This window comes from uncultured Thiothrix sp. (assembly GCF_937873765.1).
Classification (GTDB): Bacteria; Pseudomonadota; Gammaproteobacteria; order Thiotrichales; family Thiotrichaceae; genus Thiolinea.
Map to the genome: position 1 here is coordinate 173015 of NZ_CALMZC010000015.1, position 57306 is coordinate 230320.

Sequence of the window (57306 nt, forward strand, 5' to 3'; positions counted from 1 at the left end):
AATTTGTAAATTCAGTTTTTGGTGAATATAGCGTATTGCGCGGTTTCAGGAGGGGTTTGCCGTCGAAATTAAGAACCCAGTTCTGAAAACCACCATGCCCGTTTACTTTTTCTGATATGACAATTTTCTGTTCATTGGAAATGGCCAAAGCACCACGATCGAGTAGTTTATGGTGTAAAGAGCAAAGCGCTAAGCCATTGCTTTCAATATCGGGGCTACCTGCTTGAAACCATTTGATGTGCGCCGCTTCCAGTGCGATTGGCGTGTTTTCCATGCGCACACTGAAATTGCAAATAGCACAACGATAATCGTAAGCCTCTAGTATGAGGCGACGAAAGCTTGGATCACGCTTAGTACGTTTTTGTGGGCTGAGTTGTGGGATTGCTTCAAAATCTAAGCCGACTTCATCCAAAATATCTTGATGGACAGAGAGTGGGAAATTGTCCTCCAACAATTGCATCGCTACTTCTTGTAGAAGGACTGGATTAGTTTTTAACAGATCATAGACCTCTTGGGTGAAGCCTACTTCAATGTGCTTATCGCGCAAATACTTTCTACTGACACTGCTGGATGTGGTCAAAACACCACTACAGTGTGGCATTTCCCAAATCAAATCAGATTGCAAATGTCAGAATGGTAGTTCGGGGTAATAATTGGCTCTACTGGGGCCAAAGTCTTGCAGCAACTGGGTAAGCTTGGTATCAATCTGATCAAATGGAATTAAACGTGGTGAGTCTGTATGGATACGCCCTAAGGCTAGTAGCAATAGTAAAGGCTCATGTGGGGCGCGTTGGTCACCTTTCTTCCAAACGTTTAACGTGGTAATGCGGGTGATGAGTTCTTGTTCGTTTATTAACATAACTCATTATCATTTAGTTGTGCAGATTATACGCCATCTTGCGATTTATTTTGCAGCGCAAAGGTGATGAAAGCAGAACAATTGGGCATCAACGTAAGAACGTGTAAAGTTCATCCACCACCATTTCCAACCCAACAGAAACGAGTGTAAAAGTTTTGCCCTCGGTGTAACTTTCCTTGAGCCACGCGTTGCTGCGACGGTAAATTTCCACGTAAGGCGTGTCCTGCGAACACAGCACGTATTCCTGTAAGGTCGGAATCATCCGATAACCTGCCAGTTTTTCCGTGCGGTCTTTACGTGCTGTGCTGCCGGATAATACTTCAATCACCAGACATGGCGATTGATTAAAATGCGATGCGGTTTCATCTTCACACGTCACCTGCACATCAGGGTAGTAATAACGGGTATCGTTGAATGCTTGAATTTCAACCTTCATATCCGACTGGAATACTTGGCAACGACTGCCGCGCAGGTGCAGAAATAACAAACCAGCAAAAGCCATCGACAATTGATTATGCCCGCGACTCGCCCCCGCCATCGCGTAAATCTGCCCATTCACATACTCGTATTTCTGCCCATCCGGACGGTCGTTTTCCCCTAATAAATATTCTTCCGGGGACACATAAGATGACTTCGGTAAGACACTCATCGCACTGACTCCTACATAAAGGACTTAAAGCTCACCACACAGTTTCATCTTCACGGTTTTTGGCAAGCAATTCAAATGATCTGAGGAAAACCCACAATGCACGTTGATTACTGGCACAAGAAGCCGCTCAATCTGCTTGTGCAGGCTTTCTCAAAGCCCGCTTCTTACCCTGTTCATCAATCGCCACATAGACAAAATCAGCCTCTGTCACTTGAAATAAATCTGACTCTGGATCACGCCAAGCAGGTTTGACCCAAGTTTGTAGATGAATCGTGAGGGAGGTAGTACCGGTGTGGACAAGGGAACCATAACAAGCGACTACATCGCCGACTTTGACGGGGCGGATAAATTTCATCGCATTCACCGCAATAGTAGCAACGCGGCCTTGAGCTAGCTCTTTGGCCATAATGCCACCCGAAATATCCATTTGTGCCATAATCCAGCCGCCAAAAATATCGCCATTGGGATTAGTGTCTGCAGGCATGGCGACGGTACGCAATAATAAATGCCCTTTGGGTTGTAGGTCTTGAGTCTCGTCCATTCTAAAAATCCTAGTCAGGGTAGTTTAAGGCTGCTATCTAAACACAGCTATTCACTGCTCGCTAGGCTTCAGACGCTATTCCTTGTAAAGTACGCGCCTGATTAAAGGGCTAAGTGCTGAGGCTGTAATGCTATTTGGAATTGATCGTTTTCTCACAGAACCGAAGTTAAGAGCCGCTTTACAGGGCAAACGTGTAGCTTTGCTTGCGCATCCTGCTTCGGTCACTGCTGATTTAACGCACTCTTTGGATGCTTTGGCAGCGCTCGATGATATTTGCTTAAGCGCTGCTTTTGGCCCACAGCATGGCATTAAAGGCGATAAGCAAGACAATATGATGGAGTCGCCGGATTTCCTTGATCCGCAGTATCAGATTCCGGTGTTTAGCTTATATGGTGAAGTACGCCGCCCGACCGCAGCGATGCTGGATACGTTTGATGTTTTGCTGGTGGATTTACAGGATTTAGGTTGTCGAATTTATACCTTTATCACGACTTTAGCTTATGTGTTAGAAGCGGCTGCACAAACTGGAAAAGCCGTTTGGGTCTTAGATCGTCCCAATCCAGCAGGACGACCTGTAGAAGGCTTAAGTTTGCGCAGAGGTTGGGAAAGTTTTGTCGGTGTAGCACCCATGCCGATGCGGCATGGTATGACGATGGGCGAACTGGGGTTGTGGTTTATTAATGAATTAAAGCTCGATGTCGATTATCAAGTGATCACTATGCACGGCTGGCAACCGGGCTTAGGTGCGGGTTTTGGCTGGCCTTTAGGTGAGCGCACTTGGATTAATCCAAGTCCCAATGCACCGAATCTATGGATGGCACGTTGCTATGCAGGTACGGTGATGTTGGAGGGAACAACGTTATCTGAGGGGCGCGGTACGACGCGGCCTTTAGAGCTGTTTGGTGCACCCGATATCAATCCCAAAGCCCTTTTGAAGCTGATGCATGAGCTAGCACCTGAATGGTTAGCTGGTTGCCGGTTACGTGAGTGTTGGTTTGAACCGACTTTCCATAAGCATGTGGGCAAACTCTGTGCAGGTGTGCAGATTCATGTGGAAGATTCAAGCTATCAGCATCAACGCTTTAAACCTTGGCGTCTGCAGGCTTTAGCCTTCAAAGCCTTACGTTTATTACAAGCCGATTACCCCTTATGGCGTGATTTTCCTTATGAATATGAGCTGGATAAGCTGGCTATCGATGTGATCAATGGTTCGCCCTTATTGCGAGAGTGGGTGGATGATCCAGTAGCGGCGATAGCTGATTTAGAAGGTTTAGCAGAAGTCGATGAGCGCGCATGGCTAGAGCAGCGTCAGCCTTATCTATTGTATTAATTGAGGTTTTATGTCGTATTTTTATTTGGCGATTGCCATTATCTCTGAAGTCATCGCCACGAGTGCTTTAAGAAACTCAGCGGAGTTCACGAAACTCTGGCCAACTTTAATCATGATTGCCGCTTATGGCAGTGCGTTTTATTTCATGACTTTGGCGTTGCGTACTATTCCTTTGGGGATTACTTATGCAATTTGGTCAGGGCTTGGAATTGTGTTGATTAGTTTAGTGGGTGTGGTGTTTTATCACGAGCGCTTGGATTGGCCTGCTGCGTTGGGTATGGGCTTGATTATTGCTGGCGTGTTGGTGATTAATTTATTTTCGAAGATGGTGGTGCATTAGCGCTTGCTATTAAATATTTTTTAGATAATCGGTTTTTTATAAAGTTAATACCTTAAATACAGGTATTAACTTGCAGGTATAAAAGGCTGTATGGCTCATTTAAGTGCTATGCAATTAATAAAAATCCATATCGACACTAATTCAAGGCTGCTGATAAGCACTTATAGCAGTTTAAGTTTTCCTAATAATTAGATCCAAGCTAGATTGATAGAAGCCCTTATGGATTTTTGGGCCTAATTTGATGAGGAGTGACTCAAAAGGGTTTCTATTTTTTAAGCTCCATACTGTTTTTGTTAAAAAATTCCGACTTTTTAAGAAATCTGTGAGACTACTGACCACTTCAAGTTGTCCTGTAGGTTTCATTGTCAGTTCAAACTCATGATAACTTACTCCGCGACCACGCCTTAGAAAATCGAGCATCGAATCATCAGTGATTTTCTGATATAAATCAGCAAAAGGTTTTCGGGGGCTAAAACGCGAATACGCAAAAGCCAAATCATCCGGCAGCCATGAGTAGAACGGTAGGTGAGCAGTATGTTGATCGTAATGCCAGAGGCGATTAGGCGTATCTACTAAGCACCACAAGCTGTCATTAGAGAGCATCTCCCAAGTGTTTTTCATGGCAAGCATGCGCTCATTATGTGTCATATGTTCAAGACAGGCGAAAAAGATAATAAAGTCAAAATCTTGGCCTGCTAATAAATTATGCACTTCTGTAGAGTTGGCAAGCATCAATTCTACATTTAGGCCATAAACTTCACAGCGCTTTTTAGCGACGATTAAGCTATCTTCCACTACATCAATCGCAGTCACTTTCGCACCTTGTTCGGCTAAGGCGACTGTTGAAACACCAGTACCACAACCTATTTCAAGAATCTTTGAGTTTTCCAATGGGCGCATACTATTCAGCCAAGGAATCACACTAAGACGAAAACTATCAAGCCTTCCTGTCAGATGATCTTTTAAGTCTTCTTGGCCTGCAACAGAGGTTAGGTAGTTAATATCACTATACCAAGCATCTTGCTGCGTAAAAAAATGTGTTTTTAACGCTGTTTCGATAGTCTCCAAGCTTTTTTCATCTAAGTATTTGAAGCGAGAGACTACATTCTCGGGGATTTTCGGTGTCAATAAGGATTTTAAAAAATATTTGGTAGAAGATATAGTTGTTATAGGTTTATTCACATTTAATTCTCAGTAATTAAGAGATATGTTAAAAATAAATTTCGTGTTGATTCATCATTGCTAATGTAAAAAATATAATTGTTAGTGGCTAAGAGAAAATATTTCATGTGCATATTTTTAATATCTACTCTAGATATGTGTAAATTATGAGTATACCTGAAAGTGCTTTATATTTATATTTTCTGTGAGAAGTGTTAGATTCTTTTTAAGAAAAGAATAATTAACTAGCTAATTGATGCCTAATTAAAAAGGATAAGCAGTTTAATTTTTTGTATGAACGGGTAAATGACTGGACTGCCAGATAATAATAATCGGACACCTTGTAGTTCAAACAACTAGCTAATCACTATTGGCCAAGATTTCAAAGAGGACGTGTACAACAGTGTGATCAAGGGTTAAGTCATAGGTAGGGTGACGACGATTTTACCTTTGGCTCTTCCTTGCTCTACATACGCCATCGCTGCTAATGTTTCGTCAAAGGAAAAAGTACGATCCAATACAGGCTGCAGTAGATCGGCATCATAGAGAGCCGCCAAGGTTTTCAGTTGAGCTCCATTTGCACGCATAAAGAAAAATGAGTAGCGCACCCCTAGTTTTTTGGCTTGTGATCGGATCTTGAAGCTTAGTAATGACATCACGGGCTTCAGTAACGGTTTGCCGATTTGCAGCGCGAACCCAGCATCAGGTGGACCGACAACACTGATTGCGAGCCCGTTAGGTTTAAGCACGGTCAACGACTTGATGAGGTTGTCACCCCCTAGTGAATCAAGCACCACATCATAACCAGAGAGTAGTTGGGAGAAGTCTAGCTTCGTGTAATCAATCACTTCATCTGCGCCTAGCCTGCGCAATTTCTCCGTATCCTTACCGTTTGCAGTGGTCGCGACGAACGCACCGAGATACTTGGCGACTTGTATGGCAGTAGAACCCAAGCCGCCAGCGCCAGCATGAATAAGAATTTTCTGCCCGGGTTTGAGCTGTGCGACCTCAACCAGTGCTTGCCATGAGGTCAGTGCCACAAGAGGAACTGCTGCTGATTCTTCCATTGTCAGCGATTTTGGCTTGAGGGCGATATCATCTTGCTCAATCGCGATGTACTCTGCGAAACTACCGATACGGAGGTCTCGAGGACGGGCGTAAATCTCATCACCAACTTTGTAGCCCTGTACCTCAGCTCCAATCCTTGTGATAACGCCTGCAACATCATGTCCGAGTACAAAAGGTGTTTTATACTTTAAAAGTAACTTAAACTCGCCGTTGCGAACCATTTTGTCTAGCGGGTTGATACTAGCAGCACTCACTCGAACCAAAACATCACGCCGCCCAACACTGGGTTTTGGTATTTCGGCAGCACGGAGGCCATTTTTGCCATATTTATCAACAATGAATGCTTTCATATATATTCTGATGGTATTTACTATCTAAAGTTTTCTCTATAAGTATAACAGACTACCTAAACTGAGTCTCAATCAGCACCGACTGAGTATTGAGGCAATTTTTCTAAGTTTACTGCTGACTCAGGGTTAGCCCAGTTTACACTCTAAGTTTAGCGAGGCCGTCAAACTAGATAGCTTTCCCATTCCTAGTTTACTTGTGGCAAAATAGCCACATGCAAACCCCAAGCACTTTTGATCCCCAAGACTTCCTCAAGACCGTGCCGCATAAACCCGGTGTCTATCGTATGCTGGGCAAAAATGAGGAAATTCTATATGTGGGTAAGGCGAAAGACCTAAAAAATCGAGTATCGAGTTATTTCCGCTCGAAAGTAGCAAATTCGCGCATTTATGCGCTGGTGCAGCAGATTCAGCGGGTGGAGGTAACGATTACTAGCACTGAAGCGGAAGCTTTGCTGCTGGAAAGTAATCTGATCAAGCAACACGCACCGCATTACAATATTCGCCTTAAGGATGGGAAAGGCTACCCGTATATCTATATCTCTAAGCACGAGTATCCCCGTATTCAATTTTATCGTGGTTCACGTAAAGAGCTGGGGCAATATTTTGGCCCTTATCCTAGTGCGGGTGCGGTTAGTCAGACTTTACATCTCATGAAGCGCTTATTCAAAGCACGCCAATGTGAGGATAGTTATTTCGCGAATCGGTCAAGGCCTTGTTTGGAGTATCAGATTAAGCGCTGTAGTGGGCCTTGTGTAGGCCTAATTGAAAAAGATGAATATGCCGATAATATTCGTCACGCCGTGCAGTTCCTGCAAGGACACACACAAGATGCGATTGATGAATTGGTTGTCAAGATGGAGAAATCAGCAGCGCAGTTAAATTTTGAAAAAGCTGCCGAGCAGCGTGATTTGATTGAGAGTTTACGGCATATTTCTCAGCAACAATATGTCACTGGCACCAGTGGGAATGTGGATGTAGTCGCCATTGCGACTGAAGCCGGTTTAGCCAGCGTGCAAGTTTTCACGATTCGTAATGGGCATAATTTAGGGAATCGCAACTTCTTTCCCGAGTTACCCGATGATGAAATCAAAATAGATGAAATCTTAGAGAGCTTCTTATCGCAGTATTATTTGAATCATGATGTGCCGGGGGAGATTTTAGTCTCAGAGCTGCCTGCAGAGCATGCAGTATTAGAGGATATGCTGACACTCAAGCAAGAGCGTAAAGTACTGATTCGCCAGCCACAACGCGGTGAACGTACCAAGTGGGTAGAAATGGCGATCCGTAATGCTGAGCAAGCTTTGCAAATGCAGATTGCTTCTAAGGCAGGGATGCGCCAGCGTTTATTTGCATTGCAAGTGGCTTTGGGTTTAGATTCACCGCCAGCACGGATGGAGTGTTTTGACATAAGCCATACAATGGGGGAGGCGACAGTGGCCTCCTGTGTAGTGTTTGGCATGGAAGGCCCGCTCAAATCGGAATATCGGCGTTATAATATTAATGGAATTCAAGCGGGTGATGATTATGCGGCGATGCATCAGGCTTTGACGCGACGGTTTCGTCGGGGGACTGAGCAAGATGGTAAACTGCCTGATATTCTGTTGATTGATGGCGGTAGTGGGCAAGTGACTCAAGCCTTAGATGTTTTGCAGACTTTAGCCATCACGCATGTAAATGTGGTGGGAGTGGCGAAAGGGGAAGGGCGTAAACCCGGTCTAGAAACCTTGATTATTGAGAATAATACTGAACGCCTCACTTTACCCGAACATTCACCGGCCTTGCATTTAGTACAGCAAATTCGGGATGAGGCGCATCGTTTTGCAATCACGGGCCATCGCGCGAAGCGACAAAAAGCGCGTACTCAATCTGCTTTGGAAGCCATTAATGGTTTAGGTAGTAAACGCCGCCAAGTTTTGTTAAAGCAATTTGGTGGTTTGCGTGCGATTGAGCGTGCGAGTGTTGAAGAATTAGCGAAAGTGCCGGGAATCAGCTTGGCCTTAGCGCAAAAAATTTACGATCAATTTAATGGAGATCGGTAGTTGAAAAACATGAACCTACCCATCCTGCTGACTTGGGTGCGGATTGCTTTTATTCCTTTACTGATCCTGTTTTTTTATCTTGATCGACCTTGGGCACCATTTGCTGCAGCATTAGTCTTTGGGCTTGCAGGTTTAACCGACTGGGCGGATGGCTATTTAGCGCGTAAATGGCAACAAGAGTCTCGCTTTGGTGCTTTCCTTGATCCAGTTGCGGATAAGCTAATTGTTGCGGTCGCTATGCTCCTCATTGTCGAACGTGAAGCTAATCTTTGGTTTACTTTAGCGGGGATGATCATTATTGGGCGTGAGATTGTGATCTCTGCCTTACGTGAGTGGATGGCGCAAGTAGGTTTACGTGGAAAAGTAGCCGTCGCTTTTATGGGCAAACTCAAAACAACTTTCCAAATTATTGCTTTAATCTTCTTATTATATAATCAAGCCTTGTTTGGCTTTTTGCCAATGCGAGAGCTAGGAATTATCGCCTTGGTACTGGCGACGATTCTAACTTTAGTGTCGATGCTGCAATACTTGCAAAGTGCTTTTGTAGCGACTAAGGAAACCTAATGGATACTGCTAGCTCCAGCTCTGCAAGCTAAGTTTGAAGAGCTGGGTAAACTAAGTTTAAGCGCTCCGCCCAGCAATTAAGAAGTCTTGATATTCCTTCAAACGTTGCCAATTTTGTTTAGCAGCTAATTCAGCTTGATAAGGCCAAGATTTGGGTTCATGTAGCTTAAATTGATTGCCACCGGCTTCTAGAATGGCTTTTAAAGTGTCCCGATCCATCGTAGCGAGCTTGGCATAGCTTTTAATACCAGCTTCATTCAAAAGTTTTTCAATCTTTGGACCAATACCTTCTAGCTTTTTCAGATCATCGACATGATCCGCATTTGGAATAACGATAGGCGCTATAGTCGGCTCAACCGCTTGAGTGGCTTTAGGTGGAGCAGAGGGTGTCACCCGACTTGGAAAGACTGTACTGGGATTAGGGTTAGCTGCGTGATTTGTGCCAACAGTGTCGTGATCACTGCTGCGGCCTTTTAAGAGACTACGCAAGTCAGCTTCATAAGTAGTTTCCTGTTCCACTTTAGACAGGTTGACGCTAACAGAGGGCGGATAGCTTGAGGTCACTGGGTTGCTAGCCCCAATCCGTGCACGCATTTGTGCGACGGGGTCTAACAGTTCTGTTTGCTCTTCAAGCACTATAGGCTTAGTGGGCTTTTTGCAGCACAAACCTATTTTTTTCAGCACATAACAGAGCAAAGCGCCTAGCAAAAAACAGCCAATGAGCAATAAAGCAATCTCAAAGCTGGCTGTGCCGAAGGTATAAGCGGAGTTAGTCGTTTCGTTCACAGTCCAGATCCCTTAGTCATTGGATTTACTTTGTAGATAACAGAATAAGAAGCCCAAGATAAAGGCAACACCTAGCATAATAGCTAGTTCTAAACTAGCATCGCTCATGTCAACACGGCTAGTAACGTTTTCGAACATTAATCGGTACTCCCATAGCCAAATTATCTGATCGGCTTTACTTCAACGCGGCGGTTTTTGTTACGACCTTCCTCGGTTTTATTAGTCACCCAAGGCGCTGTTTCACCTTTGGAGCTAGCTTCAACCCGATCCGCTGGTGCACCGCGCTTCACTAACAAGCTGCGAATGCGCTCAGCTCGTTGGAGGCCTAGTTTTTCATTGATGTCAGCATCACCCACATTGTCGGTATGCCCGATGATTTTCACTTTAGCGGTTGGATTGGCGGCTAAGAAGCCTATTAAATCATCAAAGTACTCTTTTGTGCTATCCGCAAGCTCTGGTTTACTGGAGCGGAAAGGAAAATATAAACGGGCAGAGCTAACATTTTTCTTATCAGTTGACTTTTCCAAATCGACAGTAATTTTATCCTTTTCATCAGCCTTAGCTGCGGCGTTCTCTTCTTTAGGCGCAGTTTTTTCAGTTGCTGCTGTAGGTTTCTCTTTGGTAACTTCTTCAGTCGCTGTCTCTGGTTTTGCCTCAGCTTCAGTAGTGGCAGTGCTGTGTTCTGTAGATACTACATCGGTTGCCATGTCTGGATCTTTAGGGCTAGGTTCGGCGGTACTAGTAGTTTGTAACACCGTTTCGCCAGAAGATTTAGCATCTAAATAATCGGGCAAGCTATTTTTATTATGATCCAACGCATCATTAAACTTGCCATCATTATTAGGGTCAGGGTTTTCCATCGCCGTCATCACACCATCATTATCGTCATCAGTGTCAAGTGCGTCTAAAATCCCATCGCCATCGCTATCTTTTTTATCGGCTAATTCAATACTATCCGGAACGCCATCCCCATCTGAATCGGTCAGGCTAGGATTAGTACCCGCTTCTTTTTCCTCACCATTGCTGATGCCATCATGGTCATCATCTAAGGTCGCCCAGCCGCTATCTTTATCTAAGTAATCGGGAATGCCATCTTGATCACTATCTCGTGCATCAGCGACTGAGCCATCTTTATTCGGATCGACTGCTTCGTTAGAGGTTAAATCACCATCATCATCATCATCGGTATCTAAAGCATTAATAGTGCCATCATCATCGGTATCTAAGGGAGCGTCTGTAGGTTTGTCACCTAGTTCATCTTTATCACTGACCCCATCTTTATCCGAGTCTGCCATATAAGGGTCAAGACCGAACTTTTTCTCTAGCTCATTGGAGACACCATCTTTATCGCTATCATCGACATTGGTCGTAACAGGTTCAGGGTTTGGTACTGGTTCAACCGTAGGGGTTGCTACTTTGTTCACGTCTTCGGCTTTAGCTGTCTCAGTCGTTTCAGCAGGTTTGGCTTCAATCAGCTCCGCCTTATTTTCTGTAGCTAGTTCAGCAGGCTTTTCTTCAGTTTGTGTAGAGGTGCTTGCTGTTGAGGGAGGTGTGCTAGTCTCAGTAGTTGCTTCAGGTTTAGGTTCAGGGCTTGTACTATTGACGGCTAATTGAGTCGTGGCCGCTACAGGGGTATCAGCCGCTTTATGTGTATCAGCATTAGCATCTGGTTCTGCATCATGAGATTCGGTAACGTTTTCAGCATGTGCTACGGGTGTACCACAGAAGCCTTTGATATTACAAGCGTACCACCACCAACTGGCTAGACCCCATACACCAGCAAGAACTAGTACCACTAGCGCTTTTGCTTTCATTATCCTGATAACTCCTTTATGTTTGAGTGGAATCCCAGCGCGAGGAAGCATTATTTTAGTTAGCCATTGTCACAACTAGTTGCCCGCTGCCCGCTTCCTTGGATTCGTGTAGCATTGTAGCACTGTAATTTTCGATAATTTTGATTTAGTCACCTAAAACCTAGCATTGTTCCCAAGGCAAGCCATGAAAACGCCAACCACCAAGGGTGCTACGATGCTGGTGTTCATCGCGTTCACCTTCAAAGCCTTCATTCACATGTAAAACTTGCTGAAAGCCCGCAGCAAGCAGAGCCGCTGCCGCATCTTGCGTGCGTTTGCCACTACGACAACATAAGACAATGGCAGTTTCGGTTTTAGGATCTAAACCTTTAAAGCGCACTGTTAGTAAACGTTCGATATCCCTCACGAAGTTTGGATTTACATCCCAATCAGGCTCATCAATCCAGGCAATGTGAATAGATCCTACAGGGTGACCTACGAATAAATACTCCATAGATGAGCGTATATCGACTAGAACGCTGTTCGCAGGATTTTCCTGTAAATATTGATAAGCAGCAATAGGCGTTAAGTCGATCAGCTCAGCCATGAGTCTTCCTCTAACATAATAATGAGTTCTTGGGATAATTAGTTAGGCGAGCGCATCAGTGTAAGAATAGCCACAATACCCGAATCATTGGGGAGCTGTTTGCCCGCTAACCACTGCAAAATATCCTTATCAGCCGCACTTAGCAAGCGTTCAAATGCAAACTGGTCACCCATTGCTAAAGAGGGATAAACATTCTCAAGAAAGCTGAGTAAAGGTCTATTGAGTTCCGATTGGGTGCGATGGCAAGCCCAGCGTAAGCGCACTAAACGTTCTTGCCATTGTTCTTCGCTTTGATGAAAAATACCCATTAAGAAAGGGCGCGAATTTTAGCAGCTAAGGCCTGAAAGGGTTCAGGGGTAGGTTCTGTCTGGAAAATAATCCCAAACAGGCTAGGATCTTGAAGTTCGAGTAATTCATCAAAGCGCTTAATTTCTTCAACATCAGCCTGCGGGAAATGATTGACTAAGTAACGCTCGAGTACAAAATCGAGTTCTTTCATACCGCGCCGACACCGCAATTTGTAGCGAGAGAGTTCGTTCATGCAGTCCACCTTTATTCTCTGCAAAACCCTTCCCCCACACGATGAGAAGGGTGCTAGAACGAGCCTAATTAAGCGAGCTTAATAGAGGCGCTCCACCATCATTTTTTTCAGCTCGCCAATCGCTTTCGCTGGATTTAAGCCTTTAGGGCAAGTATTAGTGCAGTTCATGATGGTATGGCAGCGATAGAGCTTGAAGGGGTCTTCAAGATTATCTAAGCGCTCACCGGTGGCCTCATCACGACTATCAATAACCCAGCGATAAGCCTGCAGTAGAACGGATGGACCTAAATAACGATCACCATTCCACCAATAGCTTGGGCACGAGGTTGAACAGCTTGCACACAGAATACATTCATATAAGCCGTCGAGCTTTTTACGATCTTCTGGCGATTGTAAGCGCTCGCGATCTTGTGGTGCTGGCGTTGAAGTCTGCATCCACGGCTTAATCGAGGCATATTGTGCATAGAAGTGTGTTAAATCTGGAACCAGATCTTTCACAACTTCCATATGCGGCAATGGGCTAATCGTAATGTCACCCGGAATATCCTCAATCGCTTTAATGCAAGCTAAGGTATTCGTACCGCCGATATTCATTGCGCAAGAGCCACAGATACCTTCACGGCAAGAGCGCCGGAAAGTCAGCGTAGGGTCAATCTCGTTTTTAATCTTGAGAAGCGCATCCAATACCATCGGTGCGCAATCATCTAGATCAATCGGGAAAGTATCCCACCGTGGGTTTTGCCCACTATCAGGATCATAACGATAGATCTTGAAGTTTTTTACACGGCTAGCACCGGTGGGTGTCGGCCAAGTTTTGCCTTCTTTAATGATCGAATTCGCAGGAAGTTTAAATTCAGCCATCTTCGTTATACTCCCTTCTTAATAGGTACGCTTCTTCGGTGCAATATACTCAACCTCATCAGTGAGGGTATAAGTATGCACCGGACGATAGTCAATATTGACCTGACCTTGCTCATTCACCCATGCTAATGAGTGTTTCATCCAATTCGCATCATCGCGCTCTGGGAAATCTTCACGAGCGTGAGCACCACGACTTTCTTGACGATTTAGTGCGCATTGGACGGAAACCTGTGCACAATCCAAAAGATTAGCTAATTCAAAGGTTTCCATTAAATCAGAGTTCCAGATCAAGCCACGGTCGCTCACTTTGACATCATTGTAGCTAGCATAAATCGCGTTCATTTTATCCACGCCTTCTTGCAGTGAGTCACCGGTACGGAAGACAGCCGCATGTTTTTGCATCGCGTGTTGCATGTTGTCACGGATTTCTGCTGTAGTGGTTTTGCCGTTGGCATTATGAATACGTTTGAAGCGATTCAATGCTTTCTCTAAACCTGCTTTTGGCAGATCCGGTTGGTTAGCACCCGCTTTTAAGGTTTCCGCACAACGATTGGCTGCTGCACGACCGAAAACCACAATATCTAGCAGCGAGTTAGAACCTAAACGGTTCGCACCATGCACAGATACGCAAGCACATTCACCAATCGCCATTAAACCGGGTACTACACTATCAGGGTTGCCGTCTTTCAGCGTGACGACTTCACCATGATAATTAGTTGGAATCCCCCCCATGTTGTAGTGAACGGTTGGTAGCACAGGAATCGGTTCTTTGGTAACGTCTACACCCGCGAAAATCTTCGCACTCTCAGCGATACCCGGTAAGCGTTCATGAATCACTTCCGCACCCAAATGCTCCAAGTGGATATGGATGTGGTCTTTATTCGGACCAACGCCACGACCTTCATTAATCTCGATGGTCATTGAGCGGCTAACGACATCGCGTGAAGCCAAATCTTTCGCATTCGGCGCATAACGTTCCATAAAGCGCTCGCCGAGGGAATTGGTCAGATAACCACCTTCACCCCTTACACCTTCAGTAATCAAGCAGCCTGAACCATAAATGCCAGTAGGGTGGAATTGAGTAAATTCCATATCTTGCAGCGGTAAACCAGCACGAGTCACCATGCCATTACCATCCCCTGTACAAGTATGCGCAGAAGTTGCAGAGAAATAAGCACGGCCATAACCGCCAGTAGCTAGTACCACGGTTTGGGCGCGGAACACACGTAAAGTGCCAGTCGCTAAATCCCAAGCTAACACACCACGGCAAACACCTTGGTCATCCATAATTAGGTCAGTGGCAAAGTGTTCGATATAGAACTCTGCATCATGACGCAAAGATTGTTGGTACAGGGTATGCAGAATCGCATGACCGGTGCGGTCAGCCGCTGCGCAAGTACGTTGGGCAATGCCTTCGCCGTAGTTCGTGGTCATTCCACCGAAAGGACGCTGATAGATACGGCCTTCTTCAGTACGAGAGAAGGGTACACCTTGATGTTCTAATTCAATCACCGCTGGAATCGCTTCACGACACATATATTCAATGGCGTCTTGATCGCCCAGCCAGTCAGAACCTTTTACAGTGTCATACATATGCCACTGCCATTTATCGGGACCCATATTCCCTAAAGCGGCGGACATCCCACCTTGTGCTGCCACCGTATGGCTACGGGTAGGGAACACTTTGGTAATACATGCGGTCGATAAACCTTTTACTGCCATACCAAAAGTAGCACGCAAACCAGCACCACCAGCCCCAACTACAACGACGTCATAGGTATGGTTTTCAATTTTATACTCAGACATGCAAGGCTCCTCAGTTGCCGAACGCCGCAAGCAGCACGGCGATAATACTGGTGGCCCCTGTTAAGGCCAAAAATAGTTTTATGCCAATTAAAGCGCCAATTTTTACACCTTCATTGTGCACGTAGTCTTCAATCACGACTTGTAAGCCTAAGGCTGCATGATAAAAAGCGGCGAAAATGAATAGGCTGAACATCGCAGCACTAAAAGGTGATGAAAAATAAGTTAAAACCGTGGCATAGTCTTGGTCGCTCAAGGCTGCAACTGTAAAAGCAACCCATAAGGTCAAGGGGACTAAGGCCACTGCAGTGACCCGCTGTACCCAGAAATGGTGAGTACCCGCTTTAGCTGAGCCTAAGCCACGTGCTTTCTTTAAAGGTGTTACCAAACTCATGACAATCTCCTGAAAACTTTAGGCAACTAGCCATACTAGAATGGTTAAAACGACTGAGGCGCCTAATGCAACTTTTCCACTTAAGAAAGTAGTAGGAATATCAAAGCCATAGCCTGTATCCCAAAGTAAGTGCCGGATGCCATTGCACATGTGATAAAACAGTGCCCAAGTCCAACCAAATAAGACTAATTTACCGAGGAATGAGCCTAAAATACTACTAGCAGTAGCATAAGCCTCTGGACCCGCTGCTAAAGCAGTCAACCAATAGACTACAAGTAAGCTGCCGATAGAAAGCACGATGCCAGTGCCACGATGCAGAACGGATAAAACAGCTGGAAGCGGCATCTTATAAACTTGCAGATGTGGAGAAAGCGGTCTATTACTGGTGGTTTTCATTTGCTCGGAACCTATGTTGGGACATGTTTTCTTAAGCCTTCGGATTGTCGACATGTGTGCTGACAGAGGGTGAATAATAGCTGGAAACTTAAGGCTTTCCAAGTGTGCGTCTGCAACATTGTTGACATAGTTACTAGCTGCTCCAGTTTTATAGACGCCTACTCTGGCAGACGAAAAGTCTATCACGATGACCGAACTGAGAGCATATAACACCTGAAATGATGTTAAAATCATAAGCCGTCGATTTCTTGGTCATCCCCATGCAATTTGAGAGTTCTAGTAAGCAATACGAATGGTTTTTTGCCTGTCCTCAGTTTATTGAGCCTTTACTCGCTGAGGAGTTACTGAGCTTAGGTGCAGCCCAAATTAAAATTGGACATTCGGGTGTGCAAGCTTGGGGTGATTTGGCTTTTGCTTATCGTGCCTTAATTTGGAGTCGTTTAGCCTCCCGCGCTACTTTGCAGTTGGCTCAGGGCTTCGGTAAAAACCAAGCAGAACTGGTTCAGTTAATTAAAACGATTCCTTGGGAGGAGCATTTGCGCCTTGATGGCAGTTTTAAAGTGCGCTTTTCCGGTTTAAATGAAGACATCCGCAATACCCAATTTGGGGCACAATGGGTTAAAGATCAGATCGTTGACTTAATGCGTACTGACGAAGGGCAGCGTCCTAGTATTAGTGCTAATCCGGATTTAGTGGTCTCGGTCAACCTACATAAAGGCAAGGCCAGTATTGGGATTGATCTTAACCAAAAGGGCTTACATCAACGTGGTTATCGCGATCCTGAGGCTTACTATGCCTTGCATGAAAATTTAGCGGCTGCGGTGTTAATTCGTTCAGGTTGGCACAATTTGCTGCAATCTAACGCTAAAAGTATTTGTTTCCTTGATCCCATTTGTGGCTCAGGCGAGTTTATTACAGAGGCCGCTTTAATGGCTTTGGATATTGCGCCTGCTTTATTAAGAGGGGCTACCGTTGCGCAGCGTTGGCTCAAACATGATGCGGATTTATATAGCCAATTGCTGCTGGAAGCACGTGAACGCCAACAATCCGGTTTAGCCCAAGCGGAGCGTTTCCGTTTTATCGGTGCAGATGCAGATCGAGAAAAACTCACCACTGCCCAATCTGATTGGGCGGCTGTAAAGCTTCCAGCGGCTCAGTGGTTTCAACAGGAACCTAAGCAGCTTAAGTTTGTGGAGTTTCGAGCGGAAGCAGGTCTTATGCTCACGCAGTTGCCTTATGATGCCGAGCAAAACTCCATTCATTGGCGCACGCAATATGCTGCGTTTGGACAAGCCTGTGCGCAGTTGCCGGAGGCTTTCCAAGGGGCTTTATTTGCTCCTGCGGAAGCACCCTTGGCTTATACTGATCTGTTCTATAGCAAGACTTATCGTTTCCTCAATGGACGTGATGAGTATCAGCTATGGACTTTAGAGAAAGTGCTTCAAAAAGCCAAGCCAAGTAATTGGATTTCTGAAGATTTTGCCAATCGCATTGAGAAGAATTTACGCAAACTTAAAGGCTTTATTCAGCGGGGTCATACCAATGCTTACCGGATTTATGATGCGGATATTCCAGAATATGCAGTCGCCGTTGATCGCTATGCGGATTGGTTACAGGTGCAAGAATATGCGCCACCGGCGACGATTGATGAAAAAACAGCACAACAGCGTTTAGACCAAGTACTGATTACTTTATCCGAAGTGTTAAAAATTCCAGCCGAGAAAATTATCCTCAAGCAGCGGAAGCGCCAAAAAGGTTTAGAACAATATGAGCGCCAAGCTCAAGGGGGTCAGAGCTTAATTGTCTATGAACATGGCGTACACTTTAAGGTGAATTTGATCGATTATCTCGATACGGGACTATTTTTAGATCATCGCCCAATGCGTTGGTGGATGCAGCAACAAGCCCAAGGCAAATCGGTGTTAAATTTATTCTGTTACACTGGGGCAGTGAGTGTGCATGCGGCAATAGGGGGGGCGAGTCGAGTGGATAGTGTGGATTTGTCCGCCACCTATTTGGCTTGGGCAGAGGAAAACTTGCAACTCAATCAGCTTAAACTCAACCCTTATAAATATCGGATGATCCGCGCTAATGTAGTAGAGTGGTTAGCCAATTGTCAGCAAACCTATGATTTAATTTTTTTAGATCCACCCACGTTTAGTAATTCAAAACGAATGCAGGATGTTTTTGATGTGCAACGTGATCATGTTGAGTTACTGCATCATGCTATGCGTGTACTCAATAAAAACGGTACGCTGGTGTTTTCTAACAATTTTCGTAAGTTCAAACTAGATCCAGTGATTACTGAACGCTATAGGGTAGAGGACTATCGTATCCCTTCAATACCTGAGGATTTTCAAAGAGATCCGAAAATCCACTCCTGTTGGCTATTACGAGCGAGATAGTAATCAAGCACCAGCTAGTTGATATAAGCGTTGTGCCTCAGTCGGATCTTGAGTGACCCCGTTTCCAGTTTCATACAAACCGGCCAAGGCTAACATCGAGCCAGCTAGCCCTTGTTCAGCGGCCTGCTTAAACCAAATGGCAGCTTTGGTGCTATCTTGATCAATACATTCGCCCTCTAGGTACATAAAGCCTAAGCCGTGTTGAGCGAGTGCAAACCCTTGTTGGGCAGCATCATGCATCCACTTCCAAGCCGCTACATCACTTTGGGTAATGCCTAAACCATTTTGATACATAATGGCCACATGATATTGGGCGGGTGCATAACCTTGCTCAGCATAGGGGTACAGCAATTGCATAGCGCGTGCGAAATGTTTGGCCTCAAAAGCCGCCATGCCACTGGCTAGGCCAGCATCAGCGTCAGTGTATTCCAGTTTAGACATGGAAAATTCCTATCGGTAGTTAGCTAGCTACAAAGCGTCTAGCCTAAGTTAGAATAAGCGCCGTTGCAAAGCTTTACCCCGATAGGGGTATTTCTAAGACTTGCAGCACTTTCTACACTGCTTTGCTATGGAAACTCGTACTATGTCTGAAGCTAATTTAGTGCTACACCTCAAGCAATGTATTCAAAAAGTCGCTACTGGACCTGAATACAGTAAGGATTTGTCTTATACCGAAGCCTATCAGGCAATGCAGCATATTTTAAGGGGTGACGCTGATCCGGTGCAGACCGCTATTTACCTGATTGCCTTGCGAATGAAGCGCGAGACCGATGAAGAGAATCGAGGCACTCTGCAAGCTTTAATCGATCATTCCACGATTAGTCAAGCAGCCGTTGAAGCGTTGGTGGATATTTCCGACCCTTATGATGGCTTTGCGCGGTGTGTTCCGGCTTCAAGCTTCGTACCTGCTGTGTTAGCCAGCTTAGGTCTACCAGCGGTATTACATGGTTTGGATAGTGTAGGGCCGAAATACGGTGCTACCCATCATAAAATTTTAAAAGCAGCCGGTCTTAAGGTTGATTTAAACCCGCAACAAGCGACTCAGCAATTAGAACATATCGGCTGGACTTATATCGATCAAGCTAGTTTTGCCCCAGCCCTGCATGCCCTCGTACCCTTACGCCAACGGATGGTTAAGCGCCAAGTCTTGACCACAGTTGAAACCATGTTAGGGCCAATTCGTGCACGTGGGAAAACATACTGTATGGGGGGCTATGTGCATAAAGCTTATCCACCCATTTATGCCTCTTTAGCGCGTCAAGCGGGTTTTGCGAGTGCTCTGTTTGTGCGCGGGGTCGAGGGTGGTGTGATTCCATCCTTGCAACAGGCGGGGCGTCTGTTCGCTTATCAAGATCAAGCTCAGGAATACCAAGTTGATTTAGCGCCTCAGAATTTAGGAATAGTTGCGGAAACACGGGCTGTACCCTTACCAGCTCCATTAGTGCCTGCAGAGGATACCTTAATTGATAGTGAAGCCTTAGCGGCTGAAGCAGCCCGCTTAGGTTTAGCAGCTCTAGCTGGTGAGCATGGTTTGACCTATGAAAGTTTGGTGTATGCTTGCGCGATTTGTTTAAGCCAGTTACAGCGTTATCCCGATTTACCAACGGCTGCACAAGCGGTACGTGCCGTATTAGATAGTGGACAAGCTTTAAAGGTTTTTGAGGCTGCACGACGAACTTGAAGTTGTTAGCAGCATTTAGTCATGACTTAGTTTTGAGAGGCGTTTTGAATGAATCAACAATATTATGAAGCAGTCGTTGCGATGGAACAAGCCGGTACAGATAGCGAATTTGTGCAAGGCTGGCAAAATGGCTATTTGCATAATCCGCTGCGTGAAGAGCAACGTTTAAACGAAGCCTATGAGGCTGGTTATGCAGCAGGTAAAAGTCATGATTTAGAAGCCTATAGAGAGTGGGCTAATTAGTACAGGCAAACCAAGCAAATCTGCATAGTATTTATTGCAGATTTGCTAATAGCCTTTGTTTTTCACGCTCCTGACGACGTGGGTCAGTTAAATCAATACCAGATAACATTTTTAGTCGTGCAGGGATTTGGTTTTTATCTAAATTTTCCCAATAGACTGGAATGACTCGCCATGAGCCTTCATGTATACCCATATCCTGAAACAGCACATTTTCAAACATCGCTGAATTGTCTTGTAGATAATTATCTGACATGACTAGCAAAATACGGCGGGAGATACGAAAACCCGCTTCCATATTACTGATACGGGTTGCTCCAGCGATAGGCATAGCGTGGGAGTCAGTAAGTTTTAATCCTGAGCTTTCCAAAAGTGGAACTAGCTCATCTAGAACCCAGTCATAATCGCGACCTTGATTAAGATAACTGATAAATGCATCGAAGGGGTATTGGGGAGTCTGTGCTTTTTCAGTTTTACTATCACTAGTTTGGTTGGCATGAAAGGCAAGCGCAAAGTTTTCCTCTACATAAGCTCTGAATAGTGGATTTTGTGTTCCATTTGAATCCGCTTTTACTTTAGGCTGAATATAATGGAATAGATCCATAATACGCACATAACCATCTGAAGCTGCGGCTGCACCTTGCAGTCCTTGTAAAAGATATTTTGTGAACAGGCTATTGGCATCCGTTGGTATGACCAAAGAGTATTCAGTATCTAAAGAAGAGGCTATGATTAAGCGTCCATAGCCCGCCGCTAAAGTTTGTAGGTCCCGTGCAGGTAAACCTGTTTTAAAACTACGGGTGGGTAAATATTTAAGCTGACCAATACTGCCAGCATGGCAGCAATCTAAAATGGTCACTACCCGCCGTGCTGGAAGAGTCTGTAGAAATTGCGAGAACTCATGACTCGATAGAGCAGTGCTCTCTAGATTTTCTGTTACATCGGCGGGAATAAGATAGCCTTCATCCTCTGCTTGCAAACGCCCACCATGTCCACTGTAGTAAATAACTACGGTCGTATTTTGGTTACAAGCTTGCACAAGCTGTTTAAAAGCTTGGCGCAAATTGGCTAAACTAGCTTGTTGATCAATTAATAATTGAGTATTTTCTGCTTTAAAAGCACAGTACTTGGGGTCTATCAGGAGTTTATAAAAGTCTCGAGCATCATTGGCTACATTCGCAGGTAAATTCCATTTGGTGTTGCTATGCTGGGAAATACCAATAACTAAAGCTGCGCTATTGATGATAGTGGTTGGGGTTTCTATTGTCATGAGTTTAGCATCCCAACCATATACGTTGGAGTCGTGCCCATAACGAATTGTCATTTTTCAGATTTTGACACATAGCAGCTAAATCTCCATTTGGCGGTCCAAAGCCACTCGGTGGGTTAAGTCGATAAACATGATAGCCAATTATACTATCTCCAGTAATTGCTAAGGATGGATTTAAAATATTAGGCATTAATTCGTCAACACTCTTAATTGCAAAGAAGCTATTGATTTTAAGTATTTCTCGATAGCCTGTTAAAGCTTCTTGTAAAATAACTCGACATCCATTTGGAGTTACAGTTAAAGAGTAAGCATCATTTTTTTCAGTAAAGGTAATAAGGTTATCTTGAATTTCTAGTTCTGGATCTTCAAATAAAGCACATTTTTTAATAATTCTATTTTCTCCGTCAGTTAAAATAACTAATTGGTAAGAGTTGTTATTTCCTTGAATAAGACAAAATTGTAGATTGTTAGTCTTTTCTACTTGTTCTCGCAGCTTACCACTATTTTCAATAGTATCTAGAAAATTAGTGGGTAATTCTAAGATAGTAACTTTACCTAAAATTCTAGTATCTATAGATTCAAATTCAAACTCTAAAATAACTTGAGGTCTATGTGTTTTCATAGAAATTGAAGTTTGATGCTCACCTAAGTTCATTTTCTTGCTTCCATTAGTTAAGAATAGTTAAATGAATTTCACCTTGTATATTTTTTAAATCAAGCACGAAACAATATAATCCTGTATTAAGCTGAATGACTTCATTAACTGGCAACTTTTGGCAAAAAATTCCTGTATCTTTTTCTGTGGAAAGCTGCCATATATTGAGGTTGTCAAGTGATAGGATAGTCCCTTGATTTTCTAAGTGAAGTGTATATTGACCTTCTGGTAAGGTTAATATTTTTAGATTAACTTTTCCTGCATGTAAATCTTCTATTATTGGTGTTTGCTCTAAATAAGTATTTCGATTAACAGCTAGATTATTAAATTCAGAAATAGGTTTTACATCATTGCTTGCTATTTCGTATTCCCATACACCTTGAAAAGGTGTTCCTAAAATAACTTTTGTTGAGTCTACATCTAAAGCATTAATATGCAACTTAGATAATAAAGCATTTGCATCAGATACTTGAGTAGCGCTCCAAATAGTTTGGTTATTTTCTAGACTGAGTTTAATTAGACCATGTGCTGTTCCAGCCCAAACAGTAAGCTGGTGCATTTCTTTTGAAGCAGCCAGTGCTAAAATAGCATATTTTTGTAAGTTGATAGAGTTTGAGGTTAAGACTAATGGGTTTAGGTTATTAGAATGTAAATCAACGATTTGTACCCCTTGATCAGTACCCACTAGAATATATTGATCAATAGTACATAAGCACAAACCGGTTCTAAGCTCAGGAATTACCCATTGTCTCCAGCGAGCATTTAAATCTGATATAGGTAGATAGCGAAGATATTGATCAATTAGTGCTAATAAGTATTGGTTAGAAATACCTACAGCGACAGGTTGCCATACATCACTCATATTTACTGCGCTGTAATTCTGTGGAATTTGTGGCCAATGCGAAGGCTGTAGGTTTAGATCGAATTGCCAATAATAGACTCCGACTTGTTTAGTACAAATTATGTATAGAAAATTATTAGTTTTATATGCTTGTAGTTTTTGTGATGTTGAGTCTACTGTAGTTATGAATACTGCTAACTGAGGATCAGAGAAAAATGTATCTAAGCGCTTAATGCTAAGCTGAGCGGTAAAGTCATCTTGACTTTCTTTAAGTATGATAATCCATTGATCAATAATGCAAATATCAAGTATTGCATGATCTATTAAAGTACCAAAACTACCATCAGTATTTAAGTAGTGTAAACCTAAGGGAGTGCCTAATATAATATTGCTATTAATTAATTTTAAAGTAGTAATACCTTGATTTGCAAAAATACCTCGATAAGCAAACAAGGTTTCAAAAATACCAGGATCAGCATAAATTTCATGATTCTTTGCTAGGTTATCTAATAAGGCCTCTTCAATGAGTTCAAAGCTTATTATCCAACCCGTTGCGTAAGCAGAAATATCTAAGATAATCGCATCTGCAAGAGTAGAGCCTAAGATCTGGCGTAGATTCCAAAAGCTACGTGCTAGAATCATTCCGATTTCGTATTCATCTAAAGTTCTTGCTTCTATTGAGTTAGGATAGGTATTAGGAATGGGAAAGTAATCTTGATTTGGTATATATTCTATGCGTTGCATACACCAGCTTTTTGCCCATGAGTCAAACCTATATGAGCCATGCGCCCAAATTAAATTTTCCTCGGGGAATTCGTTGGTGTATTTTTCTGGAGTCATGTCAAAGCCCCATGATCGAGATAAATAATTAGCATAACCCTCAACCCAAGCCCTAGCAAAAGGTAATGAGCTAACTCCATTAAGGAATGGATCTGGATTTTTGCTATACATCCAAGCATGGATAAATTCATGATTAATCACATCAGGATCAAGGCTTAAGTTGGTAATAGTTTTATTTTCACTATCAATGAGTGTTTCATACTCTCTACTTGTAGAAAGGTTAATTCTCGATCGTCCTTGATATTTTGGAGTGAAATTAGTAGATATATTAAATTTATCGGTAGAGTCCTGTGGTAAGAAATTAACAATTAATTCTGTATGACTATTATTGGTAAAACCAATGTTATTAATATAACTATCTAAATAATCATAGATAGATTTTGCATGAATTAGGCTGTTTTTTATATCTAAATGATAATTTATACTATCGGTTAATGGCCAATTAATTTCTTCATTGTTAAGAGTTAAAATGGTAAAATCATGACAAGGATTCTGAGTCAGTGTTATTTCTTCATCAGGGTCAGTTGACTTTAAAAGACTAGATGAGCACCTATAATAAAAAGAAGGTTCTGCGAAAAAAGTTAGTAAACAAGGTTTGCCTAAAGCGACTCCGGTAATCGCATCAATAAAAAAGCTCCAAGTTTCGCCATTATCAATATGGCTTGCAAAAACTTCGTAAGCTAGTCTATATTTGCCAGCAAAAGGAAGAATAATTAAAGAATTAGCTAGAGCAGTTTTTTCAAACCAAATTTCATAATAGTCTCTATTTTCTGTTAAAATAGAGCTTATCCCTACCGATGTTTCAGCTAAGGAGCTACTCAAATAATGATTAATTAATTTTTTTACAATAATGATAGCTTCTTCTTTTTTTAATTTAGGTACTGTCGGAATATTATTTAAGTGATCAGTAGATAAATGTGAATTAACAATAGAGATTTTTCTGCCGTTTTCTTGTAGATGGGCGCTAACCCCTCCTTTATAAATAGGAATTTCTTTGTAGTATTGTTGTAGGTTGATATGTATATTTTTACTACTGTTAATTTTTGTTAGAAATGACACTCTATTTTTAGTAGAGTAGTTGTTTTTGATGAAATCTTGCTCAGTTGTGCCAAATAAAATAGCTAGATTTTTGCTAAGAAATAAGAAGGTAAGATCGTAGGCATTATTCTTTGTAATGACTTCATCGACTAAGCCACGATAAAACCATGGTAAGCCGGTAATTTCTGATCTCTTTAATCGCCAAGAATAAGTGCTATCTAGCTTCTGATCTAAGTAAAATAAAAGATCATAAGGAGTAGTCCATAGAGCTTGCTCGATATTTAGATTTGAAAAAAAATTTTTAATATTTCTAAATAATAGCCTTTTTCTAGTGACTATTGATGCAGTGAGGGAGTTTTGTATAGCCGTTTCATTTTTTTGAAATTGCTGTGCATACCACCAAGATTTATCAGAGGTTGGTAGTAAAATAATAACTCTATCATCACCCTCTTTTAAGTGGAACTCAGGATCATTCTCTTTATAGTAATAAGAAAATTTGCTTTCAAGATTTTGATTACTTATTTTTAAAAAAGATTGATACATAGTTAATTTACCTTAGTATACCAGGAGCATGTGCTGTTAACCAATCGACTGTAGCTTGTTTGTAAAGGAAGCTTTCTTCATTAAAATAGCTTGCTTGTAGTAATATAGGTTCATGTAGTGAGTTTTTGATAAAGGTAAATGTATTACATGTTAAATAACAACGAATGAAAAAATTATTGCCTATAGAATTCTCTTCTGGATATAAACTATTTTGTAATTTACCAGAGTGAACTTGTCCTATAGCATCTGTTAATAACCATCTTTTATTGTCAGTCCAAACACTTAGTATTCTTCTTTTGCTTCGATAGAGAGTTTTGATCTTTTTGTCTTTTTCATTAAATAGTATAAGCTCGTGGTTATAGCCATCTAGCACATCTAAGTTGTTTGCTGCTAAAAGTAGCTTTTGATTGATTTGTGGGTAAATTCCATAAAAATAAAATCTATCATTAGAATTAATAATTTTATTCCAGTTTAATCCTCCATCTTGACTTATATAGATTCCGTCATTAGAAGAGGGTCTTTCAGAGGTCCTTTCAAGGGTGGATGCAAATAGAATTGATTTACTAGCAACTATTTTTTCAAAATATATTTTTTGAGATTGTTTATTATCCTCTTTTATCACTTGTACAGGTTGCCAATTATCACCTTGGTTAATGGATAGAAAAAGTCCACTCCCCTTCGAATTAACAAGAATATGCTGCGGATAATCTTGAACAAGACTAATTTCATCTAAGTGTTCCGGTAGATTATTTTTGCCTAATTGCCTCCACGAATCTAAACTAGTTATATTGCTGATTAATAGACCATTTCCTCCCGTTGCTGCATAAATTTGTTGAGAGTCAGGTTGAATAGCAAAATCGAAAATTTCAACTAGATAACATTCCTTATTAGGAAAGTATTTTTTTAATTCTGGTATTTCGATTGAAGTTGCAATTTTTAATTCTAGAGAATAATTTATAACACCATAATCATGGTGATCACATCCTCCTCTATCATTACGATTTGCAATTAACAAGTTTTCGTTAAATCTAACTCCAATACTTGCTGATTTAATAGGAAGATCCATAGACTGCCAACCTATCCTAGCGTGAAAAGGTTTAATATTGAGCCAAGATCCTAATAAAACTAATAGAAAAGAAAAAAGAATCAGATTGATAGTTATTTTTCGCCGATAGCGATATAACCAACGAAACCAAGCGGTTAAGCTAAAAAAACTATCTTGATTAAGTGGTGTAGGAATGTATAAGTTATCTTGAATGCTATGTATTAAATGATTGAGTCCTTTATTATTATCTTTAGAGTCTATAAAGCTAATTGTATTTAAAATATTTAAATAGTTTGGTAGTTCCGTTTCTCTAAGTAATATAGGTAAAACGATACGTTTGTATGCACGAGGATCTAAAGAGCAGCTAGCTAAACCTTGATAGTTATTGAGGCTATCTTTTATCCAATCAGGGCTTAGAATGAGTATAATTCTGAAGCATTCTTTTAAGGCTAACTCAAATATATCTAGTTTTGACATGCCTGCTTGATACGTTTCTTGGGTCGCAACACGGCAACTAAAATCTTCTAACGCTGGGAGTAAAATTGAATCGACCCATTTACTATCAGCTTGATGGTAGCTAATGAATACATCGAACTTAAATTGTCTAGAGTCATTAGGGCGCATACTTAGTCCCTTATTAACTAACAATACTATTCTTAAAAATTACTTAGCACCATACCTTAAGTTTTTAAGAGTTTAAATAGCAAGGTAAGCTCATAAAAAATATTTAGTTTTCTCGAATGTAAGAGTTCAAGATAGTTCTAAACGATGCTAGTACTTTGATTTTATCAAAAAGATATAAAATTTGATAAAATCATTATTGACTTAAGTTCTATGTTTTTCCAATAAATAATTAGAAAGTTTGTTATTAATTTTTTTTATTAGTAATCGTTTTTTAGTTGTATGCAAGTTTACTTAAAATTCATTATATTGTTAATTAGCTTTGTTCTAATCAATCTTAAGAGATATCTAATGTGTTTTGCCTTACTTGCTCTGCAACAACATCCCCACTATCCCTTTATTCTTGCAGCTAATCGCGATGAATTTTTTAACCGCACCGCCACCGCTTTAGGTGTTTGGCCAAATCACCCTGAGATTGTGGGTGGAATTGATCAAAGTTCTCAAGGTTCGTGGTTGGCACTCAACCAAGCGAGTCTGAAATTTGCACTAGTGACGAATGTACGCCAAGGTATTCCGCAGGCGGGTGAACGTTCGCGAGGCTTGTTAGTCAGTGAGTTTGTAACAAGCCCTGAATCAGTCTTAAGTGATTTAAAGCAACTAGAAAAAACTAAAAATCAATATGCAGGCTTCAACTTACTGGCTGGTTATTTGCCGAATGAGATTTATTATCTGAGTAATCGTTATTCAAATGATTGGCGGGTTTTAAAAAAAGGTTTATATGGTTTAAGTAATGCAAGTTTAAATGCCCCTTGGCCGAAAGTTCAACGTGGTTTATTTGGATTTGAGCAATTAGTTATGAACTCACGAGAAGTTGATCAAAGCTTGCTAGTGAATAAATTATTTGAATTGCTGGCCGATCAAACTAAGGCTAAGCTTGAGCAGCTTCCTAACACGGGTATTGGTACAGAAAAAGAGCTATGGCTTTCACCCATTTTTATTGCTCCGGGTTTTATGAACTATGGAACACGCTGCTCGACAGTTATTTTAATGGATAAGAGTAAACAAGTATTTTGTTATGAGCGGACTTATTATTCTGATAATCGGTCATCTGATGCTATATACTTTTTTCATTCAGTTTAAGGTAAGTTAATTCTATTTGGCATATGAAATAACGATATTAAAAATATTAAAAAACACACTTTTTTAATTAAACTACTTCTAAACTACTAAGTGCTGGTATTTGAAACCAGCCTTAAAACCAGCAAATAAACTTGGAGTGTTAGTGATGAAAAAAATAATCCATGGCGCTCTGTTGGCTGGCGCAATTCCTTTGGTGAGTGGTCAAGCTGAAGCGGGCCCTCTTGCGCCAATTGTCAATGAAGCCAATCAATTACGTTCGACGGCATGGGCCTTGAATGACCAAGCGACCACGCTAGAGCAGACGATGCAGAGTTTAAAACGTCAGGGTATTGATGTGATGGAATTGCGCTATAAAGCTAAAATGATGCGTAGTTGTGCAACCAAATATGCGGTGGAATCCAATAAGCTTGCAAAAAAAGCGTTTAGATTGGGTTATCACCGTTCGAACCATTCGCACCCTCACTACAACTCATAGAATGAGTGTCAATCAGGAGAACTATCGTGAAAAAGAAATTATTATTATTGTTAGGTTTAACAGTCATTGGTACGACAACCATGTTAGTTACCACTACTGCCCATGCGCATTATGTTCCACCCAAGCCCAATGCTTGTGGATGCATGATTATGACTTATTCTGAGCCAGCGTTTATCTGGTGAGGATATAAGCTAAGCAGCCGAGTCTCTCAGTCTCTACTCGGCTGTTTAGTTAGCTTAATCATAGCGTTTGCCCTTTAGTTCAATCCAACCACCTGCTTTGCGCCCCTTTGGATCATGATGTGTCCAGTGAATCACCCCACCGCGATTATTCCACACATACTCACCTTGTACGTTGACCAAGTCACCTTCACGTACCGGCACGCGCTCAGCCACATCAATATTATGTGAAACCAGTAAGGTTAAATCCTGCGCAACTTCAACCAAAAATTTCTGGTGACGATCACCTTCTTGATCATCTTTCAAGTTTTTGATGACAGTGCCTTGAATATGCGTCCAGAATTTGGCATTCGGATCATTCGCCGCCGCTCGCAGTTGGGCTAAGGTTTTAGCGGGTGTTGTGCTGCTGGCTAGATCGACTGAAGTATTAGTAGTAGCTTGCGTTGGTGGCTGACTAGCTTGCCCAGAAAAATATTGCCAGGCCGCAACTAGCAGGAAAAGGGTAATGACAATAATATTTCGCCAACTATAACCCGCCATTAGTTTTTCACCGTCTTACGGATATAAGCCATAATTTCTTCACGTGCTTCGGCAATCACTGAGTCACGATCCAATGAGTCAAGGATTTGCTCAACCGTAAACTTAGGCCCTGCTTCGCCCCAGGATTTCCCATTCGCTAACCAGCTTTCTGCGACACGTCCGACCACTAAAGTACTGTACCAAGCAACTGCACCTTGAGTCGCTGCGGTGAGTAGAGTAGAGATGCCTCCCGTACCTAGCTTAAGTACGGTTGAAATCAGATGCACGGCCCAAGTGGTTCCAATTAAGACAATCATCTGTCCTGAAATAGTTTTGAGCAAATCACCCGCTTCACTTTTTGACATGGGCAAGCCATAGAGCTTAGAGAGATGCACGATCATCCCAGCGTCGATCGCAGCCGCCGCCACTAAATCCGCAACTGGAATAGGATTCAAAGCAACAGCTACCCCTTGAGCGATGCAGTACATTTGAATCGTCTTTAAGCCTAATTCGTGTTTAACGGCAAGAATCCGTTTACCTACTTCTTCGCTTAAATTGCTGGCAAACAGTGAGGCATTTAAAGCTGCTAAAGTTTTACCTTCAGCTTCAATAATCGCCCACAAGCGGGTTTTTAAGGCTTGCACATCGACAGGGCGTACACGTAAACCTTCTTGTTCATTGCCCTCAGCATCAACATAAATCACGGTTTGGCGACTGGCTTGCGCGGTGGTGAAGATAATATTTTCGGCTTCTAAAATTCCGTGAGTGCGCTCTTCAAGAACGGTGCGTAATTGCTGCTTTTCTTTGTCAGTGTAGCGATCTGCCTTATTGACGACTAAAATCGTTGGTCGGTGACTGGCAGTCACAGTTTTTAAAGCACGAAACTCGACATCGGTTAAGTCGCCATCAATCACGAAGAGCACTAAATCGGCTCGGGTAGCAACTTCATGCGCCATGCGCTCGCGGTCTTCACCAGCAATTTCATTAATCCCGGGGGTATCGATTAGATATAAACCACTATCTGCATATTCATCCCAAGCATGAAAATCGGTGGTTTTAGTCTCACCATGCAAAACGCTAACGCTAAACGCATCTTTGCCCAAGAGCGCATTAAGCAGTGAAGATTTGCCTACACTCACCCGGCCAAATACAGCAATATGAATATGCCCATGCTCCAGTTTGTCGAGCATTGATTGAACTTGGGTGTAATCATCTTTGAGGGTATTACGTACATCTTCAGGCAGATTTTTATCTTCCAACAAGCGGCGCAAACTAGCAGTAGCTAGGTTTAAATGTGAGTCACCTTGAAGGTTTTTTTTTGCACTAGCTTCTTCACTGGTCACTGTTGCTGCGCTCGCTGTCTTTGGTTTTGTATTGATCGATAACCAGTCGGGCCAATGTTTTTGTACGTTCTTCCAAATTTCCACTCAGCATCTCCCGAAATCTCAGTGCTGCTGGAGCTGCTTTTAAAGCGCCCCGTTGTTCTAAAGTGAGGGCGACTGCATGCCCTAAAGCATCAAAGATCAAACCATAAGCCACTGCATGGACTAAACCCCCTGCAACCGTGCCGATCCCCGGAAAAGCCTTCAGTCCATTCCCCGCCACTGCCAAAATTAGTGGAATACTTTTTTTCATTTGGTTTTGGCTAAAGTCGAGAAACTGGTCAATGTCAATTTGCTTCACGGGTACATCATACAGCTTGCATAATTCTTGAACCATGCGTGTGCCGATGACCCCTTGAATAATAATATCAGTCCCCGGACTAATCGCTGCTAAAGCACCAATGACTGCATTGCGGGTTCCATTGCGCACAATTTTTTCTGCTTGTTCACGTCGGAAATTGGCACGAGTTTCGTCTAATTTAGTTTGTACTAAGCTGAAAACACTCGCGTCACGCAAGTTTTCTAACCATTCGATGCGGTTGTCAATTTCCGTTTGTAAAGTTTCAGAGAGTGCGCTGATATCAGTCTTGCGCTGGCGCTGAATCGTTTCTTCCCGCCCATCGGGATAGACTCTAACGACTTCTTCTACTCCACCCGATTGAATAAACACAACTTTAGGAGGCTGCCGATTGACCGTATTAATACTAAAGCGACTTTGAATGTGTTCTTTCAGTTGTTGTTTTTCTTCGGGCGTATACAGGTCACTTTTATTGAAAGCAATAATCAAGGGCTTGCCAAAAGTATAGAGTTCTTGAATATCTTCAAATTGACTGCGGCTCAAATCGGAGTCAACGACATAAACGACAATTTGTGCACGCACGGCTTCATCTCGTGCTAATTCGTCCAAAGAGCCTTCAGCTTCATTCCGCCCCGGTAAATCGGTGAGGAGTAAGCGATCCCCTGAGCGGGTTTGCCACAGATATTCATGAATCTCGCGGGTCGAACCACCCCGCAAACTAATCTCAACCCCTGCACTGGGAAGTAGAGTTTTAATGATCGAAGATTTGCCCGTGCTCACATCGCCAAAGAAAGCGATATTGATTTGCCCGGTTTCTTTGCGCGCATTTAAGCGTTCTAATTCCTCTCGAAACGATGTGATATCCATCCCAGCCGCTTCAATCTGCTTGAGTTCGGCTTCAACTTGCTCAACCGTTGGTGGTGCGGCAGGCCGCTGAAAATTAGGTGTTACACGCTTGCTACCTAAGACTAGTTTGAGTGCTAAGCCCAATCCTGCCAAAAACACTAAAGCAATCAAACCGACATAGAGATAAAACAAACTACTTGGAAGTTGCTGTAGACGATCCCAAAGGTTCAATGCACTTTCGGTCGCATAGAATAAAAACAGCAAAAATAGGCAAGTACCGAACAGAATCGCCCCTGCGAGAAGCCAACGAAGGTTTTTAGAAATTTTCATACAGAAGTCAGTTGGTTTTTCATCAGCCTATCTTAGCACGCTTGGCTCTTTATTCCGCCTAGTAGCCTGCGTATAGTGCAGCAGATCAAGCTAATTCGCCGGAAATATTGAGTGCGCTCATGAATTTAAGCCCTAGTTTACTAGCACGTATTTTTATTCCTTTTGCCTTAGGTTATTTTCTTTCTTATTTATATCGAGTGGTTAATACCGTTATTGCTGGTGACTTATCCAAGGATGTTCAGATTGACGCAGGGCAACTTGGTTTACTGACTAGCACTTATTTAATCACCTTCGCGGCGGTGCAATTACCTTTAGGCATTCTACTGGATCGTTATGGCCCGAGGAAGATTGAGGCCGTATTGCTACTATTTGCAGCGGCAGGCGCTATGGTCTTTGCATTGGCACAATCTTTAGGTTGGCTCATGATAGGGCGCGCCTTAATCGGTTTTGGGGTATCCGCTTGCTTGATGGCAGCGTTTAAAGCTTTCGTACAGTGGTTTCCAAAAGAAAAATTACCACTCGTCAATGGTTTGCAATTTACTGCGGGCGGTTTTGGGATTTTAGCGGCCTCGATTCCGGTGGAATATGCTTTGAGCTTTACCGATTGGCGTGGTGTCTTCATGGGCTTAGCCGTGCTGACCTTGATGGTGAGTTTGCTCGTCTTTTTTGTAGTGCCGGATAAACCCATGTCTGCTAATCAAGGCAGTTTAAAAGAGCACGTGGGTGGCATTCTGCATATTTTTACCTCGCGCCAATTTTGGGGCATTTCACCGTGGGCGGTCTCAACCCAAGCAAGTTTTCTCTCGATTATGAGCTTGTGGGCAGGGCCGTGGTTAAGAGATGTCGCGGGCTTAGAGCGTGCAACCATAGCGCCGGTACTTTCATGGCTAGCAGTAGGGGTAATTGGTGGCTACTTCTTTTTAGGTGTGATTGCTGAGCGTTTAGGGCGCTATGGTTTCTCCACCTTGCATGTAGCTAGTATTGGCTTAATATTGTTTATTCTTGTGCAAGTTGCCTTGATTTTTGAATGGACCCGTTTTGCTACCCTGTGGTGGATTCTATTTGGCTTTTTTGGAACGACCGGTGTGCTAGCCTACGCTTATTTATCCCAACAATTTGCCCCTGAACTAGCAGGGCGCGTGAATACCGCCTTAAATTTACTCGTTTTCGTCTTCGCTTTTATTGCACAATGGGGAATTGGGGTAGTCATCAACTGGTATTCAGCCGGAGAGACCGATCATTATAATCCACTCGGTTATCAAATTGCCTTTAGTATTGCTCTGGTCGTACAAGTGCTGACGATGCTTTGGTATTTTTGGCAGGCTAAAAAGCGTTAAAGCTTATATTTCAAAGCGTTCAATATAAGTGAGTGCCCTTTTAAGAACGGCTTTGCCATAATCTGGTGTTTGATGCCAATAGTCTTGGTTTTTTTATAGCATGCTTGGTTTAAATATTCAGTTTTTTTAAAAAAGGGATTAGCTAGTGTTTCAGTTGGTTGATATACTAGTATCACTCTAGGGTAATTAAATATTTCTTTAAACACTTTTAAAAAAAGGCTCATCAAGCATTTCGGCATATAGCAAGTAATTTTGGTATGCTAAAATACCTTGCTGTAAAGCAATATTTGATATTTTAGGTGTTAGGGAAACTAAAATGCGACACTCTGTATTTTGGAGTGTATGCTTAATACAAGAAGTTATTGGTAGATTTTCAATAAAGCTAGATAAGGACTCTATTAAACATGCCTCTGAGAAAAACTGCTTTTTAGCAGATAGCAAACTAGAAAGATCGAGGACTCCGATGATAGGAAAGTCTAAACCATGAAATACAAAATAATCATAATTTTTAAGAATTATCTCTGATTTCCCCGTTGTAAAACGATGAAAGTTTGTAGCTAATCTACTATTTTTTGGTGCTTCAATACTTTAAGGAAAAAAACATGCTTCATAGAGTGATGTTCCCCCACCAAAAAAAGATGATTGCACATGGGCTTTATGAACAGATTCATTGTCGATCCATGCATATGCTAGAGTGGCTAGATGAGATGTTCCAATAAAGCAAATTTTTTTCATAGGTATTTAGGGTTGTAAATTCTTAATATATTCAAGAATTTTTATCATAGTAACTTTTCCATATTTTACATTCTTATGCCAATAATCAGTCGATAAATCTTCTTTGTCATAAGGATTTAGATATTCTACTTTTGTGAAATAAGCTGTAGCAAGAGTTTCTTCAGGTTGCCCAATAATAGTTAGATTAGGATAATTCAAAATTTTACTTTGTGCTTTGATAAATAATTGCTCAAGTTCATTTACATATTGTAAGTAGGGTCTATATTTTTTAGGATGATGTTCTAAGGCAAGAATAGAAGTTCTTGGAGTAATCGAAGCAATAATTGGCTTTTCAGTATAGGCACGAATATGTTTTATATACTAGATATCTTGCGAAAGTAGGTTGAGCGCAAATTCCAATCTCGTTGGAAGTATTGAAAATCAAAGGATTTGGTTGATCAGAAAATAACTTTCGCAAGAGGTCTACTGCATAATGGGTGATTGTTCAATAGATATTTCAATAGCAGCTTCTAAACAGGCTTCAGAAAAAAGGTACTCTCCACATGATCAGTAGACATTAGTTCACAAGTTGCAGATAAAGCAATAAAATGATGGTCTAGGCTTTGAAAAATAACACAATCATAATCTTCTAAGTTAATACTGACCAAGCCATTAGCGGATAATTTAAAATACTCCTCTAACTTGCTATTAGATATAGCTGTAATAGTGTTTGGTTGAAGCCCAGCTTCAAATAGAGATACATTAGGCCCCGTAAAAAATGTTGCATTAAATTCTGGATAAAGCGGTGCTAGACGTTTATACCACGCTGTATGTAAAGAACCCAAATGAGAAGCTCCAATAAAACAAAGATTTTTCATAAGCTATTTTTTGAACGCTTCTAAGAGTGCCTCTTCACAAATTTCATCAGATGTTTTTTGAGTAGAGGCTGTGAGATTATTAGGTAAGTTATTTTCAGGAGTCACGGGAGTAGATGCTGAATTGGATTTGCCAAAAACTCGCTCTTGACAATTAAAGAAAGCGTTCATCACAAAGTTAACACCTTGTGGTTGTACATTGCGTAGGTTTTCTGCGTAGAAAACACCTCTAAATGGGAAAGCAGAAATAATCTCATACGAGGGGAAATAATCCGTATCAGCGCGAGATGCTTTCAATTCACCAGCAACAGCACGTAGAATCGACTTGGAGTGGATAGTTGCGGTCACCACATGCTCTCCAGAGGCTGTTGCAGTGAGAGGAACTGGTGAAACAGTCAATAGAAAACGCATTTTAGGATTAAGGATTTTAAGCGCATCTAAAACTTCATTTAAAGTCGTATAGGTTTCTAGAAAGTTTTAGTTCTTAAACTGGTGTAAATTAGGGTTAAAATCACCTGCTAGGGTACCGGGGCACATTGGATAGACATACTGTTCTTTGTTATTAATCCATGCTTCCGTTAAACCTAAAGTAAAAATAAACGGGTCAATTTTTTGCAATGAGCGTTTAATCGCTTTTAGGGTGCTTTAATGTGATTTCAGCGCCTCATTCATTGACTTAAATTCATCAGGTTCTATATTTGGGCGGAATAAGTCATAGTAACGTTGGTTAGGATTTTTCCAGATTTCTTCAGGGGATTCTGTCTTCTCTAAACTCCAATCAAGCCACTGTTTTAACAAAGCTACTGTATAAATGTTGCCAGTACGAAAAGTAAAAATGCCATAATTAAAAAGCGCACATTTTTCTTTTTTTGCTCTCATAAGTAATGGAGCGGGTTCACTGTCATGCCAGTTATAACCACAAGCTTTTAAAGCACGACCAATATGTTGAGCGAAACATGAGCCAGCCGTAGCAATTAAATGATCTTTTTTTATTTCAAACTGTGGAGTCCATAGGCCATTAATTTCTCGAGGTCTACGATTAGCCACTGCTTTTTTCCAAAAGGCATGATCCGGTAGAGAGGTATAAGGATTTGCTAAAGTCATTTCTACATACAGTACAACAATCTAAAGGCCAGTGAGCTTAACACCTTAAACTCTTCTAGCTAAGTAACTCTTAAAAACTAGAAGGTTTTAGTAATCTGAAGAATATCTAAAAATACGTTAATTACTAAAATTTAATAACTTCCCAGCCATTGGGTTGAACTTTTCCATCCGAAAGTAGTATTTTTTGCTTGGCAGGTAGCTCCGTATAGCGAGCTAAACTTTCTGCAGTCATACTGCCGAAAGAGGTACGAAAAATTACTGTTTTTGATTTTAATTCTGCTAGTTTGCCTAACATTGCTTTGTCCGTGCCAATCAGCAGGTTTTTGTAGCGAGCTTGGGTTTCATAATTTTCAATCCAGTCTTGCATCGCAGGGAATTTGGGTTTCATGGCATAAGAGGTATCAGCCACGATTAAGACAGTCTCGCGATGCTGGTTTTGGTAAACATGAGCACCTGCCCAAGCAACCGCTTGAATCAGGATGAATAACGCAAAGACTTTGATAACCTTCATTTAAGTTGCTCACATTTCTGCGTTGAGTAAGTTACCGATACGATAAGAGGCATTACCTGTAGTGGATTCAATATAAGCGCCCTCCGCTAAGCTGGATAAAGATTTCAAGTGATCAGACTTAAGTTCATAAGCAATCGTGTGAATAGGAATACCAGCAGCCTCTAATAAGCCTTGGACACTATTAAAGTCGAAACCTACGTTGGTTTCGCCATCCGATAACAAGAAAATAACTTTCTTATATTCAGGGTGCTGTTTGCCAAACTGTTCTAATTGATCGACTGCTACGAGCACGGCATTATTGGTCGCGGTTTTTCCTCCCGTTACTAAACTCTCTACTGCACCGGTAAACAATGCTTTTTGTTGCACGTTAAATGGGCGAATTTCTAAGTCGACATTTACAGAGTCACTATAGGTAATCAAACCAATCGCATTGCCAGAACTGATTAGATCTGAAGACTCGACCAAAGCTTTTTTCAGATTTTTAATCCGTTCACCTTCTTCCATCGAACCAGAAACATCTGCAATAAACACGGCTGCAATGGGTTTACCGCCGGATTTTTTCTGTTTCCATAGTTTTTGCGCCTGACCAATGACAGTTCCATCTTTAATACTATAAGCATCTTGATAGTCCGCTAATTGACCGAAACCAAAATTATTTACTGTAGTTTGTTGCTGCTCAATAAATTTAGCGAATTGCTGTAAAACTTCACGTTCAGCAGCATCAGCTTCGCTGGTCGCATAGAGAGGACTATCGTGACGCACCCCAAAGGGTACAAATTGATAATCATTCATACCCGTGACATTCACCCACGATTGATGCTCCATGACGAGTGCATCTAGTACACCGCTACCTACGGCAGCATCCCGCATTTGCAACGTATTTTGGGCAACGAAAGGCACGCCAGCTTGGAAGGCTTCAAACGCGCTGGCGACATCTGGTGAAAACATCTGGCTTTCATCGCCTTGGGCAAAAGCGTTGAGTACATTTAACAGGAAGTTTAAGCCAGTACTTGATTGATAAGGGTTGGTATAGCCCATTGCAAAGGAGCCATTGCTTACATTCGTTAATAGCTTGGCGATGTCTAGTTTGCCATTGCTAGTGATTTGATCAATTTTGTCTTTTTTGACGACAATACCGGCAATATTCGGAGCAGTTTTTGCGGCAATGGTATCCACCTTAACCCCATTAGCGCCTAATAGCATCCCCCACAGATAATTACTGGGGGTATAAGCTTCAGGTACGTAGCGGTTCGCCATCATGTACTGTGCGCCTAAGCCTGAGTCCATTTTGCGAATCGCAACTTGGGCAATTTTTCCATTGCTAAGTGTATGATTTTTTTGGTTAAAGGTCTTAGCTAATTCTAAATAAAAGCCATCACGCCCTTGTCCTGCTTTTTCTGGGGAACTAAAAATCTCAGCTACTTCTACTTGAGCGCTATCTTGAGCATCTAAAGTGATAGGATATTCTTTTAAATCAGGGAGTAAAGATAATAAGTTGGTCTGGGTTAGCTGAATATTAGCGCGTACCGTATTCTCATTATAAGTCGGGCGTACTTGATCCTTCACCAACTGAGTGATTGCTTTGCTCGCTTCCTCAGCAGAGGGTTTAGCAGTTCCACCTAAACCAGCAACGGGATTGGAGTCGCCACAGGCGACTAATAACGCAGCACTTAGGCTGACAACGAAAAAAGGGGCTATTCTTTTCATCATTTTTTACCTGATCCATTGGCAATCTCAGCCAGTGCTAATAGGCGAGCTAAGGTATCGGTACGCTCAAACTCACTAATGGATTGCATATTGGCGACTTCGACCGCCGTTTCCGTCAAAGCAGAAAAAAGTTGTTTATTTTCATCTAAGAGAGCACGAATCCGCTCAGATTGCTCTAGATAGCGGCTGTCTTTGTGGTCGCCCCCCGCCTGTAGATTATTCTGAATACTCGACATGCTATGTCCAAGGGTCACCATATCGGCTAAATTCTGAATGGCTTGATTTTGTACAGTACGTGCAGCACTTAGATAAGTCAGAGGACTGACTTGCTTACCAAAAAAGCGTGATTTCACCACCGCATGATAATCATCAATCATATCGGTGAGTGAGTTAGCTTGGCGTACAGCTTCTTTTAAGCCTAAGGCTTCTAAATTTTGAGTCACACCCTGTAAGCGCTGCATTAAATCAGTGTGCTGTTGATTTTCGCGGTTTTTGAGCCATTCATCATCATCAGCGGCTGAATAGCCGAGTAAACGGTAGAGGAGAGGCACGCTTAGGGTTGCCAGTGCAGCAGCCGCAATGTAAACAGCGTTAAAAACCAAACTGCCTTGAAACCACCAGATAAATAATCCAATGAGGATCAAAGCAAGGATAGCGGCAATCAGAGTATAGTATTTTATCATGCTCAAAGTGTCTCATGGAACGGCTAGGCTGTCATCTAAGCCACAGATGGACGTAGGCTTATTAACATTCTGAATAACTAGAGTATATGAGTTTTCCGCTGAACTGGTATTTTTCTTGATATAAACAAGCAGCCTAAGCTAGCTGCAATATAGCTCTAAAGCCGACTCTTAGTGTGTTTGCTTGAATTGAGTACCTTTTTGAGTACGCTATATGATAATTTCAATTATCTGAGGGGTTTTTATGGAGCAACAAGCAAGCTTTTCTCACCAGCATATTGCAATGGCTTTGAAATACGGTGGTATCAGTTTTATCGCAGGCTCAGTCAGTCATGGGGTATTTTCAGGGCAACGTTCACTAATCACGGCCGGTCTTGGTCTTATTGCTTTTATGCTAGGCATGTGGTTAGAAAATAAAGATAAAGGCGAGCAGGGTGCAGCGCTAATTAAATCTTTAGCCATTAGTACCTTATTAGCCTTAAGTTTGGGTTTATTTACCGGTAGCTTGCAGCATTTCCCTGATTCACCGAACCGTAGTTTATGGGCGGTACCTTTGGGCTTTGCAGTGTCGATTCTCGCTTTAGTCTGGGTGTCAAAACACACTTGGACTAAAACGATTCGTCATTATGCCTTGGCTTCTTTTGCAACGGTTATGATCGGGACGGTAGTAGCTTATCAATATTATAGTGCTCATCCAGTCGCTGTGCATGATCACGGCGCTGAACACACCGACGTGCAAGCGAACTTAGCTAATGATCATGCTGCAGTAGGGCATAATCATCAGGCTGAAACAGCGATTGGCCTACCGGGGAAGACAACGGAGGTTGAACGTACAGTGGTGGTAGATATGGCGGACACCATGCGTTTCAGCCCAAAAAATCTAAGTGTCAAACAAGGTGAAACGGTGCGTTTGGTAGTACGGAATCAGGGCAAGCTACGCCATGAATTGACTTTAGGAACGATTGCTGATCTTAAAGAGCATGCAGCCTTAATGCTCAAGCATCCAAACATGCAGCATACTGATCCCAATATGGTGCAAGTAGAACCGGGTGAAGTGAAAGAGGTGGTTTGGAAATTTAGTAAAGCGGGTGAAGTCGATTTTGCCTGTCTACAACCTGGGCATTTTGAAGCAGGTATGAAAGGTTTAGTGCAAGTCGTAAAGTAATTTAGTACTTTTTGCGATCATGTACCATTGACAAGCATAAGGTTGTGGAGCTTTACAGTTTGAATATGGTATAGGTCAGTTAGACAATTTACCTAAATCTATCAGTAAAAAAACTATCTTCCCCATCATCTTGTGTCTGTTGTTCGTTTGAGTCATTTAGCAGTCGATAAAGCTCGCCAAGGTCAAAAAATGGGTGAATTATTACTTGTGTAGGCTTTGACAAGTTGCGCTAGAATCGCCAGCGAGATTGGCATGGGGTGTTTCATGGTGGATGCTAAACATGAGCAAGAACAGCAATTCTATCAGAAGTAAGGTTTTGCTAACCTTATTTATCGCTATGCAAACGATTATAAAGTCATTGCCTGTTTAATTTGAGCTTGGATTTGGCATGAGTTCTACTATGGTGGTTAGATTTAGAGTGAGTATATTAGTATGTTTATTCTGAAAAGCCCTATTCAACACATTATTGAATTATCTGAGTCTACTCGCAAGCGAATCTTAATCGGTCTAGCTGGTCTACCCGGCTCAGGCAAAACCACATTAGCTCAGCAGTTACAGCTTGATTTTCTAACAGCCAATCCGACTTGCTCACTGCAAGTGTTGAGTATGGATGGTTTTCATTTAAGTAAGGCGCAGCTACAAGCTATGCCGCATCCTGAGTTTGCCTTTGCACGGCGGGGCGCATCTTGGACTTTTGATGCGGCAGGTTTTGTAGCAAAAGTAGCTGAACTAAAAGCAGGGGATAGCAGGGTAACTTGGCCTATTTTCGAACACGATGTTGGTGATCCGGTAGCTGATGCGCTTAGTGTCGAGCCTAGTTGTCAAATGGTGTTGGTTGAGGGGTTGTATCTTCTTTATCGTGAGCAGGAATGGGCAGGTTTAGAAGGTTTATGGGATGAAACTTGGTATTTAGATACACCGCTTGAGCTAGCTCAAACGCGCTTAGTGCGACGTCATCAGCAAGCTTGGGGGATTAGTCAGGAAGCTGCTTTAGAGCGGGTTTTATCCAGTGATGCGAAGAATGCTGTGTTGGTCGCAAGTTTACGCGAAAAAGCGGATTATTTAATTGAAGTTTAGGCGATGGGTTTAAAAAGCACAGAACACTTTGGGGTTTGTACCTGCTGTGGGCGCAGTACGGTGCTCACTTTTCATCATTTAATTCCGCGCAAACTGCACCGGCGTACAGTGTTTAAGAAAAAATACAATCGTGCGGAGTTAAATCAAGGTATTGCGGTTTGCCGTGCCTGCCATAATGGAATTCACGATCTGTACACCGAAATGCAGCTAGCAAAAGAGTTTGCTAGCCTAAAGTCTTTGTTAGACGATCCTGCTTTACAGTTGCATTTTGCTTGGGTGGCTAAGCAAAAATGAGGCTCTTCTTAGCTTATTTCTGTAGTTGCTCAGTCCAAGCTTTTAAAGCGGCTAACTGTTCTTTAATTAAACCTTGAATGCGCTCATCAGTCAGTTTGCCATCTTGATCAAAGGTATTCGCAAAGGCATTGCAGAACACTTCCGGTTTATTCAAAGGATGCAGGTTCAAAAATACGCAGACTTGACGTAAATGGTATTGAGCGCGCGCCGTACCCATGCCACCGCCTGAACCCATAATCGCTAACGGCTTACCAGATAATAAGGCATTGTTTGGCTCACGTGAGGCCCAATCCAAAGCATTTTTCAAAGCAGGTGCAATCGAGTAGTTATACTCAGGGCAAGCTAATAATAAAGCATCTGCTTCGGCCAATTGGGCTAACAGAGTTTGCACCGCCGCCGGTTTTTCTGTGAGGTCAGCATTATAAAAAGGTAAGTCTTTAAGGTCAGTGATAGTGATTTCTACGCCCGCTGGTGCATTCGCTTGGGCATAGCGCAGTAAGCCAGTATTGGTTGATTTCGTTCGTAGACTGCCGCTAATAGCGATGACTTTGATCGGTTTACTCATGAAGTTCTTCTCTTAGTGCTTATAAAAAATTTAGGCCTATTGCGCTTTTCAGGACTGCAACAGGATATTATTTGCTCGATTAAGGGCGCAAGCTAGTATGGCAAGTTAGCCGCTAGAATGCCAAGCGCTTAGGGTTATAACAATTTTAACTCCAGTTTGAGAGTCTTTGTGCACCATGCAGGCATCGGAATTAGGGCAATTGCGCCGTTTTATTATTAAGCTCGGTACTAGCTTACATAGCTATGGTGCGCCCGCGCATCGCTTAGAAAATTTATTAGAAGAGGTCACCCATACTTTAGGGATTGAAGGGGTATTTTTAGTCACGCCCACCGCTATGCATTTCCTATTTCGGGAGAAGGACTCAGATGAAGAATACAATCATATTGAGCGTGTGCAACCTAATCTTTTTGATCTTAATCGCTTAGCACGTACCCATGAATTAGTGGATGCCGTGCTGGCTAAACAAATCGACCTCTCGCAAGCCCGTGCGCAACTTGAGCAAATAAAAACGATGCCTGATCCTTATCCACGCTGGTTGATGCTGTTAGCTTGGGGCGTGTTATCGGCGAGTTTTGCTTTGGTTTGTGGGGCGCAATGGCAGGAAATTATAGCAGCGAGTGCAGCGGGTTGTTTTGCTTATTTACTGGTACTGTTATCCGAACGCTCCAAACATTTAGAGGAAATGTTAGAACCCCTGACCGCTTTATTAATCGCTTTCATGGTCAGTGCGGCGACGGCCTTAGGTGCTAAGCTAAATGTGCCAATTGTAGTTTTAGCCGGTGTTATTGCTTATATTCCGGGGCTGGTGATGACGATTGGCTTACGTGAATTAGCAGCACGGCATGTCTTATCGGGTACTGTTCGGATTATGGATGCGGGCATGACCGTGTTTAAGCTTTATTTTGGGGCGATGTTTGGACTTGCCTTAGCGGCTATTTGGTGGACTACACCACAAATTCCTTTGCAGGTAGCGACCGTAAGTATTTGGAGTTACCTAGCAGTGTTTGGTTTGAGTCTGTCGCTCCTGATTATTTTTAAAATTAGCTGGCGGGATGCGCCTTGGGGTTTATTAGCAGGGGGGATTGCTTATCTGAGTGCGAGTTTAGGGGCAGAAGTGTTTGAGTTGAGCTTAGCCGGTTTGATTGGGGCTTTAGTAGTAGGGATTTATGCAAACGCCTATTCAGTCCTCAAGAATCGGCCTACTTCGATTGTACTACTACCGGGGATCGTACTCTTAGTGCCGGGGAGCAAAATGTATATTGGTTTAAATAATTTCGTGACCGGCGAGTCCATCTTGGCTAATACTATGAATAGTGCACAAATCTTATTGGCGTTTATGGCTATCGTGGCTGGTTTAATGTTTGCCAATCTGATTTTGCCACCGAAGCGCCGCCATTAAGCCAAATAGTCAGCCGAAATTAACCCAAATAGGAGTGAAGCATGTCTAATCCAGCGATTGTTAAAGAGTATTCCAATGGCGAAGTGACGATTGTTTGGCAGCCGGCTAAATGTATTCACTCGACTTTGTGTTTTCGTAGCTTACCGCAAGTGTTTAATCCTCAACAACGCCCTTGGGTGAAAGTGGAAGCCGCTTCAACAGAGCGTTTAATTGAACAAGTGAAAAGTTGTCCTTCCGGTGCTTTATCTTACAAAATGGATCAAGCAAATAGTCAAGCAGCAGCGCCTAAAACAGAAGTGGTTAAAGTACGGCTAGCCCCAAATGGCCCCTTAATTGTACAAGGTACGATTGAAGTACAAGACCAAACGGGTGCAACAACTATCCATACCATGACTGCTTTATGCCGTTGTGGGGCTTCAGCGAATAAGCCTTATTGTGATGGTTCACATCAGCGGGTGGGCTTTACAGATCAGTAAGCCTGAGCGGTAAGTTGCTTGTTAACAGTATAACCAGTCGATGCGTATCGGCTGGTTATACAGAGCGTCGTTAGTCGTATTTTCATCACCAGCCATGCCGGTACTGCTAGCTTGTTAATCCTGATTTAGCGAGGGTTAGAGCGAATTTGGCAGGGATCGTGTCCAGTGGAATTAAGCTTAAAAGAACTACAAATCCTCAAAGACCTTGATGATGGCTCCTTATATGCTTCACCCATGTTGGTACAGCAACTTTTACGCTATCCGGGGATGCGTAATCCATGCTTATTTTTAAGCTTTGATTATCAGGGCAAAGCGGACGGCTATTTACCAGTAGGGCAATGTTACAGCGATGACACTTATACCTATATCGCTGCTATGCCGCATTCACCCGCCATTAGCCCAACCTACACACCGGGTGCGTTACAAGTATTAAAGCGCTTGCGTTTGCCTTATTTTGATACCGACGTCGTGAGTGCTGATTCACAGCTAAAGCAAGAGCCGACTGCCAGCGCTTATGGCTTGCCACTTGAAAAATATCTGCAGTTACTTTCCCCTAGTCGTCGCACCGATATTCGTCGTAAACTCAAAAAGCTCACCAATTTTAGTATCGTACCGGGAACTTTAGTCAATATTGTCGAAGCTCTGCCTTGGCTTATGCAGGTATGGGCAGAGCGTTTCAGCGCAGTAGAGTTAAAAGATCAGGATGCTTATGCCCATGTGACTTTATCGTGGTTGGCAGCAGTACAGCATTCAGGACGCGCTCTTCTTAAAATTGACCGCTACCAATGGCAGGGGAAGATGGTTGGAATTAATTGCTGTGTGCTGCATCATTATCGCGGACGCCTACACTGTGATGATTATCTGACTTGGTATGATCCAAGCTTAGCATCTGGCTTGGGGATCGCGAGTGCAGTGCGGAATCTGACTGATCCTTATCTGTTAGGTAGCCGCTATAATTTGGGTAATCCGGGGGTGGGGGGAACTCATCCTCGGCATGTGTATAAACACAATCTCCTGCCAGCAAATTTGCGCTTAACGCAAGCAGTGGTGGATACCCGCCTGCGTTTTCGCCTGAAACAAGCCGCTATTTTATAAATATAAATTGTTTACTGTGCTGAGCTGACTCGCCAGATCACATTCCCCACATCATCGGCGACTAAAATAGCGCCCCTTTTATCTTCCACTACTCCCACGGGGCGACCCAAAGCTTCACCCACCTCATTTACAAAGCCACTCAAAATATCCTGAGGCAGGCCGTTAGGTTGGCCATTAACAAAGGGTACATAAATCACTTTATAGCCACTACGCGGCGAGCGATTCCACGAACCATGTTGGCCGATAAAAGCTCCACCACGGTATTGTGTGGGGAGTAGTTGTCCTTGATAAAATGCTAAACCCAAAGAAGCGGTATGTGCGCCTAAGGCGTAATCTGGAGTTATAGCTTTAGCGACTAATGCAGGGTTTTGTGGCTTGACGCGTTCATCAATATTTTTCCCAAAATAGCTATAAGGCCAGCCATAAAAATCACCATCTTTTACTGCGGTCAGATAATCAGGTACCAAATTATCACCTAGTTCATCACGCTCATTCACGGTGGTCCATAAGGCTCCTGTTTGTGGCTCCCAAGCCAAACCATTCGGATTGCGTAAACCAGAGGCAAACAAACGACTTGTAACTGTTTTTACATCAACCTCTAAGATGGCTGCCCGATTGACTTCGTTTTCTAAACCATTTTCAGCAATATTACTGTTCGATCCGACGGTGGCGTAAAGTTTGGAGCCATCAAGGCTGGCAATAATATTTTTAGTCCAATGATGATTAATCGGCCCAGCAGGTAAATCAGCTAGTTTGGTGGCCTTAGCAGTAATCTGAGTCACGCCCGTTTGATAAGGGAAACTAACAATCGCATCGGTGTTGGCGACATAGAGGGTATTGCCAATCAAGGCCATGCCAAACGGGGAGTTGAGATGAGTAAGGAAATCTGTTTTAGTTTCAGCTACACCATCGCCATTTGCATCCCGGAGCAAGCTAATCCGATTAGCACTAGGCACCGCTGCGCCCGCACGTTTCATCACCATTTTCATGGCTATGCCTTTGAGGCTGGTACTATCTTCTGGTTTGGGTGGTGCATTGGTTTCTGCAACTAAGACATCGCCATTGGGTAACACATATAGCCAGCGTGGATGCTCTAGACCCTTAGCAAAGGCATTGACTGCCAAGCCGTGTGCAACTATTGGTTTAGCACCCTTCCAGCCGACGGCAGGTGCAATATTTACGGTCGGAATCGTTGATGTCTGGGGAGCTGGTAGGCTAGGGTTGACACCAAAACCCACGGTAGTCGGTGGTGGCCCCTTGGGTTCACTGCAGGCAACAGTGATAACACTCAAAGAGCAGAGCAGAAGAAATCGGCAGTTTTGCATAGATCAACTCCAGATGGGCTATAACCTAAGCATAACGTGAGTTTATGAAATTAGAAGCAAGGCTTCATTTTATAAGGTAATGCAGTGACGCTTATCGTGCAGATTGATGAAGTTTCTGAAAGGGGATGATTGACAGAAATGAACATTCATTCTATGTTGCTTTAACTGTCATCAAAACCAGAAGGAGAGTGCTATGAAATGCCGTGCAGCGGTGGCGTGGGAGCCGCAAAAACCCTTAGTGATTGAAGAAGTTGAAGTCGAAGGACCACGTGAAGGCGAAGTGCTCCTTAAAGTCGTAGCCACTGGCGTTTGCCACACGGACGCGTTTACCCTTTCTGGGGATGATCCTGAAGGTGCCTTTCCTTGTATTTTAGGTCACGAAGGTGGCTGTATCGTCGAAGAATGTGGCCCCGGAGTGAAAAACCTCAAGCCCGGCGATCATGTGATCCCGCTTTATATTCCTGAATGTGGCGTATGTGAATATTGTCTCTCCCCAAAAACTAACCTTTGCCAATCCATCGCGGGTACAGTTTGGACGGGGTATATGCCCGACCATACACGCCGCTTTAAAGTGGGTGGCAAGGAAATTTATCACTATATGGGCTGTTCCACTTTCTCTGAATACACCGTTGTTCCAGAAATTGCCCTCGCTAAAATCAATCCGGCTGCCCCCTTAGATAAAGTTTGCTTACTCGGTTGCGGTGTTACTACGGGTATTGGTGCGGTGTTGAATACTGCAAAAGTTGAACCGGGTTCGACGGTAGCAGTATTTGGTTTGGGTGGTATTGGTTTATCGGTGATCCAAGGGGCAGTGATGGCGCAAGCTGGTCGCATTATTGCGGTGGACTTAAATCCAGCGAAATGGGAAATCGCCAAGGCTTTAGGTGCAACCGATTTCGTCAACCCGAAAGAAGTCAATGGCTCATTGGTCGAGTACATTAAAGATCTAACTAATGGTGGCGTGGATTATTCCTTTGAATGCATCGGTAATGTCAAAGTTATGCGCGATGCCCTTGAGTGTACGCATATGGGTTGGGGGGTTTCTACCATTATCGGTGTCGCGGGTGCAGGCCAAGAAATCTCCACTCGTCCTTTTCAACTTGTTACAGGCCGCACTTGGAAAGGTACAGCCTTTGGTGGTGTGAAGGGACGCACGCAATTACCAGGTTATGTTGAAAGTTATATGAATGGCAAGATCGAGCTGGATAGTATGGTTACACACACTATGCCGCTAGAGGACATCAATAAAGCCTTTGATTTAATGCATCATGGTGAGAGCATTCGCTCAGTGATTATTTTCTGAGGTGAGTATGCAGCAAATCGAAAGTATTAAAGAATGGGGCGGTTATCTCAAGCGCTATACGCACGAGTCGGAGGCTTGCGCTTGCACCATGACCTTTTCAGTGTACCTGCCGCCACAAGCGGAAACGCAGAAAGTACCCGCGCTGTATTGGTTATCTGGTTTAACTTGTACGGATGATAATTTCCGCGTCAAAGCCGGTGCGCAGCGTTATGCCGCTGAGCATGGGATCGCTTTAATTATTCCCGACACTAGCCCGCGCGGTGATGAAATTCCCGATGTACCTGAGCGCTATGATTTGGGCAAAGGTGCAGGTTTTTATGTCAATGCCACGCAAGCGCCTTGGGATAAAAATTATCAGATGTATGCTTATGTGACTGAGGAGTTGGTGTCACTGGTGGAGGCCAATTTTCCGGTACTTGCTGGTGTAAAGTCGATTGCTGGGCATTCAATGGGTGGGCATGGCGCACTGATTGTGGCGTTGAAAAACCCACAAGCTTATCGTTCCGTCTCAGCCTTTTCGCCAATTTGTAACCCGATACATGGGGCATGGGGGCAGGGCTGCTTTACCGCTTATCTCGGCTCGAACCAAGCGGATTGGCAAACTTATGATGCTACTTGCTTAGTGCAGGCGGGCGCGCGCGTGCCAGATATTTTGATTGATCAAGGCACAGGCGATGAGTTCTTAACCGAAGAGCAGTTACTGCCCGAGAACTTTAAAGCGGCGTGTGAACAAGCTGGGCAAAGCCTAACTCTACGTATGCAAGATGGCTATGATCACGGCTATCATTTCATTGGTACTTTTATCGGCGAACATATCGCTTGGCATGCTAAAGCGCTGAAAGTTTGAGCTAAACTATCGAGGACATTTAAATACTGTGTGTCCTCTCTTTTATTTCATGTCTGCTACCAAAAAAGCTTAGAGTCCCAAGCTGGTAAAACTGACTTACAAGTTACGGTAGGGAAGTGACTAAAGCATTTGTACAGAGACTCATTAAGCTACTCGGTAATAAGCCTAAAATCAGTATCAATAAACCATTGGTGCTTAAAACCAATTTGAAGTCTAGGGTGGTAGTTTTTAGAGTGAAGTCGAGTTCGGGTTTATCAAAATACATCATTTTAATGGTACGTAGATAATAAAAAGCCCCGATCACTGACATTAGAACTAAAATAATTGCAGCCCAAAGATAACCACCTTGTAGCAGAGCTTGAATCACAGAAAACTTAGCATAAAAACCTACCATAGGTGGAATACCAGCCATGGAGAATAAAAATAATAGCATTATGAAAGCATACCAAGGACTACGTTCATTTAAGCCCTTTAAATCATCTAGAGTTTCAGCTTCTAAGCCTTGATGGCTTAAAAGAATCAAAATGGCAAAGCCACCCACTGCGGTTAGCGCATAGGTCAAGGTATAAAATAGACCCGCGCTATAGCCCTCAAGAGTACCGGTCATTGTGCCTAATAATACGAATCCCATCTGCGCAATTGCAGAATAAGCTAGCATACGTTTTAAATTAAATTGGGCAATAGCTAGTAAGTTGCCAATGATTACTGATAATAATCCAATGACTAATAAGAGTTGCGCCCAACCAGATTGAGCTAGCCCTAAGGATTCACTTAATACACGTATTAACATCGCGAAAGCTGCAATTTTTGGCACACTACCCAAGAACAAGGTGGTTGCAGTAGGTGCACCTTGATAAACATCAGGCACCCACATATGCAATGGTACCGCACCAAATTTAAAAGCGATACCGCCAACAATAAAAACTAGGGTAAACAATAAAGGTATATTTTCTAAAATAGCTTGAGTATCTATATAGGCAGCAATTGCTTGTAACTCTAATTGACCCATAGTTAGTCCATATAACATGGAGATACCATATAGCAACATACCTGAGGCAATCGCACCCAAGATAAAGTATTTCATCGCAGCTTCAGTAGCGCGGCTATCATCACGACTAAAAGCTACTAGAGTATATAAAGCTAAGGACAGCAGTTCTAAACCCAAATATACTAACAATAAATGATTAGCAGAAGCCATAATCATCATACCTAGTACGGCAAACAGAACCAAAAGGAAGAATTCAGTTTTCCATAAATTTTTATCGTTGAGGTATTTACGGATATAGACAAAAGCTGTGCTAGTTAATACTAAAATACTTATTTTTAAGAAACCTCCTAACTCATCCTGCACATACATTGCATTTAAGCCAAGTTGTTTATTGGTGTGCAGAGTGCTAATGAGCAAAAAAGCTGTGATGAGTACAGAAATTTGAACGAGAATATAGCTAATTAAGCGCTGATCATCTCGTAAAAATAGATCAATTAGCAAAATAATGCAGATGCTAATGAGTAGAAAAATTTCTGGTGTAGCAATAGCGATATTCATCATGGACATTCTCCTACCACATTGCCTCCGCATTTACTTTGCAAGGCGTGTGCTAATAGCTGTTCAATAGAGACACTCATCAGATGGTTTAGAGGGGCAGGCCATACACCCAACAACAATACAGCAACAGCTAATACTGTTAATAAGCCAAATTCACGCTGATTCAGATCCCTTAACTGAGCTACCTTAGGATGTTGGATAGTACCAAAAATTACCCGCTTTACTAACCATAGGGTATAAGCCGAACCAATAATTAAAGCGCTGGCCGCGAGTGATGCAATCCAAAAGTTGGCTTTAAAACTAGCTAAAATTACGAATAATTCACCTACAAAGCCCGAGGTTCCCGGTAAGCCGGTATTAGCCATAGCAAATAAGACAAAAAAGGCGGCAAAATAAGGCATCGTATTTACCACCCCACCATAAGCTTTAATGTCACGAGTGTGCATGCGGTCGTAGAGTACGCCAATACATAAAAACAATGCGCCAGAAATGAAACCATGCGAGATCATTTGTATCATTCCACCTTGTAGAGCTAAGGCAGCTGAGCGGCTATCATCAGGCTTGAGTAGATAGATAATAAATAAGGCTAAAGTCACAAATCCCATGTGAGCAATAGAGGAATAGGCGATCAGTTTTTTCATATTCTGTTGGACTAGAGCGACAAAACCGATATACACAATAGCTGTTAACGACATGAAAATGACTAAGCTGCTTAGTTGAGCGGCTGCATCAGGTACAATCGGTAAAGCAAAACGGATAAAAGCATAGCCACCAACTTTTAAGGTAATCGCTGCCAAAATGACTGAACCCCCTGTAGGCGCTTCAACATGTGCATCTGGTAACCAAGTATGTACCGGCCACATAGGTACTTTGACGCCGAAAGCTAGTAGGAAGCTTAGAAAAATCAAGGTTTGCGGCAGCATAGCTAGAGGAAGTTTTTGCATATCAGCGATTGCAAAACTGTTACCTAACTGATAAAGGTACACCAAACTAATGAGCAAAAATACCGAGCCAAAAAAGGTATAAAGGAAGAACTTTAAGGTCGCATAAACTCGCTGTGGCCCTCCCCAAATACCAATGATTAAGAATAAAGGAATTAACATGCCTTCAAATAGAATGTAGAAGAGCATGGCATCTAAAGCAGCAAATACACCATTGACGATACCTTCCATTATCAAGAAGGCTGCTAAATATTGATTAATCTGATAGCGGATTACTTCCCAAGCAGCAATCACCACTAAGATCGTGATGAAGCTATTTAAAATAATCAAAGGCACTGAAAAGCCATCAACCCCCAAGTGATAATTGATTTTGAAACTGCTAATCCAGATGCTCTGCTCTTGGAATTGCATTTGTGCAGTTTCTAAGTTAAAACTAATTAGCATTAGCAAGCTGATTAGAAAAGTGAGAAGGGTAATGCCCAATGCAACTTGTCTAGGGTCTAAACGGTTGCCCACTGCTAGTACCACTAAACCACCCAACATAGGTAGCCAGAGCAGCAAACTTAAGATTGGCAAATCAAGCATGTATATTTCCACTTAATTAGGGCAAAACGCTAGAAAAATAAGAACCAAGTCAAGGCAATGACCAATCCACCAAACATTACAAAGGCATAGTCATATACATAGCCCGTTTGTAGAGAGCGCATCAGTTGGGCTGACCAGCTGACTAGGCGTGCAGAGCCATTGACCAATAAGCCATCAATTAATTTACGCTCTCCTAAAGCCCAGAAACGATTACCTAAATAGATTGAGCCTTTAGCAAAGACTGTTTGATTAAAAGCATCAGCATAATATTGGCGATCTAATAAAGTATGTAAGCGGTGGAGTTTACGATAAGCCCAGTTAGCTAGTGAGTCATCATGCAGATAGATATAAGCGGCTAAGCCTAAACCTGCTATGGCTAAGATAAAAGGCCATTGTGTGATGCCATGCAATATGAAATTAAATACTCCATGAAATTCTGTACTCAAGTTTTGAATAGTATTATGTTGCGATATATTAGCTGAATTCGCTATAAAACTATGAGCTGTATCATTCACATAAATAGCTTCTTGGAAGAAGTTACCTACCACCAGTGGATCGATTAAATAACCTACTGTTAATGAAGGAATCGCTAATAAAATGAGTGGAATGGTGATGATCCATGGTGACTCTTGTGTTGTACTGCTATATTCATGCCCGTGTTGGGCCTGTTTTTCAAAACGTTCTTTCCCGTGAAAAACTAAAAAAAACATACGAAAACTATAAAAAGCAGTTACAAATACACCGAGTAATACTAAAGGATAAGCATAAGGAGCTGCAGCTAATTCGGAGGTATGAATCGCTTCAATAATTAGATCTTTGGAGAAGAACCCAGACAAACCGGGGAAGCCGATTAATGCTAAAGAGCCGATTAAGGCTGTCCAATAAGTAATGGGTAGATACTTTTTCAAGCCCCCCATCTTGCGAATATCTTGTTCATGGTGCATGGCCATAATTACTGAGCCTGCCGCTAAAAATAACAAAGCTTTAAAAAAGGCGTGTGTCATTAAGTGGAAAATACTTGCTGAGTAAGCTGAAGCACCTAAAGCAGCAGTCATATAGCCTAATTGTGATAAAGTGGAATAAGCAACAACTCGTTTAATATCGTTCTGCACGATGCCAATTAAACCCATTAAAAAGGCAGTGAGTGCACCAATCATCATCACAAAATTCAAAGCGGCGTCAGATAATTCAAAAATAGGTGACATTCGAGCTACCATGAAGATTCCTGCAGTTACCATCGTAGCTGCATGAATTAAGGCAGAAATCGGTGTTGGGCCTTCCATGGAGTCGGGTAGCCAGACATGTAAAGGAATTTGTGCTGATTTACCCATTGCACCAATAAATAATAAAATGGCAATGAAGGTTGGTATTTGCCAATCTACTCCAGGCACCACCGCTGCAGCGCTTACCCCTGCAAACGCATTTATACGTGAAAATACTTCGACATAATCTAAGCTGCCACAAAACGCCAATATTCCAGCGATACCCAAGATAAAACCAAAATCACCCACGCGATTGATAATGAAAGCCTTCATATTGGCAAATATGGCAGTTTCTTTATTAAACCAAAAGCCAATCAATAAATAAGATACTAAACCTACTGCTTCCCAGCCAAAGAATAGTTGCAAGAAATTATTGCTCATTACTAACATGAGCATCGAGAAGGTAAAAAGTGAGATGTAGCTAAAGAAACGTTGATAACCGGTATCATCTTGCATATAGCCAATGGTATAAATATGTACCATGAGCGAGACGAAAGTGACAATGACCATCATCAGAGCGCTAAGTTGATCAATTAAGAATCCAACTTCAAAATGAATGTCCTCAATAATAGCCCAGGTGTAAACAGAGCCATTGTAAGTATGTGCATTACCCATAGTATCAAAAGCAACTATCACTGCTAAAATAAAGGAAATACTTACGCCAACGATGGTAAGTCGATGGGTATTGATACGTCCTAAATAGTTGCCAAATAGGCCAACTATAATCGCTGCCAATAAGGGGGTAAGGGGAATAAATAGATAAATAAACTCCATCGTTTACCCCTTTAAGCTATCTAAGTTTTGCACATTGATCGAACGCTGATTACGAAATACCAAAACTAAAATAGCTAAACCAATAGCCGCTTCGGCTGCTGCAACAGTCAAAATAAAGAAGACAAAAACTTGACCTGCTAAATCGCCTAAATAATAAGAGAAAGCGATAAAATTCATATTAACTGCAAGTAGCATAAGTTCAATACACATTAATAAAATTAAGACATTTTTACGATTCAGGATCATACCTGCTAAGCTAATTGAGAATAATAGAGTTCCAATCACTAAGTAGTTTGATAGTGAAATCATATTTATTTCTCTGCTTGCATTTTAATAAGGCGGACTCGATCATTACGGCGTACTTGAATTTGCTCGGGGATATTTTGTAGTTTGACATCAGCTCGCCGACGTAAAGTCAAAACAATGGCTGCAACAATAGCCAAAACCAAAATAACTGCGGCAATCTCAAAAGGATAGGCATAGTCGGTATACAAAATCTCGCCTAAAGCTTCAGTATTGTTTGTAGGTAAAACGGCTAGAGGCTGCTTGATCTGGAAGGTCGGCATATGTAAGACTAAAGACATTTCGATAATAATAATGAGAGCCGCACCTAAGCCGATAGGTAGATAGCGTATAAAACCTTCTTTGAGTAGATCTAAGTTTAAATCCAGCATCATAATCACGAATAAGAATAAGACCATGACCGCTCCGACATAAACTAGAACTAATACAATCCCTAAGAATTCAGCTCCACTAAGCACCCAGATGGCAGCACTGCTGAAAAAGGCTAGAATCAAACACAAAGCTGCATAAATAGGATTGCGTACCGTTACAACACCTATAGCAGAGGCAATTAGGACTGCAGTAAATAGATAAAATATAAATTGCTGAAACATACTGTTTACCTCTTAGCGGTAGGGAGCATCAGTGGCTTTCATCTTTGCGATTTCAGCTTCGTATTTGTCGCCAATCGCTAATAACTTTTCTTTGGTCTGGATATTCTCACCTTGTTTTTCAAAGTGATATTCAAAAATATTGGTTTCCACGATAGCATCGACAGGACAAGCCTCCTCGCAGTATCCACAATAAATACACTTGAATAAGTCAATCTCATAACGAGTTGTGCGTCTGGTTCCATCTGGGCGTTCTTCTGAATCAATGGTAATGGCTAGAGCAGGACAAACCGCTTCGCAGAGCTTGCAAGCAATACACCGCTCTTCGCCATTAGGATAGCGGCGCAGAGCATGATGACCACGAAAACGAGGAGATAATGGAGTTTTTTGCTCAGGGTATTTAATTGTGATTTTACGGGCAGTTAAATATTTATTGGTAACTATTAAGCCATTTATTAACTCATAAAAGCTAAAGGCTTTTAAGTAATACTTAAAATTGATACCCATTTCCTCTCCTCTCGCTTATGAAATTAAAACAACCAGGGTTGCCAGCCAATGACGATGGCAATGCCTTCTGCAAAGATCCATACTAGGGTTACAGGAATTAAGACTTTCCAGCCTAAACGCATAATTTGGTCATAACGGTAACGTGGGAAAGTGGCACGAAACCAAAGGAATAGAAATAAGAAAATACAAGCTTTCAGGGCTAACCAGTGCAAGCCATTTCCAAAAAATAAACCAAGCCCAGGTAGCTGGGTTAATACATCTAACCCTTGAAGCGGTGACAACCAACCGCCTAAGAATAGAATAGAAGTCAGGACGGCAATTAAAATCATATTGGCATATTCTGCAATAAAGAAAATAGCCATTGCCATTCCCGAATATTCTACATGGAACCCTGCCACAATCTCTGATTCACCTTCAGCTACATCAAAAGGTGCTCGATTAGTTTCGGCAATACCTGAAATAAAGTATACCAAAAATAAACCGAATAAAGGCCAAATAAACCAGTTAAAAATACTTCCTGATTGTGCTTTGACAATATCATTCATATTTAAACTGCCGGCTGCCATTAAGACTCCAACTAAAGCAAAGCCCATAGCGATTTCATAAGAAATCATTTGCGCACCAACTCGCATAGCGCCTAATTGAGCATATTTAGAGTTAGATGCCCAACCAGCAAGAATAATACCATAAACTCCTAATGAACTGAGGGCTAATAGAAATAATAAGCCAGCATTAATATTAGCGAGTACCATACCCTCACTAAACGGAATGACTGCCCAAGCAGTAAATGCAGGTCCCATTGATAATAAAGGGGCAGATAAAAACAGGAAGCGATTAGAGTGAGTGGGTATGACAATTTCTTTGAAGATTAACTTACAAGTGTCAGCAATAGGTTGTAGTAAGCCTAATGGTCCTACTCGATTTGGCCCTATACGGACTTGCATAAAGCCAATAATTTTACGCTCAGCATAGGTAGTATAAGCAGCTAGTAAAATAACAGGCACGACAATCAAGGCAATTTTCAATAAGATTAAAATAAAGGTTACTAAATCATCTGGAAGAAAATTATTTAAAAATCGTGTAAGTGCTTCCATGAGTTTCCTTAGTTGAGTATGTGTAATTGGATGAAACCGAATGGACTGAAAGCAATTGTCTCCAGATCACCGATGGCTAAACCCATAGTCCCAGGTACAATTTCAGGGGATAGATGCACTGGCAATTCAAGACTTATCTCATTTTGGCTAAGCCTTACACTAGTGCCTGCTGATAAACCTAAACGTGTTGCATCAACTGGGTTCAATTCGACCATGGCAGGTTCAACTAGTGCTTGCAAAGCGGTGGCACGGCGGCTTAAACCATCTTCACGATATAATTTGCTAACAGCTACGCGCTCAAACAGCTCTTTACTGGTAGTAACTGAGGCTCTAGGTTTTAAATAGCTCAAGCTATAAGCAGATTTATGCTCGGTTACTGCACACAACTCAGATTGTAGGGTTGCTGCTACTGCTTCAGCACTAGGCCAGTCAAAGTGGGGTAAATCGAGGGTATTACCCAAGACTCGCAGAATTTTCCAAGTTGGACGCGCACTCGCAAAAGGTTCAACCGCTCCTAGGAAAGACTGCCAGTCGCCTGCAGCATTACAGTAAGTCCCTGCTGTTTCTGCAAATACTGAACCAGGTAGAACTACTGTAGCTTGGTCTAGTAAAGTTTGATCCGCAAAGGCACCGATTAGAATTAGCTGGGAGGCGTTTTTGAAAGCCTGTACTGTTTGGGCGGGGTGAGCAAAGTCGTTAGTCTCTGCATTTAGTAAGACGATGGTATCTGCTTCTTGCAACATTGCATCGACAGTTTTAATCGGTTGTTCTAATGGACGTCCCGCTGCTAAACGATGCGG

56 protein-coding genes and 2 pseudogenes (2 of these 58 only partly in view) are annotated in these 57306 nt (G+C 42.3%); 19 read left to right on the forward strand and 39 right to left on the reverse strand.

The features are described 5' to 3' along the window. The 3 genes and pseudogenes from Q0307_RS05230 to yciA form a co-directional block, all read right to left on the reverse strand. A pseudogene (locus Q0307_RS05230) lies at positions 1–853 on the reverse strand (phosphorothioated DNA-binding restriction endonuclease); it reaches 47 nt to the left of the window's first position. Between the two features lie 94 nt (positions 854–947). After that, a complete protein-coding gene (locus Q0307_RS05240; protein ID WP_298657602.1) occupies positions 948–1508 on the reverse strand; it encodes a Uma2 family endonuclease in 561 nt (186 codons plus the stop codon). Between the two features lie 127 nt (positions 1509–1635). After that, complete coding sequence (gene yciA / locus Q0307_RS05245) at positions 1636–2049, reverse strand: acyl-CoA thioester hydrolase YciA (protein WP_298657604.1); 414 nt, start codon at positions 2047–2049, stop codon at positions 1636–1638. A 127-nt stretch (positions 2050–2176) separates the two neighbouring features. On the opposite strand from yciA, the gene Q0307_RS05250 reads away from it, so the two are divergent. Together Q0307_RS05250 and Q0307_RS05255 are read left to right on the forward strand one after the other, a co-directional pair. Next, positions 2177–3379: a DUF1343 domain-containing protein gene (locus Q0307_RS05250; RefSeq protein WP_298657607.1), complete on the forward strand. Its 1203-nt coding sequence runs from the start codon at positions 2177–2179 to the stop codon at positions 3377–3379. Between the two features lie 10 nt (positions 3380–3389). Beyond that, on the forward strand, positions 3390–3719 hold the full coding sequence (locus tag Q0307_RS05255; protein ID WP_298657610.1) for a multidrug efflux SMR transporter: 330 nt from the start codon (positions 3390–3392) through the stop codon (positions 3717–3719). Positions 3720–3890: 171 nt separating this feature from the next. Here Q0307_RS05255 and Q0307_RS05260 read toward each other — a convergent pair whose 3' ends face one another. Both Q0307_RS05260 and Q0307_RS05265 read right to left on the reverse strand, forming a co-directional pair. After that, positions 3891–4901 carry a class I SAM-dependent methyltransferase gene (locus Q0307_RS05260; RefSeq protein WP_298657613.1) on the reverse strand — a complete coding sequence of 337 codons (1011 nt, stop codon included), beginning with the start codon at positions 4899–4901 and terminating at the stop codon, positions 3891–3893. Between the two features lie 395 nt (positions 4902–5296). Continuing rightward, positions 5297–6298, reverse strand: coding sequence for an NADP-dependent oxidoreductase (locus Q0307_RS05265; RefSeq protein ID WP_298657616.1), 1002 nt, complete (start codon positions 6296–6298; stop codon positions 5297–5299). Positions 6299–6510: 212 nt separating this feature from the next. Here Q0307_RS05265 and uvrC point away from each other — a divergent pair, with 212 nt between their 5' ends. Both uvrC and pgsA read left to right on the forward strand, forming a co-directional pair. Beyond that, complete coding sequence (gene uvrC, locus Q0307_RS05270; protein WP_298657619.1) at positions 6511–8337, forward strand: excinuclease ABC subunit UvrC; 1827 nt, start codon at positions 6511–6513, stop codon at positions 8335–8337. Positions 8338–8346: 9 nt separating this feature from the next. Then, the gene (gene pgsA, locus Q0307_RS05275) at positions 8347–8901 is read left to right on the forward strand and encodes a CDP-diacylglycerol--glycerol-3-phosphate 3-phosphatidyltransferase (RefSeq protein ID WP_298657842.1); all 555 of its coding nucleotides are present in this window, start codon (positions 8347–8349) and stop codon (positions 8899–8901) included. A 57-nt stretch (positions 8902–8958) separates the two neighbouring features. On the opposite strand, the gene Q0307_RS05280 is transcribed toward pgsA, so the two are convergent. From Q0307_RS05280 to sdhC, 10 genes are all read right to left on the reverse strand, one after another. Continuing rightward, the gene (locus tag Q0307_RS05280; RefSeq protein WP_298657622.1) at positions 8959–9687 is read right to left on the reverse strand and encodes a helix-hairpin-helix domain-containing protein; all 729 of its coding nucleotides are present in this window, start codon (positions 9685–9687) and stop codon (positions 8959–8961) included. 12 nt (positions 9688–9699) lie between these two features. Continuing rightward, positions 9700–9825 (reverse strand): hypothetical protein, encoded by a 126-nt coding sequence (locus Q0307_RS05285; protein ID WP_298657625.1) that lies wholly within the window; start codon positions 9823–9825, stop codon positions 9700–9702. Between the two features lie 23 nt (positions 9826–9848). After that, positions 9849–11501 carry an OmpA family protein gene (locus Q0307_RS05290; protein ID WP_298657627.1) on the reverse strand — a complete coding sequence of 551 codons (1653 nt, stop codon included), beginning with the start codon at positions 11499–11501 and terminating at the stop codon, positions 9849–9851. Positions 11502–11661: 160 nt separating this feature from the next. Further along, complete coding sequence (locus Q0307_RS05295; RefSeq protein WP_298657630.1) at positions 11662–12087, reverse strand: rhodanese-like domain-containing protein; 426 nt, start codon at positions 12085–12087, stop codon at positions 11662–11664. A 38-nt stretch (positions 12088–12125) separates the two neighbouring features. Continuing rightward, a complete protein-coding gene (locus tag Q0307_RS05300) occupies positions 12126–12395 on the reverse strand; it encodes a succinate dehydrogenase assembly factor 2 (protein ID WP_298657633.1) in 270 nt (89 codons plus the stop codon). Beyond that, positions 12395–12628 carry a succinate dehydrogenase assembly factor 2 gene (locus tag Q0307_RS05305; protein WP_298657636.1) on the reverse strand — a complete coding sequence of 78 codons (234 nt, stop codon included), beginning with the start codon at positions 12626–12628 and terminating at the stop codon, positions 12395–12397. The genes Q0307_RS05300 and Q0307_RS05305 overlap by 1 nt, the downstream gene beginning before the upstream one ends. A 78-nt stretch (positions 12629–12706) precedes the next feature. Continuing rightward, positions 12707–13489 (reverse strand): succinate dehydrogenase iron-sulfur subunit, encoded by a 783-nt coding sequence (locus tag Q0307_RS05310; protein WP_298657639.1) that lies wholly within the window; start codon positions 13487–13489, stop codon positions 12707–12709. Between the two features lie 18 nt (positions 13490–13507). Further along, a complete protein-coding gene (gene sdhA / locus Q0307_RS05315) occupies positions 13508–15295 on the reverse strand; it encodes a succinate dehydrogenase flavoprotein subunit (protein WP_298657642.1) in 1788 nt (595 codons plus the stop codon). Positions 15296–15305: 10 nt separating this feature from the next. Further along, positions 15306–15686: a succinate dehydrogenase, hydrophobic membrane anchor protein gene (sdhD, locus tag Q0307_RS05320; protein WP_298657645.1), complete on the reverse strand. Its 381-nt coding sequence runs from the start codon at positions 15684–15686 to the stop codon at positions 15306–15308. An 18-nt stretch (positions 15687–15704) separates the two neighbouring features. Then, positions 15705–16082, reverse strand: coding sequence for a succinate dehydrogenase, cytochrome b556 subunit (sdhC, locus tag Q0307_RS05325; RefSeq protein WP_298657648.1), 378 nt, complete (start codon positions 16080–16082; stop codon positions 15705–15707). A gap of 260 nt (positions 16083–16342) precedes the next feature. On the opposite strand from sdhC, the gene rlmKL reads away from it, so the two are divergent. Continuing rightward, complete coding sequence (rlmKL, locus tag Q0307_RS05330; RefSeq protein WP_298657650.1) at positions 16343–18487, forward strand: bifunctional 23S rRNA (guanine(2069)-N(7))-methyltransferase RlmK/23S rRNA (guanine(2445)-N(2))-methyltransferase RlmL; 2145 nt, start codon at positions 16343–16345, stop codon at positions 18485–18487. A gap of 3 nt (positions 18488–18490) precedes the next feature. Here rlmKL and Q0307_RS05335 read toward each other — a convergent pair whose 3' ends face one another. Next, positions 18491–18928, reverse strand: coding sequence for a tetratricopeptide repeat protein (locus Q0307_RS05335; RefSeq protein ID WP_298657653.1), 438 nt, complete (start codon positions 18926–18928; stop codon positions 18491–18493). A 142-nt stretch (positions 18929–19070) separates the two neighbouring features. Between Q0307_RS05335 and Q0307_RS05340 the strand changes: the two genes are divergently transcribed. Continuing rightward, positions 19071–20168: an anthranilate phosphoribosyltransferase gene (locus Q0307_RS05340; protein ID WP_298657656.1), complete on the forward strand. Its 1098-nt coding sequence runs from the start codon at positions 19071–19073 to the stop codon at positions 20166–20168. A 48-nt stretch (positions 20169–20216) separates the two neighbouring features. Then, on the forward strand, positions 20217–20411 hold the full coding sequence (locus tag Q0307_RS05345; RefSeq protein ID WP_298657659.1) for a hypothetical protein: 195 nt from the start codon (positions 20217–20219) through the stop codon (positions 20409–20411). Positions 20412–20442: 31 nt separating this feature from the next. On the opposite strand, the gene Q0307_RS05350 is transcribed toward Q0307_RS05345, so the two are convergent. The 4 genes from Q0307_RS05350 to Q0307_RS05365 are packed head-to-tail and all read right to left on the reverse strand — an operon-like array spanning position 20443 to position 27264. Continuing rightward, positions 20443–21678: a caspase family protein gene (locus Q0307_RS05350; RefSeq protein WP_298657662.1), complete on the reverse strand. Its 1236-nt coding sequence runs from the start codon at positions 21676–21678 to the stop codon at positions 20443–20445. 4 nt (positions 21679–21682) lie between these two features. Beyond that, a complete protein-coding gene (locus Q0307_RS05355; protein WP_298657665.1) occupies positions 21683–22333 on the reverse strand; it encodes a hypothetical protein in 651 nt (216 codons plus the stop codon). A gap of 13 nt (positions 22334–22346) precedes the next feature. Next, positions 22347–25595, reverse strand: a complete 3249-nt coding sequence (locus Q0307_RS05360; RefSeq protein ID WP_298657668.1) for a hypothetical protein — start codon at positions 25593–25595, stop codon at positions 22347–22349. Positions 25596–25602: 7 nt separating this feature from the next. Beyond that, entirely contained in the window at positions 25603–27264 is a 1662-nt protein-coding gene (locus Q0307_RS05365) for a toll/interleukin-1 receptor domain-containing protein (protein ID WP_298657671.1), read from the reverse strand. Between the two features lie 348 nt (positions 27265–27612). Here Q0307_RS05365 and Q0307_RS05370 point away from each other — a divergent pair, with 348 nt between their 5' ends. From Q0307_RS05370 to Q0307_RS05380, 3 genes are all read left to right on the forward strand, one after another. Next, complete coding sequence (locus Q0307_RS05370; protein ID WP_298657674.1) at positions 27613–28401, forward strand: NRDE family protein; 789 nt, start codon at positions 27613–27615, stop codon at positions 28399–28401. A 145-nt stretch (positions 28402–28546) separates the two neighbouring features. Then, positions 28547–28876 (forward strand): hypothetical protein, encoded by a 330-nt coding sequence (locus tag Q0307_RS05375; protein ID WP_298657677.1) that lies wholly within the window; start codon positions 28547–28549, stop codon positions 28874–28876. A gap of 26 nt (positions 28877–28902) precedes the next feature. Beyond that, complete coding sequence (locus Q0307_RS05380; RefSeq protein ID WP_298657679.1) at positions 28903–29058, forward strand: hypothetical protein; 156 nt, start codon at positions 28903–28905, stop codon at positions 29056–29058. Between the two features lie 54 nt (positions 29059–29112). Here Q0307_RS05380 and Q0307_RS05385 read toward each other — a convergent pair whose 3' ends face one another. Genes Q0307_RS05385 through Q0307_RS05395 form a run of 3 tightly spaced genes read right to left on the reverse strand, consistent with a single transcriptional unit; the run spans position 29113 to position 32430 of the window. Further along, positions 29113–29595 (reverse strand): DUF3465 domain-containing protein, encoded by a 483-nt coding sequence (locus Q0307_RS05385; protein ID WP_298657681.1) that lies wholly within the window; start codon positions 29593–29595, stop codon positions 29113–29115. Next, complete coding sequence (locus tag Q0307_RS05390; RefSeq protein WP_298657684.1) at positions 29595–30917, reverse strand: YcjF family protein; 1323 nt, start codon at positions 30915–30917, stop codon at positions 29595–29597. Before Q0307_RS05390 ends, Q0307_RS05385 begins: the two co-directional genes overlap by 1 nt. Next, positions 30907–32430: a GTPase gene (locus tag Q0307_RS05395; RefSeq protein WP_298657687.1), complete on the reverse strand. Its 1524-nt coding sequence runs from the start codon at positions 32428–32430 to the stop codon at positions 30907–30909. The genes Q0307_RS05390 and Q0307_RS05395 overlap by 11 nt, the downstream gene beginning before the upstream one ends. Positions 32431–32549: 119 nt before the next feature. Between Q0307_RS05395 and Q0307_RS05400 the strand changes: the two genes are divergently transcribed. Further along, a complete protein-coding gene (locus Q0307_RS05400) occupies positions 32550–33767 on the forward strand; it encodes an MFS transporter (RefSeq protein WP_298657690.1) in 1218 nt (405 codons plus the stop codon). 1244 nt (positions 33768–35011) lie between these two features. On the opposite strand, the gene Q0307_RS05405 is transcribed toward Q0307_RS05400, so the two are convergent. The 6 genes and pseudogenes from Q0307_RS05405 to Q0307_RS05430 form a co-directional block, all read right to left on the reverse strand. Next, on the reverse strand, positions 35012–35359 hold the full coding sequence (locus tag Q0307_RS05405; protein ID WP_298657693.1) for a hypothetical protein: 348 nt from the start codon (positions 35357–35359) through the stop codon (positions 35012–35014). Positions 35360–35362: 3 nt separating this feature from the next. Then, a pseudogene (locus Q0307_RS05410) lies at positions 35363–35812 on the reverse strand (GSCFA domain-containing protein); the annotation flags it as partial. Between the two features lie 189 nt (positions 35813–36001). Continuing rightward, positions 36002–36460 (reverse strand): GSCFA domain-containing protein, encoded by a 459-nt coding sequence (locus tag Q0307_RS05415; RefSeq protein ID WP_298657696.1) that lies wholly within the window; start codon positions 36458–36460, stop codon positions 36002–36004. 124 nt (positions 36461–36584) lie between these two features. Continuing rightward, on the reverse strand, positions 36585–36971 hold the full coding sequence (locus Q0307_RS05420; RefSeq protein ID WP_298657699.1) for a hypothetical protein: 387 nt from the start codon (positions 36969–36971) through the stop codon (positions 36585–36587). A 9-nt stretch (positions 36972–36980) separates the two neighbouring features. Next, positions 36981–38681: a vWA domain-containing protein gene (locus Q0307_RS05425; protein ID WP_298657701.1), complete on the reverse strand. Its 1701-nt coding sequence runs from the start codon at positions 38679–38681 to the stop codon at positions 36981–36983. Then, positions 38678–39361, reverse strand: a complete 684-nt coding sequence (locus Q0307_RS05430) for a hypothetical protein (RefSeq protein WP_298657704.1) — start codon at positions 39359–39361, stop codon at positions 38678–38680. Before Q0307_RS05430 ends, Q0307_RS05425 begins: the two co-directional genes overlap by 4 nt. A gap of 241 nt (positions 39362–39602) precedes the next feature. Between Q0307_RS05430 and Q0307_RS05435 the strand changes: the two genes are divergently transcribed. The 3 genes from Q0307_RS05435 to Q0307_RS05445 all read left to right on the forward strand — a co-directional run bounded on the left by Q0307_RS05435 (position 39603) and on the right by Q0307_RS05445 (position 41894). After that, positions 39603–40523 (forward strand): cupredoxin family protein, encoded by a 921-nt coding sequence (locus Q0307_RS05435; protein ID WP_298657707.1) that lies wholly within the window; start codon positions 39603–39605, stop codon positions 40521–40523. A gap of 432 nt (positions 40524–40955) precedes the next feature. Next, on the forward strand, positions 40956–41600 hold the full coding sequence (locus Q0307_RS05440; RefSeq protein WP_298657709.1) for a hypothetical protein: 645 nt from the start codon (positions 40956–40958) through the stop codon (positions 41598–41600). 3 nt (positions 41601–41603) lie between these two features. Continuing rightward, positions 41604–41894, forward strand: a complete 291-nt coding sequence (locus tag Q0307_RS05445; protein WP_298657712.1) for an HNH endonuclease — start codon at positions 41604–41606, stop codon at positions 41892–41894. Between the two features lie 13 nt (positions 41895–41907). Here the strand turns inward: Q0307_RS05445 and Q0307_RS05450 are convergent, their stop codons facing one another. After that, on the reverse strand, positions 41908–42459 hold the full coding sequence (locus Q0307_RS05450) for an NADPH-dependent FMN reductase (RefSeq protein WP_298657715.1): 552 nt from the start codon (positions 42457–42459) through the stop codon (positions 41908–41910). 175 nt (positions 42460–42634) lie between these two features. On the opposite strand from Q0307_RS05450, the gene Q0307_RS05455 reads away from it, so the two are divergent. The 3 genes from Q0307_RS05455 (at position 42635) to Q0307_RS05465 (ending at position 45429) form a co-directional block, all read left to right on the forward strand. After that, the gene (locus tag Q0307_RS05455; RefSeq protein WP_298657718.1) at positions 42635–43858 is read left to right on the forward strand and encodes a threonine/serine exporter family protein; all 1224 of its coding nucleotides are present in this window, start codon (positions 42635–42637) and stop codon (positions 43856–43858) included. A gap of 41 nt (positions 43859–43899) precedes the next feature. After that, positions 43900–44334 (forward strand): (4Fe-4S)-binding protein, encoded by a 435-nt coding sequence (locus Q0307_RS05460; protein ID WP_298657721.1) that lies wholly within the window; start codon positions 43900–43902, stop codon positions 44332–44334. A gap of 165 nt (positions 44335–44499) precedes the next feature. Continuing rightward, the gene (locus Q0307_RS05465; protein ID WP_298657724.1) at positions 44500–45429 is read left to right on the forward strand and encodes a hypothetical protein; all 930 of its coding nucleotides are present in this window, start codon (positions 44500–44502) and stop codon (positions 45427–45429) included. An 11-nt stretch (positions 45430–45440) separates the two neighbouring features. Here Q0307_RS05465 and Q0307_RS05470 read toward each other — a convergent pair whose 3' ends face one another. After that, positions 45441–46754 carry a sorbosone dehydrogenase family protein gene (locus tag Q0307_RS05470; RefSeq protein ID WP_298657727.1) on the reverse strand — a complete coding sequence of 438 codons (1314 nt, stop codon included), beginning with the start codon at positions 46752–46754 and terminating at the stop codon, positions 45441–45443. A gap of 193 nt (positions 46755–46947) precedes the next feature. Here Q0307_RS05470 and Q0307_RS05475 point away from each other — a divergent pair, with 193 nt between their 5' ends. Both Q0307_RS05475 and fghA read left to right on the forward strand, forming a co-directional pair. Continuing rightward, complete coding sequence (locus tag Q0307_RS05475; protein WP_298657730.1) at positions 46948–48057, forward strand: S-(hydroxymethyl)glutathione dehydrogenase/class III alcohol dehydrogenase; 1110 nt, start codon at positions 46948–46950, stop codon at positions 48055–48057. A 7-nt stretch (positions 48058–48064) separates the two neighbouring features. After that, positions 48065–48904, forward strand: coding sequence for an S-formylglutathione hydrolase (gene fghA / locus Q0307_RS05480; protein ID WP_298657733.1), 840 nt, complete (start codon positions 48065–48067; stop codon positions 48902–48904). Between the two features lie 103 nt (positions 48905–49007). Here the strand turns inward: fghA and nuoN are convergent, their stop codons facing one another. The 8 genes in view from nuoN to nuoG are tightly spaced (at most 29 nt apart) and all read right to left on the reverse strand, a layout consistent with a single transcriptional unit that may run on beyond the window. Continuing rightward, positions 49008–50453: an NADH-quinone oxidoreductase subunit NuoN gene (gene nuoN / locus Q0307_RS05485; RefSeq protein ID WP_366936754.1), complete on the reverse strand. Its 1446-nt coding sequence runs from the start codon at positions 50451–50453 to the stop codon at positions 49008–49010. Further along, complete coding sequence (locus tag Q0307_RS05490; RefSeq protein ID WP_298657736.1) at positions 50450–51976, reverse strand: NADH-quinone oxidoreductase subunit M; 1527 nt, start codon at positions 51974–51976, stop codon at positions 50450–50452. The genes nuoN and Q0307_RS05490 overlap by 4 nt, the downstream gene beginning before the upstream one ends. Before the next feature lie 29 nt (positions 51977–52005). Continuing rightward, positions 52006–54012, reverse strand: coding sequence for an NADH-quinone oxidoreductase subunit L (gene nuoL, locus Q0307_RS05495; protein ID WP_298657739.1), 2007 nt, complete (start codon positions 54010–54012; stop codon positions 52006–52008). A 3-nt stretch (positions 54013–54015) separates the two neighbouring features. Next, entirely contained in the window at positions 54016–54321 is a 306-nt protein-coding gene (gene nuoK, locus Q0307_RS05500; protein WP_298657742.1) for an NADH-quinone oxidoreductase subunit NuoK, read from the reverse strand. A 2-nt stretch (positions 54322–54323) separates the two neighbouring features. Continuing rightward, positions 54324–54908, reverse strand: coding sequence for an NADH-quinone oxidoreductase subunit J (locus tag Q0307_RS05505; RefSeq protein WP_298657745.1), 585 nt, complete (start codon positions 54906–54908; stop codon positions 54324–54326). A 12-nt stretch (positions 54909–54920) separates the two neighbouring features. Next, positions 54921–55412, reverse strand: a complete 492-nt coding sequence (gene nuoI / locus Q0307_RS05510; protein ID WP_298657748.1) for an NADH-quinone oxidoreductase subunit NuoI — start codon at positions 55410–55412, stop codon at positions 54921–54923. Between the two features lie 23 nt (positions 55413–55435). After that, on the reverse strand, positions 55436–56506 hold the full coding sequence (gene nuoH, locus Q0307_RS05515) for an NADH-quinone oxidoreductase subunit NuoH (protein ID WP_298657751.1): 1071 nt from the start codon (positions 56504–56506) through the stop codon (positions 55436–55438). Between the two features lie 8 nt (positions 56507–56514). Next, positions 56515–57306 carry the end of an NADH-quinone oxidoreductase subunit NuoG gene (nuoG, locus tag Q0307_RS05520; RefSeq protein ID WP_298657754.1) on the reverse strand. The gene runs 1575 nt beyond the window's last position, so the window shows 792 of its 2367 coding nt (coding positions 1576–2367); its start codon lies off the right edge, out of view; its stop codon occupies positions 56515–56517.

Coding starts and splice junctions, on each gene's coding strand:
- nuoH (WP_298657751.1), bottom strand. CDS start 56,506: ATGGAAGCACTTACACGATTTTTAAATAATTTTCTTCCAGATGATTTA.
- Q0307_RS05420 (WP_298657699.1), bottom strand. CDS start 36,971: ATGAAGGTTATCAAAGTCTTTGCGTTATTCATCCTGATTCAAGCGGTT.
- Q0307_RS05300 (WP_298657633.1), bottom strand. CDS start 12,395: ATGGGTATTTTTCATCAAAGCGAAGAACAATGGCAAGAACGTTTAGTG.
- Q0307_RS05295 (WP_298657630.1), bottom strand. CDS start 12,087: ATGGCTGAGCTGATCGACTTAACGCCTATTGCTGCTTATCAATATTTA.
- Q0307_RS05415 (WP_298657696.1), bottom strand. CDS start 36,460: ATGACTTTAGCAAATCCTTATACCTCTCTACCGGATCATGCCTTTTGG.
- Q0307_RS05400 (WP_298657690.1), top strand. CDS start 32,550: ATGAATTTAAGCCCTAGTTTACTAGCACGTATTTTTATTCCTTTTGCC.
- Q0307_RS05470 (WP_298657727.1), bottom strand. CDS start 46,754: ATGCAAAACTGCCGATTTCTTCTGCTCTGCTCTTTGAGTGTTATCACT.
- Q0307_RS05355 (WP_298657665.1), bottom strand. CDS start 22,333: ATGAACTTAGGTGAGCATCAAACTTCAATTTCTATGAAAACACATAGA.
- Q0307_RS05305 (WP_298657636.1), bottom strand. CDS start 12,628: ATGAACGAACTCTCTCGCTACAAATTGCGGTGTCGGCGCGGTATGAAA.
- Q0307_RS05455 (WP_298657718.1), top strand. CDS start 42,635: ATGCAGGCATCGGAATTAGGGCAATTGCGCCGTTTTATTATTAAGCTC.
- sdhC (WP_298657648.1), bottom strand. CDS start 16,082: ATGAAAACCACCAGTAATAGACCGCTTTCTCCACATCTGCAAGTTTAT.
- Q0307_RS05265 (WP_298657616.1), bottom strand. CDS start 6,298: ATGAAAGCATTCATTGTTGATAAATATGGCAAAAATGGCCTCCGTGCT.
- Q0307_RS05475 (WP_298657730.1), top strand. CDS start 46,948: ATGAAATGCCGTGCAGCGGTGGCGTGGGAGCCGCAAAAACCCTTAGTG.
- Q0307_RS05430 (WP_298657704.1), bottom strand. CDS start 39,361: ATGATAAAATACTATACTCTGATTGCCGCTATCCTTGCTTTGATCCTC.
- Q0307_RS05335 (WP_298657653.1), bottom strand. CDS start 18,928: ATGTCTAAACTGGAATACACTGACGCTGATGCTGGCCTAGCCAGTGGC.
- rlmKL (WP_298657650.1), top strand. CDS start 16,343: ATGCAATTTGAGAGTTCTAGTAAGCAATACGAATGGTTTTTTGCCTGT.
- Q0307_RS05240 (WP_298657602.1), bottom strand. CDS start 1,508: ATGAGTGTCTTACCGAAGTCATCTTATGTGTCCCCGGAAGAATATTTA.
- Q0307_RS05425 (WP_298657701.1), bottom strand. CDS start 38,681: ATGATGAAAAGAATAGCCCCTTTTTTCGTTGTCAGCCTAAGTGCTGCG.
- pgsA (WP_298657842.1), top strand. CDS start 8,347: ATGAACCTACCCATCCTGCTGACTTGGGTGCGGATTGCTTTTATTCCT.
- Q0307_RS05290 (WP_298657627.1), bottom strand. CDS start 11,501: ATGAAAGCAAAAGCGCTAGTGGTACTAGTTCTTGCTGGTGTATGGGGT.
- uvrC (WP_298657619.1), top strand. CDS start 6,511: ATGCAAACCCCAAGCACTTTTGATCCCCAAGACTTCCTCAAGACCGTG.
- sdhA (WP_298657642.1), bottom strand. CDS start 15,295: ATGTCTGAGTATAAAATTGAAAACCATACCTATGACGTCGTTGTAGTT.
- Q0307_RS05285 (WP_298657625.1), bottom strand. CDS start 9,825: ATGTTCGAAAACGTTACTAGCCGTGTTGACATGAGCGATGCTAGTTTA.
- Q0307_RS05375 (WP_298657677.1), top strand. CDS start 28,547: ATGAAAAAAATAATCCATGGCGCTCTGTTGGCTGGCGCAATTCCTTTG.
- Q0307_RS05450 (WP_298657715.1), bottom strand. CDS start 42,459: ATGAGTAAACCGATCAAAGTCATCGCTATTAGCGGCAGTCTACGAACG.
- Q0307_RS05340 (WP_298657656.1), top strand. CDS start 19,071: ATGTCTGAAGCTAATTTAGTGCTACACCTCAAGCAATGTATTCAAAAA.
- Q0307_RS05440 (WP_298657709.1), top strand. CDS start 40,956: ATGTTTATTCTGAAAAGCCCTATTCAACACATTATTGAATTATCTGAG.
- Q0307_RS05505 (WP_298657745.1), bottom strand. CDS start 54,908: ATGTTTCAGCAATTTATATTTTATCTATTTACTGCAGTCCTAATTGCC.
- Q0307_RS05385 (WP_298657681.1), bottom strand. CDS start 29,595: ATGGCGGGTTATAGTTGGCGAAATATTATTGTCATTACCCTTTTCCTG.
- Q0307_RS05255 (WP_298657610.1), top strand. CDS start 3,390: ATGTCGTATTTTTATTTGGCGATTGCCATTATCTCTGAAGTCATCGCC.
- Q0307_RS05395 (WP_298657687.1), bottom strand. CDS start 32,430: ATGAAAATTTCTAAAAACCTTCGTTGGCTTCTCGCAGGGGCGATTCTG.
- Q0307_RS05350 (WP_298657662.1), bottom strand. CDS start 21,678: ATGACAATAGAAACCCCAACCACTATCATCAATAGCGCAGCTTTAGTT.
- Q0307_RS05490 (WP_298657736.1), bottom strand. CDS start 51,976: ATGCTTGATTTGCCAATCTTAAGTTTGCTGCTCTGGCTACCTATGTTG.
- Q0307_RS05250 (WP_298657607.1), top strand. CDS start 2,177: ATGCTATTTGGAATTGATCGTTTTCTCACAGAACCGAAGTTAAGAGCC.
- nuoN (WP_366936754.1), bottom strand. CDS start 50,453: ATGATGAATATCGCTATTGCTACACCAGAAATTTTTCTACTCATTAGC.
- Q0307_RS05445 (WP_298657712.1), top strand. CDS start 41,604: ATGGGTTTAAAAAGCACAGAACACTTTGGGGTTTGTACCTGCTGTGGG.
- Q0307_RS05360 (WP_298657668.1), bottom strand. CDS start 25,595: ATGTATCAATCTTTTTTAAAAATAAGTAATCAAAATCTTGAAAGCAAA.
- yciA (WP_298657604.1), bottom strand. CDS start 2,049: ATGGACGAGACTCAAGACCTACAACCCAAAGGGCATTTATTATTGCGT.
- fghA (WP_298657733.1), top strand. CDS start 48,065: ATGCAGCAAATCGAAAGTATTAAAGAATGGGGCGGTTATCTCAAGCGC.
- Q0307_RS05365 (WP_298657671.1), bottom strand. CDS start 27,264: ATGCGCCCTAATGACTCTAGACAATTTAAGTTCGATGTATTCATTAGC.
- nuoK (WP_298657742.1), bottom strand. CDS start 54,321: ATGATTTCACTATCAAACTACTTAGTGATTGGAACTCTATTATTCTCA.
- Q0307_RS05345 (WP_298657659.1), top strand. CDS start 20,217: ATGAATCAACAATATTATGAAGCAGTCGTTGCGATGGAACAAGCCGGT.
- Q0307_RS05405 (WP_298657693.1), bottom strand. CDS start 35,359: ATGAAAAATCTTTGTTTTATTGGAGCTTCTCATTTGGGTTCTTTACAT.
- Q0307_RS05310 (WP_298657639.1), bottom strand. CDS start 13,489: ATGGCTGAATTTAAACTTCCTGCGAATTCGATCATTAAAGAAGGCAAA.
- Q0307_RS05460 (WP_298657721.1), top strand. CDS start 43,900: ATGTCTAATCCAGCGATTGTTAAAGAGTATTCCAATGGCGAAGTGACG.
- Q0307_RS05370 (WP_298657674.1), top strand. CDS start 27,613: ATGTGTTTTGCCTTACTTGCTCTGCAACAACATCCCCACTATCCCTTT.
- Q0307_RS05435 (WP_298657707.1), top strand. CDS start 39,603: ATGGAGCAACAAGCAAGCTTTTCTCACCAGCATATTGCAATGGCTTTG.
- nuoL (WP_298657739.1), bottom strand. CDS start 54,012: ATGGAGTTTATTTATCTATTTATTCCCCTTACCCCCTTATTGGCAGCG.
- nuoI (WP_298657748.1), bottom strand. CDS start 55,412: ATGGGTATCAATTTTAAGTATTACTTAAAAGCCTTTAGCTTTTATGAG.
- sdhD (WP_298657645.1), bottom strand. CDS start 15,686: ATGAGTTTGGTAACACCTTTAAAGAAAGCACGTGGCTTAGGCTCAGCT.